Annotated in this window: 51 protein-coding genes (2 of these 51 running past the window's edge); 35 read left to right on the top strand and 16 right to left on the bottom strand. The window is 72.0% G+C overall.

Features of this window, described 5'->3' with window-relative positions; genetic code table 11:
• The 4 genes from CLT71_RS12535 to CLT71_RS12520 form a co-directional block, all read left to right on the top strand.
• Positions 1 to 1,519 carry the 3' portion of an NYN domain-containing protein gene (locus CLT71_RS12535; RefSeq protein ID WP_101367253.1) on the top strand. Its footprint begins 38 nt before the window's first position, so only the last 1,519 of its 1,557 coding nucleotides appear in the window; the start codon falls outside the window, past its left edge; the stop codon is at positions 1,517 to 1,519.
• A gap of 228 nt (positions 1,520 to 1,747) precedes the next feature.
• On the top strand, positions 1,748 to 1,975 hold the full coding sequence (locus CLT71_RS12530; RefSeq protein ID WP_101367252.1) for a hypothetical protein: 228 nt from the start codon (positions 1,748 to 1,750) through the stop codon (positions 1,973 to 1,975).
• 236 nt (positions 1,976 to 2,211) lie between these two features.
• Positions 2,212 to 3,471 (top strand): M48 family metallopeptidase, encoded by a 1,260-nt coding sequence (locus tag CLT71_RS12525; protein WP_101371394.1) that lies wholly within the window; start codon positions 2,212 to 2,214, stop codon positions 3,469 to 3,471.
• Positions 3,468 to 4,592 (top strand): glycosyltransferase family 4 protein, encoded by a 1,125-nt coding sequence (locus CLT71_RS12520; protein WP_101367251.1) that lies wholly within the window; start codon positions 3,468 to 3,470, stop codon positions 4,590 to 4,592. Before CLT71_RS12525 ends, CLT71_RS12520 begins: the two co-directional genes overlap by 4 nt.
• A gap of 253 nt (positions 4,593 to 4,845) precedes the next feature.
• On the opposite strand, the gene CLT71_RS12515 is transcribed toward CLT71_RS12520, so the two are convergent.
• From CLT71_RS12515 to CLT71_RS12505, 3 genes are read right to left on the bottom strand one after another with little or no spacing between them, the layout of a single operon-like run.
• Entirely contained in the window at positions 4,846 to 5,514 is a 669-nt protein-coding gene (locus CLT71_RS12515) for a response regulator transcription factor (RefSeq protein ID WP_091557164.1), read from the bottom strand.
• 7 nt (positions 5,515 to 5,521) lie between these two features.
• Entirely contained in the window at positions 5,522 to 7,216 is a 1,695-nt protein-coding gene (locus CLT71_RS12510) for a sensor histidine kinase (protein WP_101367250.1), read from the bottom strand.
• Positions 7,217 to 7,230: 14 nt separating this feature from the next.
• Positions 7,231 to 9,045, bottom strand: coding sequence for an AMP-dependent synthetase/ligase (locus CLT71_RS12505; RefSeq protein ID WP_101371393.1), 1,815 nt, complete (start codon positions 9,043 to 9,045; stop codon positions 7,231 to 7,233).
• Positions 9,046 to 9,208: 163 nt separating this feature from the next.
• Here CLT71_RS12505 and CLT71_RS12500 point away from each other — a divergent pair, with 163 nt between their 5' ends.
• From CLT71_RS12500 to CLT71_RS12485, 4 genes are all read left to right on the top strand, one after another.
• Positions 9,209 to 9,664, top strand: coding sequence for an SRPBCC family protein (locus CLT71_RS12500; RefSeq protein WP_101367249.1), 456 nt, complete (start codon positions 9,209 to 9,211; stop codon positions 9,662 to 9,664).
• Between the two features lie 1,388 nt (positions 9,665 to 11,052).
• Positions 11,053 to 11,409 (top strand): hypothetical protein, encoded by a 357-nt coding sequence (locus CLT71_RS37435; protein ID WP_199188008.1) that lies wholly within the window; start codon positions 11,053 to 11,055, stop codon positions 11,407 to 11,409.
• 107 nt (positions 11,410 to 11,516) lie between these two features.
• Complete coding sequence (locus CLT71_RS12490; RefSeq protein ID WP_101367247.1) at positions 11,517 to 12,464, top strand: ROK family glucokinase; 948 nt, start codon at positions 11,517 to 11,519, stop codon at positions 12,462 to 12,464.
• A gap of 90 nt (positions 12,465 to 12,554) precedes the next feature.
• The gene (locus CLT71_RS12485; RefSeq protein WP_101371392.1) at positions 12,555 to 13,241 is read left to right on the top strand and encodes an endonuclease/exonuclease/phosphatase family protein; all 687 of its coding nucleotides are present in this window, start codon (positions 12,555 to 12,557) and stop codon (positions 13,239 to 13,241) included.
• A gap of 99 nt (positions 13,242 to 13,340) precedes the next feature.
• Here the strand turns inward: CLT71_RS12485 and CLT71_RS12480 are convergent, their stop codons facing one another.
• On the bottom strand, positions 13,341 to 14,345 hold the full coding sequence (locus CLT71_RS12480) for a LacI family DNA-binding transcriptional regulator (protein ID WP_199187581.1): 1,005 nt from the start codon (positions 14,343 to 14,345) through the stop codon (positions 13,341 to 13,343).
• 450 nt (positions 14,346 to 14,795) lie between these two features.
• Between CLT71_RS12480 and CLT71_RS12475 the strand changes: the two genes are divergently transcribed.
• Positions 14,796 to 15,770: a glycoside hydrolase family 6 protein gene (locus tag CLT71_RS12475; protein WP_101367246.1), complete on the top strand. Its 975-nt coding sequence runs from the start codon at positions 14,796 to 14,798 to the stop codon at positions 15,768 to 15,770.
• 87 nt (positions 15,771 to 15,857) lie between these two features.
• Here CLT71_RS12475 and CLT71_RS12470 read toward each other — a convergent pair whose 3' ends face one another.
• Positions 15,858 to 16,319 carry a hypothetical protein gene (locus CLT71_RS12470; protein ID WP_101367245.1) on the bottom strand — a complete coding sequence of 154 codons (462 nt, stop codon included), beginning with the start codon at positions 16,317 to 16,319 and terminating at the stop codon, positions 15,858 to 15,860.
• A gap of 348 nt (positions 16,320 to 16,667) precedes the next feature.
• Between CLT71_RS12470 and CLT71_RS12465 the strand changes: the two genes are divergently transcribed.
• A complete protein-coding gene (locus CLT71_RS12465; RefSeq protein WP_158242219.1) occupies positions 16,668 to 17,264 on the top strand; it encodes a GNAT family N-acetyltransferase in 597 nt (198 codons plus the stop codon).
• Here CLT71_RS12465 and CLT71_RS12460 read toward each other — a convergent pair.
• Positions 17,191 to 17,814 carry a TetR/AcrR family transcriptional regulator gene (locus CLT71_RS12460; protein ID WP_101367243.1) on the bottom strand — a complete coding sequence of 208 codons (624 nt, stop codon included), beginning with the start codon at positions 17,812 to 17,814 and terminating at the stop codon, positions 17,191 to 17,193. The genes CLT71_RS12465 and CLT71_RS12460 overlap by 74 nt on opposite strands.
• A 101-nt stretch (positions 17,815 to 17,915) precedes the next feature.
• Here CLT71_RS12460 and CLT71_RS12455 point away from each other — a divergent pair, with 101 nt between their 5' ends.
• The 5 genes from CLT71_RS12455 (at position 17,916) to CLT71_RS12435 (ending at position 22,914) form a co-directional block, all read left to right on the top strand.
• Positions 17,916 to 18,863 (top strand): DMT family transporter, encoded by a 948-nt coding sequence (locus CLT71_RS12455; protein ID WP_101371390.1) that lies wholly within the window; start codon positions 17,916 to 17,918, stop codon positions 18,861 to 18,863.
• A gap of 335 nt (positions 18,864 to 19,198) precedes the next feature.
• The gene (locus CLT71_RS12450; protein WP_101367242.1) at positions 19,199 to 19,495 is read left to right on the top strand and encodes a DUF1540 domain-containing protein; all 297 of its coding nucleotides are present in this window, start codon (positions 19,199 to 19,201) and stop codon (positions 19,493 to 19,495) included.
• A gap of 191 nt (positions 19,496 to 19,686) precedes the next feature.
• Complete coding sequence (locus CLT71_RS12445) at positions 19,687 to 20,463, top strand: DUF2470 domain-containing protein (protein WP_101367241.1); 777 nt, start codon at positions 19,687 to 19,689, stop codon at positions 20,461 to 20,463.
• Positions 20,464 to 20,710: 247 nt separating this feature from the next.
• On the top strand, positions 20,711 to 22,111 hold the full coding sequence (locus tag CLT71_RS12440) for an NAD(P)-binding domain-containing protein (RefSeq protein ID WP_101367240.1): 1,401 nt from the start codon (positions 20,711 to 20,713) through the stop codon (positions 22,109 to 22,111).
• A complete protein-coding gene (locus CLT71_RS12435; RefSeq protein WP_101367239.1) occupies positions 22,108 to 22,914 on the top strand; it encodes an alpha/beta fold hydrolase in 807 nt (268 codons plus the stop codon). The genes CLT71_RS12440 and CLT71_RS12435 overlap by 4 nt, the downstream gene beginning before the upstream one ends.
• A gap of 101 nt (positions 22,915 to 23,015) precedes the next feature.
• Here CLT71_RS12435 and CLT71_RS12430 read toward each other — a convergent pair whose 3' ends face one another.
• Together CLT71_RS12430 and CLT71_RS12425 are read right to left on the bottom strand one after the other, a co-directional pair.
• The gene (locus CLT71_RS12430; protein ID WP_101367238.1) at positions 23,016 to 24,428 is read right to left on the bottom strand and encodes a trehalose-6-phosphate synthase; all 1,413 of its coding nucleotides are present in this window, start codon (positions 24,426 to 24,428) and stop codon (positions 23,016 to 23,018) included.
• 163 nt (positions 24,429 to 24,591) lie between these two features.
• Positions 24,592 to 25,449, bottom strand: coding sequence for a DUF308 domain-containing protein (locus CLT71_RS12425; protein WP_101367237.1), 858 nt, complete (start codon positions 25,447 to 25,449; stop codon positions 24,592 to 24,594).
• Between the two features lie 252 nt (positions 25,450 to 25,701).
• Here CLT71_RS12425 and CLT71_RS12420 point away from each other — a divergent pair, with 252 nt between their 5' ends.
• Positions 25,702 to 26,421, top strand: a complete 720-nt coding sequence (locus CLT71_RS12420; RefSeq protein WP_101367236.1) for a lysophospholipid acyltransferase family protein — start codon at positions 25,702 to 25,704, stop codon at positions 26,419 to 26,421.
• Between the two features lie 106 nt (positions 26,422 to 26,527).
• Here the strand turns inward: CLT71_RS12420 and CLT71_RS12415 are convergent, their stop codons facing one another.
• Positions 26,528 to 30,082, bottom strand: coding sequence for an adenylate/guanylate cyclase domain-containing protein (locus CLT71_RS12415; protein ID WP_101367235.1), 3,555 nt, complete (start codon positions 30,080 to 30,082; stop codon positions 26,528 to 26,530).
• Positions 30,083 to 30,388: 306 nt separating this feature from the next.
• On the opposite strand from CLT71_RS12415, the gene CLT71_RS12410 reads away from it, so the two are divergent.
• Positions 30,389 to 30,517, top strand: coding sequence for a hypothetical protein (locus CLT71_RS12410; protein ID WP_486483227.1), 129 nt, complete (start codon positions 30,389 to 30,391; stop codon positions 30,515 to 30,517).
• A 240-nt stretch (positions 30,518 to 30,757) separates the two neighbouring features.
• Here the strand turns inward: CLT71_RS12410 and CLT71_RS12405 are convergent, their stop codons facing one another.
• A complete protein-coding gene (locus CLT71_RS12405) occupies positions 30,758 to 31,450 on the bottom strand; it encodes a Crp/Fnr family transcriptional regulator (protein ID WP_101367233.1) in 693 nt (230 codons plus the stop codon).
• Between the two features lie 492 nt (positions 31,451 to 31,942).
• Here CLT71_RS12405 and CLT71_RS12400 point away from each other — a divergent pair, with 492 nt between their 5' ends.
• The 5 genes from CLT71_RS12400 to CLT71_RS12385 all read left to right on the top strand — a co-directional run bounded on the left by CLT71_RS12400 (position 31,943) and on the right by CLT71_RS12385 (position 35,121).
• Positions 31,943 to 32,452 carry a polyadenylate-specific 3'-exoribonuclease AS gene (locus tag CLT71_RS12400; RefSeq protein WP_101371389.1) on the top strand — a complete coding sequence of 170 codons (510 nt, stop codon included), beginning with the start codon at positions 31,943 to 31,945 and terminating at the stop codon, positions 32,450 to 32,452.
• 221 nt (positions 32,453 to 32,673) lie between these two features.
• Positions 32,674 to 33,702 (top strand): 6-phosphofructokinase, encoded by a 1,029-nt coding sequence (locus CLT71_RS12395; protein ID WP_101367232.1) that lies wholly within the window; start codon positions 32,674 to 32,676, stop codon positions 33,700 to 33,702.
• A 9-nt stretch (positions 33,703 to 33,711) separates the two neighbouring features.
• Entirely contained in the window at positions 33,712 to 33,882 is a 171-nt protein-coding gene (locus CLT71_RS36955; protein ID WP_158242218.1) for a hypothetical protein, read from the top strand.
• 23 nt (positions 33,883 to 33,905) lie between these two features.
• Entirely contained in the window at positions 33,906 to 34,724 is an 819-nt protein-coding gene (proC, locus tag CLT71_RS12390) for a pyrroline-5-carboxylate reductase (RefSeq protein ID WP_101367231.1), read from the top strand.
• Positions 34,725 to 34,770: 46 nt separating this feature from the next.
• Positions 34,771 to 35,121 carry a DUF2203 domain-containing protein gene (locus CLT71_RS12385; protein WP_101371388.1) on the top strand — a complete coding sequence of 117 codons (351 nt, stop codon included), beginning with the start codon at positions 34,771 to 34,773 and terminating at the stop codon, positions 35,119 to 35,121.
• 15 nt (positions 35,122 to 35,136) lie between these two features.
• On the opposite strand, the gene CLT71_RS12380 is transcribed toward CLT71_RS12385, so the two are convergent.
• Positions 35,137 to 36,033, bottom strand: coding sequence for a hypothetical protein (locus CLT71_RS12380; protein WP_143743447.1), 897 nt, complete (start codon positions 36,031 to 36,033; stop codon positions 35,137 to 35,139).
• Between the two features lie 30 nt (positions 36,034 to 36,063).
• Positions 36,064 to 39,879 carry a S8 family serine peptidase gene (locus CLT71_RS12375; RefSeq protein WP_143743446.1) on the bottom strand — a complete coding sequence of 1,272 codons (3,816 nt, stop codon included), beginning with the start codon at positions 39,877 to 39,879 and terminating at the stop codon, positions 36,064 to 36,066.
• Between the two features lie 120 nt (positions 39,880 to 39,999).
• Here CLT71_RS12375 and CLT71_RS12370 point away from each other — a divergent pair, with 120 nt between their 5' ends.
• From CLT71_RS12370 to CLT71_RS12355, 3 genes are all read left to right on the top strand, one after another.
• The gene (locus tag CLT71_RS12370; RefSeq protein ID WP_101367228.1) at positions 40,000 to 40,968 is read left to right on the top strand and encodes a helix-turn-helix domain-containing protein; all 969 of its coding nucleotides are present in this window, start codon (positions 40,000 to 40,002) and stop codon (positions 40,966 to 40,968) included.
• 196 nt (positions 40,969 to 41,164) lie between these two features.
• Positions 41,165 to 44,983, top strand: coding sequence for a hypothetical protein (locus tag CLT71_RS12360; RefSeq protein WP_158242217.1), 3,819 nt, complete (start codon positions 41,165 to 41,167; stop codon positions 44,981 to 44,983).
• 4 nt (positions 44,984 to 44,987) lie between these two features.
• Entirely contained in the window at positions 44,988 to 45,461 is a 474-nt protein-coding gene (locus tag CLT71_RS12355) for a hypothetical protein (RefSeq protein ID WP_101367226.1), read from the top strand.
• Positions 45,462 to 45,498: 37 nt separating this feature from the next.
• Here the strand turns inward: CLT71_RS12355 and CLT71_RS12350 are convergent, their stop codons facing one another.
• The gene (locus CLT71_RS12350) at positions 45,499 to 45,990 is read right to left on the bottom strand and encodes a glutathione peroxidase (RefSeq protein WP_101367225.1); all 492 of its coding nucleotides are present in this window, start codon (positions 45,988 to 45,990) and stop codon (positions 45,499 to 45,501) included.
• A 314-nt stretch (positions 45,991 to 46,304) separates the two neighbouring features.
• On the opposite strand from CLT71_RS12350, the gene CLT71_RS12345 reads away from it, so the two are divergent.
• The 4 genes from CLT71_RS12345 (at position 46,305) to CLT71_RS12330 (ending at position 51,123) form a co-directional block, all read left to right on the top strand.
• The gene (locus CLT71_RS12345; protein ID WP_101367224.1) at positions 46,305 to 47,912 is read left to right on the top strand and encodes a glycosyl hydrolase family 18 protein; all 1,608 of its coding nucleotides are present in this window, start codon (positions 46,305 to 46,307) and stop codon (positions 47,910 to 47,912) included.
• Between the two features lie 290 nt (positions 47,913 to 48,202).
• A complete protein-coding gene (locus CLT71_RS12340; RefSeq protein ID WP_101367223.1) occupies positions 48,203 to 48,769 on the top strand; it encodes a GNAT family N-acetyltransferase in 567 nt (188 codons plus the stop codon).
• Between the two features lie 92 nt (positions 48,770 to 48,861).
• Positions 48,862 to 50,343 (top strand): helix-turn-helix transcriptional regulator, encoded by a 1,482-nt coding sequence (locus CLT71_RS37955; RefSeq protein ID WP_486483226.1) that lies wholly within the window; start codon positions 48,862 to 48,864, stop codon positions 50,341 to 50,343.
• A gap of 96 nt (positions 50,344 to 50,439) precedes the next feature.
• Positions 50,440 to 51,123 (top strand): LTA synthase family protein, encoded by a 684-nt coding sequence (locus CLT71_RS12330; protein ID WP_101367222.1) that lies wholly within the window; start codon positions 50,440 to 50,442, stop codon positions 51,121 to 51,123.
• 1 nt (position 51,124) lies between these two features.
• Here CLT71_RS12330 and CLT71_RS12325 read toward each other — a convergent pair whose 3' ends face one another.
• Entirely contained in the window at positions 51,125 to 51,802 is a 678-nt protein-coding gene (locus CLT71_RS12325) for an NADPH-dependent F420 reductase (protein ID WP_101367221.1), read from the bottom strand.
• A gap of 125 nt (positions 51,803 to 51,927) precedes the next feature.
• Here CLT71_RS12325 and CLT71_RS12320 point away from each other — a divergent pair, with 125 nt between their 5' ends.
• From CLT71_RS12320 to CLT71_RS12310, 3 genes are read left to right on the top strand one after another with little or no spacing between them, the layout of a single operon-like run.
• Positions 51,928 to 52,446 carry a 2'-5' RNA ligase family protein gene (locus tag CLT71_RS12320; protein WP_101367220.1) on the top strand — a complete coding sequence of 173 codons (519 nt, stop codon included), beginning with the start codon at positions 51,928 to 51,930 and terminating at the stop codon, positions 52,444 to 52,446.
• A 33-nt stretch (positions 52,447 to 52,479) separates the two neighbouring features.
• On the top strand, positions 52,480 to 53,097 hold the full coding sequence (locus CLT71_RS12315) for a TetR/AcrR family transcriptional regulator (RefSeq protein ID WP_101367219.1): 618 nt from the start codon (positions 52,480 to 52,482) through the stop codon (positions 53,095 to 53,097).
• A gap of 44 nt (positions 53,098 to 53,141) precedes the next feature.
• The gene (locus tag CLT71_RS12310; protein WP_101367218.1) at positions 53,142 to 53,810 is read left to right on the top strand and encodes a lysophospholipid acyltransferase family protein; all 669 of its coding nucleotides are present in this window, start codon (positions 53,142 to 53,144) and stop codon (positions 53,808 to 53,810) included.
• Between the two features lie 110 nt (positions 53,811 to 53,920).
• Here CLT71_RS12310 and CLT71_RS12305 read toward each other — a convergent pair whose 3' ends face one another.
• A complete protein-coding gene (locus CLT71_RS12305) occupies positions 53,921 to 54,721 on the bottom strand; it encodes a VOC family protein (protein ID WP_101367217.1) in 801 nt (266 codons plus the stop codon).
• A gap of 293 nt (positions 54,722 to 55,014) precedes the next feature.
• Here CLT71_RS12305 and CLT71_RS12300 point away from each other — a divergent pair, with 293 nt between their 5' ends.
• Positions 55,015 to 55,479 carry a DUF1801 domain-containing protein gene (locus tag CLT71_RS12300; RefSeq protein ID WP_101367216.1) on the top strand — a complete coding sequence of 155 codons (465 nt, stop codon included), beginning with the start codon at positions 55,015 to 55,017 and terminating at the stop codon, positions 55,477 to 55,479.
• Between the two features lie 43 nt (positions 55,480 to 55,522).
• On the opposite strand, the gene CLT71_RS12295 is transcribed toward CLT71_RS12300, so the two are convergent.
• A complete protein-coding gene (locus CLT71_RS12295) occupies positions 55,523 to 56,602 on the bottom strand; it encodes a serine/threonine-protein kinase (RefSeq protein ID WP_101367215.1) in 1,080 nt (359 codons plus the stop codon).
• Positions 56,603 to 56,831: 229 nt separating this feature from the next.
• Between CLT71_RS12295 and CLT71_RS12290 the strand changes: the two genes are divergently transcribed.
• Positions 56,832 to 57,563: a histidine phosphatase family protein gene (locus CLT71_RS12290; protein WP_101367214.1), complete on the top strand. Its 732-nt coding sequence runs from the start codon at positions 56,832 to 56,834 to the stop codon at positions 57,561 to 57,563.
• Positions 57,547 to 57,671, top strand: the beginning of a protein-coding gene (locus CLT71_RS12285; protein WP_101367213.1) for an NAD(P)H-hydrate dehydratase. Its footprint extends 745 nt past the window's final position; only the first 125 of its 870 coding nucleotides appear in the window; the start codon lies at positions 57,547 to 57,549; its stop codon lies beyond the right edge, outside the window. The genes CLT71_RS12290 and CLT71_RS12285 overlap by 17 nt, the downstream gene beginning before the upstream one ends.

Here is a 57,671-nt window from a genome sequence, read left to right as displayed (position 1 = left end):
GGAGGCGGCGCAGCCTGCGCGCTCCGAGCGTGCTGGCGATCCCGGGCGGGACGGCGGCACCGACGAGCCCCGTCCGGCCGTACCCGGCACCGAACAGGCGGAACCGTCGCCACGGGAGCCCGTCGATCGGGGGCCTGTGGATCCGGGGCCTGTGGATCCGGATCCGGCTGACCGGGAGCCGGCTGATCGGGAGTCGGCTGATCGGGAGTCGGCTGATCGGGAGCTGGAGCCGATCCTGCCGGAGCCGGTCCGGGCCCGGATCGTCAGTCTGGCCGCCGCCGCGTTGCCGACGCTGCCCGCCGACGAACTCCCGCCGCCGCTGCGCCGGGTCGCCAAGTTCGCGCCGAACCGGCGGGCCCGGCTCGGCGGCGGACCGATCGCCACCCAACTCGCCGCCGATCCGCTCTTCCGGCAGCGGGTCGCCAGCCGGGTCCTCGCCGAGGCCGGGGAACTCGGTTCCGTGGTCGTCTCCGGTGCGAGCCCGGCCGCCGCCGACCCGGTCGAGGTCGCCGCGCTCGCCTATCTGACCCGGCCGCCGGGCTGGCGTGACCTGGTCGAGAACGCCGGTGCGGCGGTCCGGGCCGAGGTCGACAGCGCGGTGGTCGCCGAACTGGTCCGGGAGGCGGAACAGCGGGCCACCCGGGCCGAGCACGACCGCGCGGTGGCGAAGGTGGAGGCCGACAAGCTGCGCGACGAGGTGGCCCGGCTCCGGGAGGAGTTGGGTCAGCTCCGCGAGGAGAACCGGGTGCTGGGCCGCACACTGCGGGAGGCCCAGGCCGGGCAGCGGCGGGCGGCCGAACTGCTGGCCACCGAGAAGGGGCGGGCCGGCCGGGCGGCGGCCGACCACGAGGCCGAGCTGCGCAGGGTACGGGCCCGGCTGGCCGAGGCCGAGGCAGCGGCCGGTGCGGTCCGGCAGACCGCCAAGGAGGCCCGCTCGGTCGACGACGCCCGGCTCTGGCTGCTGTTGGAGACCATCGGCCGGGCCGCCGTCGGACTGCGCCGGGAACTCGCCCTCGATCCCGCCGACCGGTTGCCGGCCGACTACGTCGCCGACGCGTTCGCCGAGCGTCCGGCCACGGCCAACTCGGCTCGGGCGCTGGACGCCGACGACCCGGCCCGGCTGGACGAACTGCTGGCTCTACCCCGGGCACACCTGGTTGTCGACGGTTACAACGTCACCAAGCGCGGCTTCGGGGACATGTCCCTGGAGCAGCAGCGCAAGCGTCTGATCACCGGGCTGGGCGGCATCGCGGCGCAGACCGGTGACGAGGTGACTGTCGTCTTCGACGGTGCCGAACGGATGCACGGGCTGCCGCCCGCACCGCGCGGGGTACGGGTGTTGTTCTCCCGGAAGGGCGAGACCGCCGACGACCTGATCCGCCGCCTGGTCCGGGCCGAACCGGCGGGCCGGCCGGTCGTGGTGGTCTCCTCCGACCGCGAGGTCGCCGACGGGGTACGCCGGCACGGCGCCTATCCGCTCGGCGCGGACTCGCTGCTTCGCCGGCTTGCCCGGTCCTGACCGCGCCTGCCCGTCCTGCCAGCGTCCTCTTCCGCCAACCCTCTCTCCCCCCAGTCCTCTCTCCATCGGCCTGCTGTGGCCAGGTCGCGGCACTTTGTCCGTTGATCATCTGCATGGGGGCGTTGGGTGGCAACGGAGGTTTTGTCGTACCCCCGTTCTAGGGTGGGTGTCACGGACGGTGGGCGCGTTATGACAACACCGTCTCCCGCTGCTTTGAGGAGTGAGCAGATGCTCATCGACTGCGACAGTTGCCCCCTCCGGGGTGCGGCCTGTTCCGGGTGCCTGGTGAGTGCCCTGCTGGACCAGCCGCCGGGGCAGGCCGCGTTGACCGCCGACGAGATGCACGCGATCGAGGTCTTCACCCGGGCCGGCTTCGACGTCGAGATCCTGGATGCCCCGGTCGCGGCGCCCACCCGGCTCACCAACCGCCGTCGGGGCCGCCGCCGGGTCGCGTAGTCCACCCGGCCTGGCCTGCCGGGCCCGTTCCGCTCAGGAAGCGGCTCTACCGGGCCGGTTCCGCTCAGGAAGCGACTCCGCCCGGCGGACAGGGCTCCGCCCGGCACCCAGGGCTCCGCCCGGCGAGCGACTCCGCCCGGCGAGCGACTCCGCGCGGCGGTCCGGCATAGGATTGGCCGCGCGATCTGGGCCGGCGGAAGGGCGGAGCGGATGACCCAGTGGGTTCGGACTACGCCATGACGCCGCGTGCCTGGGCCGGGCTGACCCTCGTCGCGCTCGTGCTGCTGCTCGTCGCCGCAACCGCGCTGCTGGTGCCGTGGCACCGCCCACCCGCACCCCGCGCCGACCAGCTCGCCGCGCTCGACGAGTTGGATCCGGCCGAGGTGGCCCGGGGGAGGGCCTTCGCCGCCGCGCTGCGCCCGGGTGGCTACGGTGCGCTGGTCCTCGGGCTTGTGGTTGCCCTGCTGCTCGGCCTCACCCCGCTCGGCGCGAAGCTGATCGCCCTGGTCGGGCGCCCCTTAGGCGACAACTGGATCGCCCAGGCCGTGCTCGGTGGCCTGGCCGTGGTGCTGGTGGCAGACCTGGTGACCCTGCCGTTCGCCGCCTGGCGACACGCGGTGGTGGCCCGCTACGGGCTCTCCACCCAGGGCTGGGGCGGCTGGACGGTCGACCTGCTCAAGTCGTACGCCGTCAGTGCGGTGATCGGCGCGGTGGCGCTGCTCGGCTTCTACACGGTGACCCGACTGGCGCCGAGGTGGTGGTGGGCGTTCGGGGCGGCCGGCGCGGCGGTGCTGGTCACACTCCTCTCCTTCATCCTGCCGGTGCTGGTGGAGCCGATCTTCAACCGGTTCACCCCGATGGAGCCGGGGCCGCTGCGTACCGAGCTGATGGCGCTGGCCGACGCTGACGGCGTACCGGTGAAGGACGTGCTGGTCGCGGACGCGTCCCGGCGGACCCGGGCGGTCAACGCGTACGTCTCCGGATTCGGTCCGACCCGACGGATCGTCGTGTACGACACCCTGCTGCGCGAGGCCCCACCCGCCGAGGTGGCGAGTGTGGTCGCGCACGAACTGGGGCACGCGAAGGACCGGGACGTGCTGACCGGCACCCTGACCGGTGCACTCGGTGCGGCGGCGGCGGTCGTCGCGCTCTACCTGCTCGGCTCGTCGGCCTGGCTGCTGCGGGCCGCCGGGGTCGACTCGGTGGCCGAGCCACGGGCGTTTCCGCTGCTGCTTGCCCTGGTGACGGTGGCCGGACTGCTGGCGACACCGGCCCAGGCCTGGGTCTCCCGGCAGGTCGAGGCGCGGGCCGACGCGCACGCGCTGGCGCTGACCGGTGACCCGGGTTCCTTCGAGGCGATGCAGCGGCGGCTCTCCAGCGTCAACCTCGCCGACCCCGATCCGCCCCGGTGGGAGTACCTCTTCCGGGCGAGTCACCCATCCACAGTGGAGCGCATGGCCGCGGCCCGCGCGTACGCCCGAGGAGCCGGCGGTTGACCAGGACTCTGCTCGTCACAAACGATTTTCCGCCCCGCCCCGGCGGGATCCAGTCCTTCGTGCACGGTCTCGCCGTCCGGCAGCAGCCCGGTTCCGTGGTGGTCTACGCCTCCACCTGGCGCGGCGCCGACAAGTTCGACGCCGACCAGCCGTTCGAGGTGGTCCGCGAGTCGACCGGGGTGCTGCTGCCGACCCGCCGGGTCGCACGGCGGGCGGCCGAGCTGGCCCGGGCGTACGACTGCGACACCGTCTGGTTCGGCGCGGCGGCCCCGTTGGGACTGCTCGCCGCCGGGCTGCGTCGCCGGGCCGGAATTCGCCGGGCGGTGGCACAGACGCACGGTCACGAGGTCGGCTGGGCGGCGCTGCCGGGTGCCCGGTCTGCGCTGCGCCGGATCGGCGACGGCGTCGACGTCACCACCTACCTGGGGGAGTACACCCGGGTACGGCTGGATCGGGTGCTGCGCGGCCGCACCGAGCTGCGCCGGCTGGCTCCCGGGGTGGACGTCGACGTCTACCACCCGGACGTGGACGGGTCCGAGGTCCGCGCCCGGCACGGCCTGGCCGACCGGCCGGTGGTGGTCTGCGTCTCCCGACTGGTGCCGCGTAAGGGGCAGGACGCGCTGATCCGGGCGCTGCCGGAGATCCGCCGCCGGGTGTCGGGGGCGGCCCTGCTGGTGGTCGGCGGCGGGCCCTACCGGCCGACGTTGGAGAAGCTCGCCCGGCAGGCTGGGGTCGCCGCCGACGTGGTCTTCACCGGTTCGGTGCCGACCGCCGAACTGCCGGCGCACTACGCGGCCGGAGACGTCTACGCGATGCCGTGCCGGACCCGCAACGGCGGGTTGGACGTGGAGGGCCTGGGCATCGTCTATCTGGAGGCCTCCGCGACCGGGCTGCCGGTGGTGGCCGGCAACTCCGGCGGCGCACCGGACGCGGTCCGGGAGGGCGAGACCGGGTACGTCGTCGACGGCCGGATCGTCGGCCAGCTCGCCGACCGGGTGGCGACGCTGCTGGCCGACCCTGAGTTGGCCCGCCGGATGGGTGCGGCCGGTCGCGCCTGGGTGGAGCGGGAATGGCGCTGGGAGCGCCAGGCGCGGCGGATGACGGAACTGCTGACCGGCTGACCGGGAGTGCTGCCGACCGGCCACCGGGAGTGCTGCCGACCGGGAGACTGCCGACCGGCCGGCCGGGGAGTTCCGCCTCGGCGGATTCCGTCGGCGGAGGAGGTGACATCACGAGGATGTCATCGGCGCCCGGGCGTGGAGGCAGTGTCCGCGGTGCCCGCTGGGGCGGGGCACGCCGGGTGCCCGGAGACCAGCGTGGGCGTACCGCTGGCATCCGGCCCGGCGGACCCGCCGACGATCGGAACGCCGACGATCAGAACTTCGGGGCGTCCGGTGCTTCCAGCAGACCCAGCCGGAGTGCGGTCATCAGGGCCTGGGCCCGGTTGGCCGCGCCGAGCTTCTCGTAGAGCTTGGAGATGTGCGTCTTGGCCGTCGACTCGCTGACGAAGAGCTGCTTCGCGATGCCGGCGACGCTCATCCCGTCGGCGAGCAGGCGGAGCACCTGGCCCTCCCGGGGGGAGAGCTGCGGGCCGGACGGGGCGAGGCGGCGCTTCATCGCCTCGGCCAGATCCGCGGCGGTGAACGCACTCGGCGAGGAGGCGGCGTGCCGGGCGGCGGCCACGACCTCGTCGGCGGGGGCGGTCTTCGGCACGAAGGCGCTGGCACCGGCTTCGAGGGCGCCGAAGAGCTGGTCGTCGCCCGCGTACATGGTGAGCACCACGATGCCCATCGTGGCGCTGGACTTGCGCAGCGCCCGGGTCGCCTCCAGCCCGCTCCCGTCGGGAAGGCGGAGGTCCATGATCACTACATCGGGTTGCAGGGCGCCGGCCTGGCGGACCCCCTCGGCGGCAGTTGCGGCCTCGCCGACGACCTCGAACTGCCGGTCCCGCTCAAACGCGTGCCGCAGGCCCTTACGAATGAGGTCGTGATCGTCGACGAGCAGGACCTTGGTCCGAGTGGTCGGCATGGGGCTGGTGGTCATGCTCGGGTTACTCCCCTTCTGATGCGGTGACGCTATCGCGCACGTTATCGCGCCGGGACGAGGTTCCGAGCACCACTGCCACCGTCGTGCCGCTGGGGTGTCGCGGACTGATCTCTAGCCGGCCCCGGATACGTTCCGCCCTCTCCGCCATGATCGCAAGACCATACCTGCCATCGGGCCGCTGGTCAGCGATGCCCTGACCATCATCCGACACTTCAATCTGGGCGAATGGGGGGTCCACGGCACATGTGACCCAAAGATTCGACGCCCCGGCGTGCTTGCGGGCGTTCGTGATCGCCTCCTGCGCGATCCGTAGCAGCTCCGCCTCGGTGGCCGCCGGCAGCCGGGCGGTGGACTCGTCGAGCGTGTAGTGCACCCGCAGGCCGGCGGAGGCGCCGACGGTGCGGGCGTACTCGGCGATGGCGGCGGCGAGCCCGCCGTGCCGGTCGACCTCGCTGCGCAGCTCGAAGAGGCTCAACCGCAGCTCGGTGATGACCCGGGTGACCTCGCCGCGCAGCGTACGCAACTCCTCGGCGGTGTCGGTGGCGTCCTCGGGGAGGGTGGCCAGGGCGTTGTCGATGCCGTAGCCGACCATCACGAGTTCCTGGGCCACCCCGTCGTGGATCTCCCGGGCCAGTCGCTGCCGCTCCTCGTTGGTGGCCAGCGACCGTACCTCGTCGAAGAGGAGCGCGGCCTCCAGCCGGAGCGCGGCCGGCCGGGTCAGCGCGGTCACCTGGGCCACCACCGGGGGCGGGTAGGCGCCCGAGACGTCGGCCTCCAGGGTGACCAGGCCGACCGTGCGTACCCCGGCGACCAGCGGTACGACCAGCGCCGACACCTCGCCGCCGGAGTGCGAGCGGGCCTGCGACCGGTGTGCGGTCTGGGGCTGCTGGCTGGCCCAGGCGTCGGCGATCGCCGAGTCGGCGTCGAGCGTCGTCTCCCAGTCGACCCGGTCCACCCCGGCCTGGGCGAGTACGACGAGCCGGCCGCCGCCGCTGGCGGAGAGCACCGCGGCCCGGTCCGCCCGGGTGACCACGCGCAACTCGTCGATCAGGTGCTCGGAGATGCTGCCGGGGTCGAGGGTGGCTCCGGGTAGCTGTCGGGCGACGCTGCGCAGCTGGGTCAGTAGTCGGGTCGCCTCGGTGTAGGGCTGCGGCCGGGGCTCGCCGCGCGCCTGGACGATCCGTTGCAACGAACCCGCGGCGAAGAGCCCGAGCGCGGCCAGGATCACCCACTGGGCCGCCACGGTCAGATAGCCGACCTGACTGATCTGCCGACCGTCGTCACCGATGCTCGCAAGGCCGCTGAGCAGCAGTGTGACCGCCGCCACGGCGATCAGCCCGACACCCTCCCGGATCCGCCGTTGCAGGGCCGCCGCGGTGAGCGGTACGGCGAGGTAGGGCAGGATCGCCGACGCTCCGACCCCGGGCATCGGGGTACCGATGTGTGCCGCCGCGGCGATCTGGCCGGCGGCCAGCCCCACCAGGACGACCTCGGCGAACCGGCCCAGCGGGGCCAGTATCCGGTGTTCGGGGGCGACCAGGCCGGGAATGCCGGCCACGGCGAGCAGGGCGACCCAGCGGAGCTGGCCCGGCTCCCGGGTGGCGATCAGGATGAGGACCGCGACGAGCGCGAGCATGACGACCCGCGCCGCCGCCGCGAGCGGGTGCGGACGGGAAAGACCGGTGGTCGAGGCGGGCACCTGACGGATGGTAGTCAGTTGCCGTATATCTCGGCGATTTCCGCTGTGTATGTCTTCTCCACGACGCTCCGCTTGACCTTCATCGACGGGGTCAACTCGCCGGTCGCCTCCGCGAAGTCCCGGGGCAGGATCCGGAACTGCCGGACCGACTCGGCCCTGGAGACCGCCTGGTTCGCCTCGTCCACGGCGCGCTGGATCTCGGCGCGCAGGTCAGGGTCGTCACGGAGTTCAGCGACCGGAGTGCCTTCCGGCCGGCCGTGCGCGCGCAGCCAGGCCGGCAGCGCCTCCTCGTCGATGGTGATCAGAGCGGCGACGAAGGGGCGCCGGTCGCCGACCACCATGCACTGGCTGACCAGCCGGTGCGCCCGGATCCCGTCCTCAAGTACGGCCGGGGCGATGTTCTTGCCGGCGGCGGTGACAATGATCTCCTTTTTCCGCCCGGTGATGCGGAGGTAGCCGTCGTCGTCGAGTTCACCCAGGTCGCCGCTGTGGAACCAGCCGTCCGGGGTGAGCACCTCGGCGGTCGCCTCGGGGTTGTTCCAGTAGCCCTGGAAGACCACGTCACCGGAGATCAAGATCTCTCCGTCGTCGGCGATCCGGATGGTCACCCCGGGTAGCGGTCGGCCGACGGTGCCGATCCGGATGGCTCCGGGCAGGTTCACCGCCACCGCCGGGGAGGTCTCGGTCAGGCCGTACCCTTCGAAGACCACCACCCCGACGCCCCGGAAGAAGTGCCCGAGCCGGGCGCCGAGCGGCGCTCCTCCGGAGATGGCGTTCTCGCAGCGTCCGCCGAGCGCGGCGCGGAGCCTGCGGTAGACCAGCCGGTCGAACACCCGGTGCCGCAGCCGCAGGCCCAGGCTCGGCCCGGAGGGGGTGTCCAGGGCCTGGCTGTACGCGATCGCCACCTGCTCGGCGGTGGCGAAGATCTTGCCCTTGCCCTCGTCGGTCGCCTTCTGCGCCGCGCCGGTGTAGACCTTTTCGAAGACCCGGGGTACGGAGAGCACGAAGCTGGGCTTGAACTCCTTGAGTTCCTCGACCAGATTCCTCGTGTCGGCGCTGTGCGCGACGGTGACCCGGGCCTGGACCGTGCCGATCTGGATCAGCCGGGCGAACGAGTGGGCCAGTGGCAGGAAGAGCAGCGTCGAGGCGCCCTCGTTGAAGAGGTTCGGCAGCACCGGGACGGCGTTGCTGATGTCGGAGAGCATGTTCCGGTGCGTGAGTACGCAGCCCTTGGGGCGTCCGGTGGTGCCACTGGTGTAGATGATCGTGGCGATGTCGGACGCCTTGACCGACTTGCGGCGTAGGTCGACCTCGGCCGGGTCGATCCGCTCACCAAGCGCCACCAACTCGTCGATGCCGCCGAGTTCGATCTGCCAGACCTGATCGAGGGCGGGCAGCCGGTCCCGTACCCCGGCCAGCGCCATCGCGTGCCCGTTCGTCTCCAGTACGCAGGCCACCGCCCCCGAGTCGGAGAGGATCCAGGCGACCTGCTCGGGGCTGGAGGTGTCGTAGATCGGTACGGTCACCCCGCCGGCCGTCCAGATCGCGTAGTCGATCAGGGTCCACTCGTACCGGGTGGGGCTCATCAGGCCGACCCGGTCGCCCGGGTTGATCCCGGCGGCGATCAGTCCCCGGGCCACCGCGACGACCTCGTCGCGGAACTGCCGGCAGGTCACGTCCGTCCAGCCGTCCTGCTTGCCGCCGGCGTCGACGGCCCGCCGGACGAACTGCACGCTCTCCGGGGTCTCCTCGGCGTTGTCCCAGACCGGGTCGGTGAGGTTGGCCGCGTCCCCGACCGTGACCGCTGGGGGAACCGAGAACTCGCGCACCTGCACTCCCTACCTGCTCGTATCGACCCGGCCAGCCGGCCGGTCGGACTACCCGCAACCTACCTTCGAACGGGCGCAACCGCCCGGCCAGGTGGGTCGAGTCGGCACGTTTGGGTCGAGGCGGTCAGCCGGAGACACCCCGCTGCGCGGTAGCCTGCCGGGCATGGCGGATTCCTCCACCCAGTCCATCGTCATAGCCGCGCCACCGGCTCGGGTGACCGCAGTTATCTGCGACTTTCCGCGCTATCCGGAGTGGGCCGACGCGGTGAAGCGGGTCGAGGTGGTCGAGGAGTACGAGGACGGCTACCCGGCCCGGGTACGGTTCGTGCTCGACGCCTCGGTGATGACCGACGAGTACACCCTGGCGTACGAGTACGCCGAGGACATCTCGCGGATCGAGTGGCATCTGGTGGAGCCGTCCCGGATGCAGAGGGTCCAGAACGGCTCCTACGACATCGAGGACAACGGGGACGGCACCTCGACGGTGACCTACACCCTGGAGGTCGAACTCTCGGTCGGCATGCTGGGGATGTTCCGGCGCAAGGCCGAGAAGATGATCATGGACGCCGCCCTGACGCAGCTCAAACGGCGGGTGGAAACTCTTGACGGGACCCGGTGACACTCCGGGCGCGACAGCGCTCCGGACCCCACCTGTGCTGTGGGGCGTGACCGTGGTCCGGGGAGCGAGGCACCCTTGTCCAGAGCGCGACGGTGACCCGGAACGCGGACGGTGACCCGGAGCGATGGTGACCCGGACGCGAGGATGGTCCGGAGGGTGGTGACGGCCCCGGACCGGGTGTCGAGATCACCCCGGACGGGGCGGGCGTAGAGGAGCCGATCATGGGAGACAGTGGTTCGTACGGGGGAGGGCCCGATCCGGGTTCCGCCCGCGAGGAGGCCGAGCGCCTGGTCGCCGCAGCACTCGCGATGGCCCGGTCGGCCGCGTCAGGGGCACGGGACCGGGCGGTCTCCTTCGGCCCGCTCGGCCAGGTGATCTCCGAGGTACTCGACCAGAGCGGGATCGCCGACGTGCTGGACCGAAGCGGAGGGGGACCCCGAGCGAACCGCCCCGAGCCGGCCACCCCGGGTACGCCACCGGCCGATGGCGCGGCGCGGACCTCCACCGACCCGGCCCCACCGGCCCCACCGGCCCGACCGGCCCGACCGCACGGCGGCGCGGCGGCGTGGTCCGAGCCGGCGGCGCCGGCCCCGCCACCGTCCGATGCCACTGCGCCAGCTCCCGATGCGACGGCGCCAGCTCCCGATGCGACGGCGCCAGTTTCCGGTGGGACGGCGCCGAATCCCGGTGCGGCGGCGCCAGCGACCGACGTGACGGAGCCAGCGACCGGCGAGGTGCCGCCGTACCTGGGCTCGACTGCGGCCGGAGCCTCACCCCGCGACGGAGCGCCTTCCGGAGCTGGGATGCCGTCCGGGACCGAGACGCCGTCCGGTTCTGAGGGGCCCACCGGGTCTGGGGAGCACTCCGGGGCCGGAGAGCCCATCGGGGCGGGTTTCGCCACCGGTGATCCCGAGTGTTGTGTCTGTCCGGTCTGCCGGTCGATAGCCGCACTGCGCGACCCGAGTCCGGAACTCGCCGAACGGTTGGCCACCGGAGCCGGTGACTTCGCGGCCGGAGTGGCCAGCCTGCTGCGCGCCCTGTCCTCGGTCACCGTCGGCACCGAGCGTCACAGGCCGCCCGGAGCCGGTCCGGCGAGCGGGAGCGGTCCGACAAGCGGGAGCGGCCCGGCGAGCGGGAGCGGCCCGGCCGGTACCGCCGCCGATCCGGGGACCGGCCACGACCCGACCGGGGACACCTGGGCGGCAGCCACCCGCGCGGGCACCACCGCCCCGGATACCACCGCCCCGGATGCCGGTGTGACGGATGTCGGCGCGTCGGACGTCAGCGTGACGGACGTCAGTGCGGGGAGCACCGGCCCGACGGCAGGTGCGGGGAGTCGCGTCGAAGACAGCGCCGGGAATCGTACTTCCGGGGCTGGTCAGGGCGCTTTGAGCGAGGGCGCCGCGCAGGCTCCGACGGGTACCGCCGACCGGTCCGGAGACTCGTCGGCCGACGTGCCGGGTCCACGGCGCGACACCGTGTGGCGCGAGGCGACCAGTACCAGGCATGATTCGTGGCCGGCGGGCGAGCCGGACGACGTCTGGGCGGCCGCCACCCGTGCCGAGGCCGGAACCCGGGAGACCGGGACGACCGCCGGTCCGGACCGGGTGACCCCGGCCGGGGCGGAACCGGCCCGGCCCGCCGCGCCGCCGGCCACCGGACGACCACCGGTGCCCGCGTCGCGGACCCCGGAGGGACCGGTCGCCGCCGGTTCCGGCGAGCAGGCCGCCCCCGAGGACGGCTGACCGTCGGGACGGGGCCGCCGGTGGCCGCCGGTTGGGACGGCGCGGTACGGCGGCAGTGGCGGGACGGTTGACCGCGTGGGCGCGGTGTGGCAGAGGGGAGCGGCTCGGTGACGCTGACCATCGGAGTCGACGTCGGGGGTACCAAGGTGGCCGCCGGGGTGGTCGACCTCGACGGTGTGGTGCGGGCGCAGGTACGCCGGGACACTCCCGCCGAGGACGTGGCCGCGACCCGCGACGTGATCGTCGAGGTTGTCAAGGAGTTGGCGGCCGAGCACGAGGCCGAGGCGGTGGGCATCGGTGCCGCCGGTTGGATCGACGCGGCCCGTTCCACAGTTCTGTTCGCCCCGAACCTCGCCTGGCGCGACGAACCGCTGCGCGACTTCGTCGGCAACGCCGTCGGCCTGCCGGTGATCGTGGAGAACGACGCGAACGTCGCCGCCTGGGCGGAGTTCCGGCACGGGGCGGCCCGGGACGCCGACGACTCGATGGTGCTCTTCACGATCGGTACCGGGGTGGGCGGTGGCATCGTGCTCGGCGGGGAGTTGCTGCGCGGCGCGCACGGCATCGCGGCCGAACTCGGGCACATGCTTTCGGTGCCGAACGGGCACCTCTGCGGCTGTGGCCGGCTCGGCTGCATCGAGCAGTACGCCAGCGGCAACGCCCTGGTCCGGTTCGCCCGGTCCGGTGCGCGGCAGGAGCCGGCCCGGGCCACGGTCCTGCTCGACCTGGCCGGCGGTGACGTCGAGGCGATCAACGGCCCGATGGTGACCGCAGCCGCCCGATCCGGCGACCCGGTTTCCAGCACGGCGTTCGCGCAGATCGGGCACTGGCTCGGCATCGGGCTGGCCGACATGGCGCAGATTCTCGATCCGCAGGTGCTGGTGGTCGGGGGCGGGGTGGTGGAAGCCGGCGAACTGCTGATGGGCCCGACCCGTCGCTCCTTCATGCAGGCTCTCGCCGCGCGTGCCAAGATCGCGGTGGCCGAGATCCGCCCCGCCGAGCTGGGCAACTCGGCCGGCATGGTCGGCGCCGCCGACCTGGCGAGGCGCCGCTAGCGCCGGACCGCCGCGCGGGGCGGGAAGGAACGGACGAGCAAGGGAAACGGTGTGGTTCAGCAGCAGTCCTCCGGTGCGGAGACGTCAGCGGTGCGCCTCCGGGTGCTCTCCTACAACGTGCACGGCCAGCGGGACGACACCGACGCGCTGGCCGGGGCGGTCCGGGCGTTGGCGCCGGACGTGGTGATCGTGCAGGAGGGGCCGCGCCGGTTCCGCTGGCGGCCCAAGTGCGCCGCCCTGGCCGACCGGTTCGGGCTGGTGGTGGCGGCCGGTGGCCTGCCGTCGCTGGGCAACCTGCTGCTGACCAGCCTGCGGGTCCGGGTGTACCGCACATGGTGCCAGCGGTTTCCGTTGACGCCGGGGCGGCACCTGCGCGGGGCGGTCTACGCCGAGTGCGGGATCGGGGGAGCACGGTTCGTACTGGCCGGCTCGCATCTCTCCACCGACCCGGCCGAGCGCCCCGGTCAGGCGCACCTCTTCAAGCAGGAGTTGACCGCCCTGCGGCTGCCGGTGGTGGTCGGCGCTGACCTGAACGAGAACTCGGGCGGCGGCGCCTGGCGTACCGTCGCCGACGGGTTGACCGACGCGGCGGTGGCCGGCGGCGGTGAGGACCGCTGCACCTTCCCGTGTCGGGAGCCGCGGGACCGGATCGACGCGCTCTTCGTCGACCCGGCCATCGGCGTACTCGACTACGACGTGGTGGACACCGCGCAGACCCGTCGGGCCAGCGACCACTTCCCGGTCCGCGCCGACCTGCTGTTGCCGGTCACCCGCTGATGCCACCACGCTGATGCCCACCACGCGGCTTGTTCGGGTGTTCGGCGACCGTTCAGCGAGGTGTGTTGTGCGGTGGCTGTGCGGTGCCGGCCGGGTCGGTCAGGCGGAGCCGCGCAGTACCAGCCTGGTGGGAAGGATCAGGGACGCGGTCTCCCGCCCCGCGATCAGTTCGATGAGTACCCGGGTCATCTCCTTGCCCAGGGACTGGATCGATTGGTGAACCGTGGTCAGTGGAGGGTCGGTTCGTTCGGCTATCCCGAGGTTGTCGAAGCCCACGACCGCCACGTCCGCGGGTACGGACCGACCCGCCTCGCTCAGTACCCGCATGGCTCCGGCGGCCATGTTGTCGCTGGCCGCGAAGACGGCATCGAGGTCCGGGTGGTCGTCGAGCAGTTTCGTCATCGCCGCCGCGCCGCTGCCCTCGGTGAAGTCACCCTCCGCCATCCCGTACGGGGTCAGGCCCGCCATGACCATCGCCTCGCGATAGCCGCGGTAGCGGGATGCGCCTGGCTCGGTGCCCAACTCGCCGGTGATGGTGACGACCCGGGTGCGCCCGAGGCCGATGAGGTGCTCGGTGGCGAGTCGCGCCCCACCGAGGTTGTCGGAGTCGACGAACCAGTGTGGCTTGAAGTGCAGCGGCCGGCCGCCGTACACGGCCGGCAGGCCGGCTCGGCGCACGATGTGGGTCAGCGGGTCGTCCCCGCGCAGCGCCATCAGCATGATGCCGTCGACGCCCCGCGTGTTGAGCAGGTTGGTGAGCCGGGCCCGGCCCCGCCCGGGGCTGGCCAGACACAACAGCAGGTGCAGGTCGGTCTCCTCCAGCGCCGAGGAGACACCGACGATGACCTGGCCGAAGAACGGATCGGCGAACAACTCGGGGTCGTCGTGGGAGATGGCGAGGGCGACGATCCCGGTCTGCCGGGTGGCCAGGGCCCGGGCGGTGCGGTTGGGTCGGTACCCCAGTTCCTTGATGGCCCGCTCGACGGCGTCGCGTGTCGCGCGACTGACGTGTGGCGCCTTGTTGAGGACCCGGGACGCCGCAGAGCGTGACACCCCGGCGCGCGCGGCCACCTCGTCGAGGGTGGGCTGGCGCCGAGTCTCCATCGTGGTGCCACGTCCTTCCTGTCGAACGCCCCTCGAACCTGTGGAACCGCCCTCGAACCTGTGGAACCGCCCTCGAACCTGTGGAACGCCCCTCGAACTTTCCCTCGTTCCTCATGCGCTTGGGACCGGGGACCGGGGGCCGGGGGCCGGCGACGGGAGGATCCGGCGGGGCTCGGCCGGTGCCGACCGGCCACCGACGGTGCCAGGACTCCGCCGCCGGATGGTATCGGCGCCGCTAGATGCTACCGGTCTGCAACGGCGAAGGTCGATATGACTGGAAGCGCTTCCAGTGTCGATCGCCCGGTGGTGGCGCATCGGTGCTGGAGCCAGGGGCCAACCTTGACTTTTACTTGCCGGATGCCGACGATTAGATCGATGTAGATAGATGGAATCTACCGGAAGCGCTTCCAGTCCACGTCGATGCACGGCCAACGCTCTAGGAGACTCCCGATGAGACGACTCGCCCGTCCGTTGCTCGCGCTGGCAAGCGCGCTGGCAGTGGCGGTCCCGACGATCCTGTTCGGCTCGTCGGCCGCCCACGCCGACCCGGTCAGCCAGACCAGCGGCTTCTACGTCAACCCCAACTCCAGCCCCGCGTCGTGGGCCGCCGCCAACCCCGGCGACGGACGCGCCAACGCGATCAGGACCGAGATCGCCCAGAAGCCGATGGCCTCCTGGTTCGGCAACTGGAGTGGCGACATCGGCTCTGCGGTCGGCAACTATGTCCGCGCCGCGGATGCCGTCGACAAGCTTCCGCTGCTCGTGGCCTACAACCTTCCCGGCCGCGATGCCTGCGGCGGGCACTCCGGTGGTGGTGCCGGAAGTGTCGCCGCCTACGACGCGTGGATCTCGGCCTTCGTCAACGCCATCGGCAACCGCCCCGCCGTCGTGGTCCTCGAACCGGACTCCCTCGGCGACTTCAACTGCATGAGCCAGGCGCAGATCAACGACCGCGTCGGGATGCTCAGCCGGGCCGCCAACCAGTTCCGCTCCAGGGCGCCCAACACCTGGGCCTACCTCGACGCCGGCAACCCCGGTTGGGTCGACGCCCGGACGATGGCGCAGCGTCTGAACATGGCCGGCGTCGCAAACGCCCGTGGCTTCGCGCTGAACGTCTCCAACTACTTCACCACCGGAGAGAACACCAACTACGGCAACTCGGTCGCCAACACGCTGCGGAGCAACTTCGGGTACAGCAAGCCCTTCGTGATCGACACGAGCCGCAACCAGAACGGATCCAACGGTCAGTGGTGCAACCCGGCCGGCCGCCGGATCGGCACGCCGAGCCAGCTCGGAGGTGGCGCCGAGATGTTGCTGTGGCTCAAGACGCCTGGCGAGTCCGACGGCAACTGCGGGGTCGGAGCCGGCTCCAGCGCCGGGCAGTTCCTGCCCGAGGTGGCCTACAAGATGATCTTCGGGTACTGAGCGAACCGGCTCACGCGGCAGTACGCCTCCCGCCGGAGGAACGGACGGTAACAAGCCACCGGGACTCCTGCGGGAGGCGGCGCGCGTCTACTCGGAACCCAGTTGCCCTGTCAGCCGATCCAGGCCGCTTCTGATCAGCTGGCCGTACCCGTCGTCGCCGAGCGCGCCGACCCCCGCCCGCGCCTGCCCGAGGTGTTCCCGGGCACGGTCGAGTTCGCCGAGCTTGCGGTAGCACTCGGCCAGGTTGAGGTGCAGCGACGGGTACAGGCCGGCCACCCGCATCGGTACTCCGGCCTCCGCGAGCCGGTTGTCGGTGAGCAGGTCGACCGCTGCCAGCGCCCGCCGATCCCAGAGCAACTCCTGGGGTACGTCGTCCTGCACGTCGGCCATCGCGTGCGCGAGGACGCAGACGTGCAGCGGATCCCCGCGCTCCCCACCGATCTCGTCCCAGATCTGCGCGAACAGATCCCGAGCGGCCTCGCGCTGGCCCTGCTGGTGATGCAACTGCACCCCCTCGTTGATTCGGGTGAGCGTGGCATCGACGATCATCGGGCGGCTCCTGCACGGTTCATGTCACGGCTCGGGGCGGCGTGGCCGCCGCGATCTGCCTGCGCTGGCTTGACAGTTGGCTCAGGTTACCCGCCGGGTACATCCATTCGAGAACGACCGAACCGCAGAACCGCCTCGGCCCACCGCCCCTGGCCCACCCACCGTCACCGGCCTGCCGTCCCGCTGGAGCCGCCGCCCTCGACCTGGTCCCGGTAGTGGGCATGCCCCGGAGTGTGCCCCGAGGCGCGGTCGGGTACTGCCCGCGGGGTGGCAGAGCACCGTGAGACCGAGCAGCCTGGGACCGAGCAGCCTGTGACCGAAGGACGTGGGGCCGGAGGACCCGGGGTCGTGCATCCCGAGATCGAGACCGCGAGGTTGCGGCTGCGCCAGTTCCGGGCCGAGGACTTCGCCGCGCACCGTGCCCTGGTCGACGACGATCCCGCCGTGACCTGGGCCGGTCGGCGCCGCCCGATCACCGCGAGCCTGCGCAGTTGGGCGGAGCGCATCGAGGGCTGGGAACGCGACGGGTTCGGCATGTGGATCGCCGAGGTCGTCGCCACCGGGCAGGTGATCGGCCACTGTGGCCTGCAACGGATGGCCGGGACGGACGAGGTGGAACTCGGCTACTATCTCGGCCGCCCGGCCTGGGGTCAGGGCTACGCGACGGAGGCGGCCGGTGCCTGTCTGGCGTACGGGTTCGACAGTTGTGGCCTGCCGTCCATCGTGGCGGTGGTCCGGCGGGAGAACAAGGCGTCCCGCCAGGTGTTGCGGAAGCTGGGCATGCGACCCGAACGGGATGGCACCTTCTACGACGCCGACGCCACGTTGTGCCGGCTCACCGCCGACGAGTTCCGCCGGGTGCACGCCTTGGTCAGCCAGGCGGGGCCGAGGCCAGTAACCGGCGGGCGAGCAGGCTCAGGTTCTTGGCGACTCGATCGCGAGTGAGGCCGAGTTCGTGGCGCTGGAAGTGGTAGAGCTCCGGTGCCAGTGGACTGAGCGCGATGTCGACCAGGCCATCAGGGTCGGGTGTGTCGGTGTCGGCAAGGAGCGCCCGGACGTGGGCGCGCCAGAATCCGTAGGCGCCGGTGCTGAACCGGGCCGGACCGGTTTCGGCGCCCAGGGCCAGCGGCAGGTGTCGCTCGAGAAGGTCGAGTGCGGCCAGATAGAAGGCGACGAGGCGCTCGTCGGCCGGGGCGCCCGGACCGAGCGGTGGTGGCCCGTGGATCAACTGGGCCTGTAGGCGACGTTCGTGTTCGTCGAGCAGGGCGACGGCGATCGCCGACGGGTCGGGGAAGCGTCGGTACAGGGTCGCCCGGCCGATCCCGGCGGCCTTGGCGATCTGGTCCATGGTGACCGCGCGTGGGTCGTACTCCGCGAACAGCCGCTCCGCGACCTCCAGGATCCGGGCGCGGTTGCGTACCGCGTCCGCGCGTTCCTTCGGCGGGGTGCGGCGGGCGGCGGCGCCGGCTCCAGCACGCTCGTCGCTGGTCGTCACGGGGTGACCCTACCCGGCAACAACTGATCCCCTTGTCCATTTGTAGCGACGCTGCCTATATTAACCGGACAGACTGTCCGTTTAATGCTGTGGAGACGCCCGTGGACCTCGCCCTACTCACCGCCGCCCTGCTCATCGGGTGCCTGCTGGCTGTCCAGGCGTCGGCGAACATCCAACTCAACGCCGCCGTCGGTACGCCGTACGGCGCCGCCACCCTGCAGTTGGCAGTGGCTGCCGGCCTGCTGGCCGTACTGGCCATCGCGGTCGGCGCTCTCGGTGCCCTCGGTCGGCTACCCGACGTCCCGCTCTGGTATCTGCTGGGTGGACTGGCCAGCCCGCTCTACATCACCAGCGGCATCCTGCTCTTTCCCCGCCTGGGGGCACTGGTCGCAGTCGGGCTGTTCGTCACCGGCCAGATGTTCGCCTCGCTCGCCCTCGACCTGTTCGGCCTGCTCGGACTGGCGCGACAGGACGCCACCCCGGCTCTCGTGGTGGGTGCGCTCGGCGTCCTGGCCGGGATCGTCGTGATCGTCAGGGGGCAGCAGGACCGGCAGGATTCGTCCGGTCCCCGTACCGGTCGGACCGGCGGCGCCGGTCAACCTGGATGGCTCGCCCTGGGCCTGCTCGCCGGGGCCGCGCTGCCGGTGCAGGGCGCTGTCAACGCCCGGCTGCGCAGCGGCCTCGACGAGCCGATCGCGGCTGCCCTGACCAGCTTCGGCGTGGCCACCCTCAGCATCGCGGTCGTGCTGTTGGTGCTCTCCGCCATCCACCGCACACCCCGACCCCGAATCGCTCCGCTCCACGCGATGCCGTGGTGGGGCTGGCTGGGCGGCGCCTGCGCGGCTGTCTACGTCACCGGCACCTTCCTGCTCATCCCCGCCATCGGGGCGGCGGTGACGGTCGCCCTGACCGTCACCGGCCAGCAGTTGACCTCAGCCCTCATCGACCAGCGCGGGCTGTTCCGGCTGCGCCGCCGCGCCCTGACCACCCCCCGCCTGGCCGGCCTCGTCCTCCTGCTGAGCGGTTCCCTGCTCGTGCAACTCGGCTGATGCCTGCCGGGCTCGGCCGATACCGGCTCGGCTGACGCGCGATGGCCAGGCCCGGGACGACACTGCGGATTTCGGGCCCTCGAATACGGATATCAGAGGTTAGGCTTGCCTTTGCAGAAGCCATTGGAAGCGTAGCCTTACCTTTTCTTGGGCGCGCCGAAGTGGCCTTCCGGATAATCTTTGGCGACCCGGGTAACCCCCTGTTGAGCAGGCACGATGCCTGTCGTGAGGCATCATGTGCGCTCCGGTAAAGGCGTCGCGGCGTCATTTCCTGGCTATTCTTGGAGCTGATCGTTCCTCGGTCGATCATGGATGTGACAGTGAGTGGAGGAATCATGAAGACCCTTTTGCAGATGCCTGCCGTACGCGAATGCGCCGCCGTCACGTGCAGCTTCAACGAGGGTGGTTGTCACGCACCGGCCGTGACCGTCGCGGCGGCGGGCACGGCAGCCTCCTGCGCGACGTTCGTCGAGTCGTCGGTCCGCGGGGGCATCGCGGAGATCACCGGCAGCGTCGGCGCCTGCGCCCGCACCGACTGCGTCCACAACACCAACCTGGCCTGCACGGCGCCGTCCGTACAGGTGGGCCCGGGTGCCACGGTCAGCGACTGCCTGACCTACCAGCCAGCCTGACCTACCAGCCGGCCTGATCTGTCCGGCCGGCCCGAACCTGACCTGCCCCGGCCGAGCCTGACCTGCGAAGCCTGGTCGGGCCTGGTCGGGCGACGGGTCGTCGGCCACCCCACATCGCGGTCCACTTGAATAAGGCAAGCCTTACCTATTATGGTGGGCTCCTCAGGTCGACTGCGGTGGAAGGGGCGAGGGTGGCATCCGAACCCGATCGGCCGTCGACGCTCGCCGATGACCGGCTCTCACCCGACGCGGTGGAGGTCCGCTCCGCCCTCGCGGCCTGCACATCGCTGCGGCTGGAAGTGGCCGGTACCGCCGCCGACCTGATCGACGCGCACACCGTCCTCCCCGACGGCACCGTCGTCGTCGCCGTTGACGCGATGAGCCCACTCGGCGGTCTGCTCGTCGCCGCCCGGGGCGCGGACAACGCCGTTCGGCTTGATCTCACGCACCTGGTGCCGGTGCCGGTGCGCGCCCGGGTGCGGGCATGGGTGACCGTGACCGGCAAGGTCCGCCGGTTCGACCCGGCGGCCCTCGACCTGTGCGACGACGACGCCATCACGGCGCTGCTCGGCCTGCCGCCGGTGGCCCTGTGGGCGATCGAGCCCGACAGTGTGCACGTCGAACGGTACGGAGCCGCCGTCGAGGTGCCGGTCGCGGCCTATCGGGCGGCGCGTCCCGACCCGGTCGCAGCCGTCGAGGCGGCGCACCTGGCCCGCCTGGTCCAGCACCACCGTCACGTCGTACACCGATTCGCCGCGCTGGTGGATCCGGCCCTGACCGCCGGTGGCGCCCGGTTGGTGCCGGTCGCCGTCGATGCCGACGGACTGACCGTACGGGCGGAGACCGCGCAGCGGCACCACGACGTCCGGCTGCCGTTCCGGGTCCGGGTCACCGACGAGGCCACGCTCAACCGGGAACTTCGGCGGCTGCTGCCGGGCGTGGACGTCCGCCGGCCCGGAGAGCGCTGAGTTCCCGATCCGCGCCGGTCTGCCGCCCGGAAGCGGGCGACGCCGTTTCGGTTGCTGTTGCCCGAGAGTAGTGACCTCGGTCCGTACTGTCACCGACAGAACTGTCGGAAAGAGTCACACCGCTCGACATCGGATCAAGCGGCGCTTGCTCCGGATGTGGCGCGCGTTGGGCTGGACAAGGGCGACGACAGCCGAGAGGATTCCCCCGCACGTCGGCACTCGTTGCCGGACAAAAGGAGATTCTTCGGTGTCCACCTTCAGCGACCAGGAGAGCAACGAGCCGGGCGCGACCCTCTGGCGGGACGGAAGACCGGTCTACGACCGGGCCGGCACCGTCTGCGTGATCGGCGCCGGGGTCAGCGGCCTCACCGCGATCAAGAACCTGAAGGAGTACGGCTTCGGCGTCGACTGCTACGAACGGGAGACCGGTGTCGGCGGGGCCTGGAACTGGCGGCACGACCGCAGCCCGGTCTATGCCAGCACCCACCTCATCTCGTCCCGCCCGCTCACCGAATACCCCGACTTCCCGATGCCGGACAGTTGGCCGGACTACCCGCACCACAGCCAGCTACTGTCCTATCTGGAGCATTACGCCGACCACTTCGACCTGCGGCCGCACATCTGGTTCGGCACCGAGGTGGTCCGGGTCGAGCCGGCCGAGGGCGACCGGTGGGACGTCACCACCCGCAGCACCGGTGGCTACGGCGCCGAGCGCACCTCCCGGTACGCGGCCGTGGTCGTCGCCAACGGGCACAACTGGGCGCCGAAGATGCCGGCGTACGAGGGGCTGGACGAGTTCCGGGGCAAGGTGATCCACGCGTCGGCGTACAAGGACGCGACCCAGATCCGCGGCAAGCGGGTACTCGTGGTCGGGGCCGGCAACACCGGCTGCGACATCGCGGTCGAGGCCGGAGCGCAGGCGGCCAAGTGCTGGCACTCCACCCGGCGCGGCTACTGGTACGCCCCGAAGTACGCCTTCGGCCGCCCCGCAGACCAGGTCAACGACTCGCTGGCGCCGTACCGGCTGCCGCTGCGGCTGCGGCAGTGGCTCTTCCACCGGGTGCTGAAGCTGACAGTGGGTGACCTGACCCGGTTCGGGCTGCCCCGCCCCGACCACCGGGTCTTCGAGACCCATCCGATCGTCAACAGCCACCTCGTCTACCAGCTCGGGCACGGCTCGATCACCCCGGTGCCGGACGTCGGCCGGTTCCGCCGCAACAGCGTGACCCTGGTCGACGGGCAGGAGATCGAGCCGGACCTGGTGGTCTTCGCCACCGGTTACCTGCCGCGCTTCGAGTTCCTCGCGCCGGAACTGCTCGGCACCGACGCGTCGGGCCGGCCGGCCCTCTATCTCAACGCCTTCCCGCGCCAGCATCCGACACTTGCCGTGGCCGGCCTGCTCCAGCCGGACTCCGGCCTGCTGCCGCTGGTGCACTGGCAGGCAGTGCTGATCGCCCGCTGGCTCCGGCTGCGCGAGGCGGCGCCGGACCGGGCCCGCTCCTTCGCCGCCCGGGTCGACGCCGAGGCCGGCAACCGGACGCACTCCGCCAGGATGAAGGAGAGCACCCGGCACTGGTTCGAGATTGGACACATCGACTACCTGCGCGTGTTGCAGCGCACCCTGGACGAGCTGGAGGTGCCGGCGTGAAGACCCGGGTCGTACGGGTGGGGGAGTGGACCCGTCCGGTGCCGGCGGTGTTCCGGGAGGTACGCGCCGCCACGCCGGAGGCGCCGGAGGGCAAGCCGCCGCTGCTCTTCGTACCCGGATTCGGGCACGGGGCGTGGGCGTTCGCCGAGCACTGGCTCGAACACGCGGCGTCGCGAGCCTTTCCGGCACACGCGGTCAGCCTGCGCGGGCACGGTGGCAGCGGGCCGGCGCCGAAGGCGACGCTGCGGGCGTACGCGCACGACGTGGTCCAGGTGGCCACCAGCCTGGACCGGCGGGCGGTGCTTGTCGGGCACGGTGCCGGCGCGCTCGTGGTGGCACACGCGCTGGCCCGCTATCCGGCCCGGGCCGGCGTGCTGGTCGCGCCGGTCTTCGGCGGCTGGGGGACGCTCGGCACCGCGCTGCTGCGCAACCCCGCCGGTACCCTGCCGGCGGTCTTCGGTGGCCGGCTGAGGCTGCACCACCGCCAGCTGTTCAGCCGGGAGCTGCCGGACGCGGCGGCCCGGGAGTACACCGCCCGGCTCGGCCGGGCCTCCGCGCGGGCACAGTGGCAGCTGCTCCGGCAGCGGCCGGTCGAGCCGGCGGTGGGAAACCCGCCGATGCTTGTGGTCGGCAGCCCGGACGACCGGGTGGTGCCGCCGTCGGCGCTGACCCGGACCGCCGCCCGGTACGGCGTCGCCCCGCTGCTCTTTCCCGGCATGGGGCACGACATGATGCTGGACGCCCGGTGGCGGGAGCCGATCGACGCGATCCTCGACTGGCTCGACAAGGATCTGGTCGGATAACCCCCACTGTCCCCGGTGGACCGCCCCGGGCGGAGCGGCCCCGGGCGGGTCGCCGGCTACCACCGGTCGCCCACCCGGAGCTCGCCCCGGTGGTGCTGCGCTCAGGTGGTGAGCCGCTGGGCCAGGCTGCCGCTCTGGTCCAGCGCGGTCAGGTATGACCGGGCCCACGCCTGGATGTCGTTGACCCGCAGCTGTGCGCGCATCGCGGTCATCCTGGCCGTCAGGTCGGCCGGGATGGCCTGGAGCGCGTGCATCAGGGTCAGTTTGAGTCCCTCCAGGTCGTGCGGGTTGACCAGGAACGCCTCCGGAAACTCGGCCGCGGCACCGGCGAACTCGCTGAGCAGCAGCGCCCCGCCGTTGTCGACCCGGGCCGCGACGTACTCCTTGGCGACGAGGTTCATCCCGTCCCGCAGCGGGGTCACCGCCATGATGTCGGCGGCCCGGTAGAGCGCGGCGAGTTCCGCCCGGTCGAACGGCTGGGTGAGGTAGTGGATCGCCGGCTCGCCGACCCGGCCGAACTCGCCGTTGATCCGGCCGACCTCGCGCTCGACCCGGTCGCGGAGGATCTGGTACTGCTCGACCCGCTCCCGGCTCGGCACCGCCACCTGCACCATCACCGTGTCCCGCACCTTGACGTGCCCGGTGGCGAGCAGTTCGCTGTAGGCCTTCAACCGTTGCTCGATGCCCTTGGTGTAGTCCATCCGGTCGACGCTGAGCAGCACGTGCTGGGGGTCGCCGAGGTCCCGGCGGATCCGGGCGGCCCGGGTGACCACGTCCGGGCGGCCGGCCAGCGCCTCCATCTCGGCCATGTCGATCGAGACCGGGAACGCGCCGATCCGCACCACCCGGTCGTCGACGGCGATCCGCCGATCGGTGGCGGCCAGCCCGAGCACCTTCGTCGCGAGCTGGGCGAAGTTGTGCGCCGCCTGCGGGCGCTGGAAGCCGACCAGGTCGGCGCCGAGCATCCCGAGCAGCAGCTCGGAACGGCGGGGGAGCTGCATGAACAGCTCCGGCGGCGGGAACGGCACGTGCATGAAGAAGCCGATCCGCAGGTCGGGGCGGATCGCCCGGAGCAGGCTGGGCACGAGTTGCAGGTGGTAGTCCTGCACCCAGACCACGGCACCGGGTTCGGCCGCCTCCGCGGCGGCCTCGGCGAACCGCTGGTTGACCCGCTGATACGCCTCCCACCAGCGCCGGTGGTAGACCGGCTGCTCCACCGCGTCGTGGTAGAGCGGCCAGAGGGTCGAGTTCGCGAAGCCCTCGTAGTGGTCGCGTACGTCGTTGCCGGCCAGTGGGACGGTGTGCATTCGTACCCGGTCGATGTCGGCGAGCATCGGGGCGGGACCGGTCCCGCCGGCCCAGCCCACCCAGGTCGCCGGGGTGTGTTGGAGTAGGGGGTGTAGGGCGCTGACCAGCCCGCCGGGGCTGCGGCGCCATTCACAGGCGCCGTCCGGCGCCACACTGTCGTCGACGGGCAGCCGGTTGGCCACCACCACGAGGGAACTCTGTCGCAATCGGGCACCTCGTTCCGGGCGAGGCGACCACCGCGAATAGGAGCGATCGGGGCAGTCGTGAGGGGAAGGTAACTTACAGCAGTATTCCTACTGACGCGAAATTACGCGAGTGTTACGCCTTGCCTCCACCCGGTGATGAATCTCGCGATCTGGACGCGAGGGGTCAGACCACCGCCCCGTCGTCCGGATCGTCGTCCTCCTCGTTGCCCGGTCGCAGCCGCCAGACCAGCGTGACGAAACCGCCGAGGATGCCGGCGAAGCCGAGCAGGGTGACCAGGCCCCGATCGATCGGCAGCAGGTGCGGGAAGAGGAAGAGCACGAAGCCGGTGACGATGGCGAGCACCCCGACGACGGCGTACTTCGACAGCCGGGGCAGCGGCGGTGGTGGCGGCGGGACGTAGCGTTCCTCCGCCTCGTCCGGCAGGTCGGCGCCGAAGGTGTCCAGCCCGTCGAGCAGCGACGGCTCGTCGGTCCGGCCGCCCACCGAGATCCCGGAGAACTCGGTGGCCGACGGGAGCCGGCGTACGCCCTGGTCGGGCGGCCCGGACAACTCGGATCCCGGGCGGGCGGTCGTGGTGCCGGTGGCCCGTTCCGGCGGCTCGCCGAGCGCGACGTCCTCGGCGGCGGGCCAGGAGCGGGAGTCCGCCGCGACCTCGGTGTGGTAGCCGGCGACGATCCGGGCCCACTCCGCCTCGACGTCCGGGTCCGGGTCGGGATCGGGGCGGGGCGCCGGGGCATGGCCCGGCGGCTCCTCGTCGGCGAGCTGGGTCAGGTAGTCCTTGGCGGTGGCCAGGAAGCTGCGGTCGACATAGAGCCGGTCCACCGGCCGGGACGGCACGGTGGTGGTCCGGGTCACCGGATTGAGGTCGGCCGAGGGTTGCAGGTAGGCGGCGATGCCCCCCGCCGCCAGCACGTCGAGCAGGTGCTCGCCCAGCCGCGGGTCCACGTCGCCGGCGACGGCGTACTCCGTCGCCTCCAGCCCGTTGTCCCGCCGTCCCCGGCGGGCGCCACCCGCTGACACCCCGACACCCTCCCTACCGGCCTGCGGCGCCCGGCCGTGTTGCCGACCGCCGGCTGCCCCACCGCCGTGCAATGAATCGTGACACGGCGGGCACGGGTTGCGGGAGTGCGTTGTGGCGCGGCGTACCCGCTTCGTAGGCTTCTTGCCGACAGTTCCCGCCCGCGGCCGTCGACGTCCGGCACGACACGTACCCGTGTTCGTGCCCGGTCGGCGGTCGACGTGGGACGCGCGGGACCCTCGGGAAGGACAACGGTGCTGTACGGGCTGATGAAGTACGTCATCCTCGGGCCCTGGCTGAAGTTGATCTTCCGGCCACAGGTCGAGGGGAGGGAGAACGTGCCCGACTCCGGCCCGGCGATCATCGCCAGCAACCACCTGTCGTTCTCCGACTCGATCTTCATGCCCCTGATGGTCAAGCGAAAAGTGACCTTCGTGGCGAAGGCCGAATACTTCACCGGCAAGGGGCTCAAGGGCGCTCTGGTACGGATGTTCTTCGTGGGCACCGGCACGATCCCGGTCGACCGCTCCGGTGGCCGGGCCGCGCAGGCCGCGCTGGACACCCAACTGAAGGTGCTGCGGGCCGGCAACCTCGCCGGGATCTACCCCGAGGGCACCCGCTCGCCGGACGGGCGCCTCTATCGGGGCAAGACCGGGGTGGCCCGGCTCGCCCTGGAGAGCGGCGCACCGGTCGTTCCGGTGGTGATGCTGAACGCCGACGAGATCCAACCGCCAGGAAAGCTGCTGCCGAAGATCAAGCGAGTCAAGATCAGGTTTGGTCGACCGCTGGACTTCTCCCGGTACGCCGGCATGTCCGGGGACCGATTCGTCGAGCGGGCGATCACCGACGAGATCATGTACGAGCTGATGGAGCTCTCCGGCCGGGAGTACGTCGACATCTACGCCCAGAAGATCAAGAACCAGCAGCTGAAGGCGGCGGCCGGCAAGCTGAACGCCGACTCGCTCGCCGCCTGAGCCTGCACAGGCTCGCCGGTCGCCTGAGGCTGCACAGTCTTGCCGGCCGCCTGGACCTGCACAGGCTTGCTTGGCCGCCTGGACCCGCTGCCGCCGTCGGGTGGGCTCAGGAGGCGAGCATCGGGGTGCTGGTGCCCGGGGCCGGTGGCGCCTGGCCGAGCCGGAGCAGCCCGGGCACCCGGTTGCGCAGCGCGAAGGTGCGTACCTCGGCCAGCGCCACCTCGGCGGCGGAGTCGTCGCCGGCCAGCACCAGCTCACCGGCGGCGAGCGCCAGCCCGAGCATCCGGTCGGTGACGTCCGGGATCTGGCCGTAGCTCTCCGCTGCCGCGAGGTAGAGCTGCCCGGCCCGGACATGGTCGCCGTCCGCGCCGGCCAGCGCCGCCGTCACGGTACGCACCGCCGCCTCCACCCAGAGCGTGGAGTGGGTGACCGCGTCCAGCATGCCCCGGAGGCAGACCGCCGAGTCCCGGCCGGTGAGCGCGGCGGCGTACGAGGCGGCCGGGATCCACTCCCCGCTGGCCAGGGCCGGCACCTTGGCCCACGACTCGGCCAGCTCGTCGAGCAGCTCCGCCGCCTCGCCGGTACGCCCCTGTAGGGCCCGACACAGCGCGCCCAGGCCCAGCATGTTCCAGTGCAGCCGGTGGAAGCCGCTGCGCCGGGCGGTCTCCAGGGCGTCCGTCACGTCGTCCGGGGCGGCCGCACCGGGGCGGTCGGCGGCCGTCCCGCCCGGCACCGGCTCGGCACGCAACACCCGGAGGTACGCCCGCATGCCCCGGACCTGCATGTCCCAGCGGCCGGCCTGGGTGTCCACGAAACCGTCGGCGACGGTCAGCAGCCGCCCGATGTCACCCTCGTAGTACGCCCGCACCGCCTCCGCCGAGCCACCTGTGGAGAGCGCCTCGGCCTGGGCCAGTGCCGGGCAGGACGCCACCAGTTCGTCGGCGCGGATCCAGTCGCCCTCCTCCCGCATCACGTGCGAGAGGTTGCGCACCACCCGGGGCAGCGCGACGAGCTGGGAGTCCTGGCAGAACCGCAGGATCGTGTGCAGCTCGTCCAGCCCGGCCCGGTCGCCGGACTGGTAGCGGGCGGTTGCCACGGTGATCCGGGCGTCGGTCTGGGTCTCCACCAGGCCGAGCCGTTCGGCGATGTCGGCCGCCGCGCCGGCCGCCGCCACCGCCGGGTCGCGTTCGTAGTTGAGCATGTGCAGCCGGCCCAGCTCGGCGTAGGCGTCCGCCTTCTGGGCGGTGTCCGGCAGTGCGTCGAACAGCTCGACGGCATGGTCCAGACAGGACAGTGCCTCGGCCCGGTCGGCCCGCAGCCAGGCAGCCTTGCCGAGCAGCGTCCAGGCCCGGGCCGCGCCGCCCGGCTCGTCGTACGCGGAGAGCCGGTCGGCCAGGGCGTGCAGTTGGTCGGTACCGCCACCGGCCAGGAAGGCGGTGCCGTCGCGGAAGTACGAGATCTCGGTGAGCAGCAGCTCCAGTTGCAGCCGGCCGACCGGATCGCTGTCGTCGGCCAGCCCGAGCGCCCGCCCAGCGTGCTTGGCCGCGGCGTCCAGCGCGTGCAGCGAGTACGCCCGCCGGGCAGCCCGGTGCAGCGCCTCCCGGGCCGGCGGCGCGTACCGTTCGGTGTCCACCCCGAGGGTGTGCGCGATTTCGTGCGCCGCCCAGCGGTGGTGGGCCAGCACCTCGGCCAGGTCGGTGTCCCGGCCCCGGGACATCCCGTCCAGCCAGTCCGCCGTCCGGTCGTGCCGGGCGACCCGCTCGGTCCGGGGCAGCCGCTGGTAGCAGACGTCCCGGACCAGCACGTGCCGGAACCGGAACTCCGGCTGGCCGGCCATCGTGGACGTCGCCTGCTCGTGCACGAAGTCCCGCTGCTCCAGCCGGCGCAGCGCCCGCTCCACCGACTCGACCGGCTGGCCGAGCGCCGCCGCGACCGCCCCCGGCCAGAACTGCATGCCCACCACCGAGGCGGCCAGCAGCACCATCCGGTCCGGACCGTCCAGCAGGTCCACCCGGTTGGCGATGACCGAGTGCACGCTGTCCGGCATCGCCAGGTCCTGCTGCTTCTCCAGCGACCAACCCCGGCCGGACTGGCGCAGCGCGCCCTGCTCGATGAGCATCCGGACGTACTCGTGGGCGTAGAGCGGGTTGCCGTCGGCCACCTCGACCAGTGGGCTGAGCATGTCGGTGGAGAAGGCCGCCTGGCCGAAGATGTGCCCGTAGAGCGAGGCGATTCCGGTGTCCCGCAACGGCGGCAGGGTCACCGTCATCGAGCCGGTGATGGTGCCGGCCCAGCTCGGCTCGCGGTTCACCAGTTCGGGGCGGGCGGTGCAGAGCAGCAGCAGCGGCACGTTCTGCGCGTACGCCCCGAGCAGCTCGACGAAGTTCAGCATCTTCTCGTCGGCCCAGTGCAGGTCCTCGAAGACGAGTACGGTCGGCTGGCGGGCGGCGAGCGCGACCAGGAAGCGCCGCCACGCCGACTCGGACTCCTCGGCCGGCAGGGTCGGCCCCGGCAGCCCGACCACCGGGCGCAGTGCGTCCATCAGCCGGTCCGCCGCACCCGGCCCGACCAGTTCCACAAGTGCCGACTCCAGTCGGCGGGTGGCGGTCGGCGCCGGATCGGTGTCCAGGATCCCGGCCTCGGCCTTGACGATGTCGGCCAGCGCGGCGAACGTGACGTTCTCGCCGAACGGCGGGCAGCGGCCGACCCGCCAGGTCACCGGCTCGTCGGTCAGCCGCTCGGTGTGCCGGAACAGTTCCCGGACCAGCCGGCTCTTGCCGATGCCGGCGTGGCCGAGCACCGTCACCATCTGCGGCAACCGGTCCCGCATCGACCGGTGCAGCGCGTTGACCAGCAACCCCAGCTCGTGTTCCCGGTCGATCAGCGGGGTGGTGTCCGGCTCGCGGTCCGGCGGCTGCCGGTCCACCGGGGCGAGCGCCAGCCACACCTCGGTCGGCGAGGAACGGCCGCGCAGGGTCACCGGCGCCTGTTCGTCGTAGCGGATCGCGTCCCGGGTCAGCGCGTACGTGGTGCCGCAGACGAGTACCCCGCCGGGCGGGGCCACCGACTGCATCCGGGACGCCGTGTTCACCACGTCACCGGCCACGATGGCCTGTCCGCCGTCCCGGGCGGCGGCCACGTCGACGAGTGCCTCGCCGGTCGCCACCCCCACCCGGAAGCGCAGGTGGTCCGAGCCGGTGGGGGTGAACCGGGTCAGCACCCGTTGCAACTCCAGACCCGCGCGTACGCAGCGCAGCGGGTCGGTCTCGGTCGCCACCGGCGCGCCGAACAACGCCATCACGGCGTCGCCGATGTACTTCTCCACCACCCCGCCGTACTGGCCGATGACCCGGCGGGCAGCCGAGAAGAAGGCGGTCTGCATGCCCCGGACGAGTTCCGGGTCGGCCCGCTCGACGTACGGGGTGAAGTCGATGAGGTCGACGAAGAGTACGCTGACCCGCCGCCGGTCCTCCTGGGGCAGCACGGCCGGGCGACCGGGCTGGGTGGGCCTTGGCTTGCCGCAGGCCGTGCAGAACGCGGCATCCGCGGCCAGTGGCTGGTCGCAGTGTGGGCAGGCCGGAGTCAGCTCGGTGCCGCAGCCGCCGCAGTAGCGGTCGCCAGCGGCGCCGATCCGGCCGCATCTGGTGCAGGTAGCGGAGATGCCGTCCTCCTACAGCCTCGAAGGGACGTGCCGTCCACCGGGATGGCCCCGCCCGACCGTGACCGGTGGCTCCGGCGAGCCGCCGGCGCTGGTGTGGGCGAGGTGCGCCACCGCCGAGTATCAGCGCCCGGCCCGGGTGTCGGGAACCAGGCTGTTAGCTAGCGGACAGTCCCACCCATAGTGATCCAAGATACAGTCATTGGCGCCTACCAATCGACGAGTTATCAGGGGAGATGGGCGATGGTGTACGTCCGACTGGAAAAGGAATGGACCGATGGCGATGGAAACGGTCACTCCTCAGGGGACATGATCGACGTGGACGCCGCCACCCTGGCGAAGCTCCAGGCCGCCGGGATCGTCGGCGGGGAGACACCTGACCGGCAGGCGACCCGTGGTGGCGGACGGGACACCACCAACTGGCCGGGAGCGACCTGATCGCCACCGCCCAGCAGTCCGATCGGGCGTTCCGGAAACCGTCGTGGGTGTTCCGGAACGCCCGTGGCCGTTTTCCGGTCGGAACACCGCACTGCACCATGCCGTCGACCGGAGGCGTCCGAAGGCCGACCATGGCCACCGGACACTGTTGACGGTCGTCCCACGGCCGCCACTACGCGGTGACGGCGGTGTACCGCTCGGGTTGCTCGCTGGTCGCGATCCGGTCGGTCGGCGTACGGGTCAGCGCTCGGCCATGCCGGCACGGCGACGCAGTGCCGCCACGTCGGTCACGACGATCCGCCGGCCCTCGGTACGCAGCCAACCCCGGCTGGCGAACGACCCGATGGCCTGGTTGACGCTCTGCCGCGAACCGCCGGCCATCTCGGCCAGCTGGCTCTGGTTCAGCTCGATGGTGATCATCGGAGCCTGGCTCTCGCCGGCCAGTCGGACCAGCGTCTTGGCGACCCGCCCCGGCAGGTCGAGGAAGACGTGATCGGCGTTCTGCTCGGTCAACCGGCGGATCAGCCCGCCGAGCGACCGCATCACCGCGTCGAGGATGCGCGGGTTGGAGTGCACCAGTTCCATGAACGCACCACGGGACAGCGCAAGCGCGGTGCAGTCCTCGATGGCCTCGGCGGACGCGGACCGGGTGGAGGCGTCCAGCAGGGACACCTCGCCGAGCACGTCCGGCGGACGGATGACGTTGAGCACCGCGCGCTCGCCGGTCGGGGCGGTGCGGAACACCGCGACCGCGCCCCGGCGCAGCACGATCAGGGACTCGCCGGGATCGTTCTCGACGAAGAGCAGTTGCCCCTTCCGGTAGGTGCGCGGCACCGCCGCGGCGATCACCCGCTGACGCACCTCTGGCTCAAGGCCGGCGAACATGTCGACGCCGGTGAGGGCGTCGCCCGGCTCAGGCAGGCGAACCTCCACGGCTCAACCCCTCCCCGGTAAATAACCCAGTTTTGCTCTCGGGCGACCCGCAACCGACCGAAGAGCAAGGTGAAACTGATACCGGTAGGGTCCGGTAGCGGTACACATCAGATCATGACGGTCGTGTCGCTTGCTGTACACCCCTGAAATCACTTCTGTGACAGTTCTGCGGCTGACCAGGGAGCATTCTGACATCAGATCCGCCACTGGGTGGGGACCGTACGGGGGCGTGGCGGATTCGTGGGGGCGCGGGGAGCCGCGACCGGCCGGAGGGCGAGCCAGGTCCCTGGCCGGCCGCGGCGGACCCGGGGTACGACCGGCGTGGGGGCGCCGGCCGGACCGGCAGGGATGGGCGTGGTGATCCGGCGGTACTTCGCCGGTCACCACGCCGACCGCGTCGAGTCGTACCCCGAGCGGGCAGTCCGGCGCCGAATGGTGGAATTTCCACCCCCGATTCCCGTACGACGGGATGGATGGGCGAGGATGGCGGCGATGGTCTACCGCTATTTCTACGACTGCGAGTTCATCGAGGACGGCCGGCTCGTCGACCTCGTCTCAATCGGTGTCGTCGACGAGTACGGCCGCGAGTTCTACGCGGTCTCCACCGAGTTCGACGACTCCCGCGCGGTGCCGTGGGTACGCCGGCACGTGCTCGACAAGCTGCCCTCGCCCGGTGACGCGGCGTGGCGCTCCCGGGAGCGGATCCGGGACGATCTCTACGAGTTCCTGATCGAGCCGGTACGGGATCGGCCGGGGGAGAAGCTGGAACTCTGGGCCTGGTACGCGGCGTACGACCACGTGGCGCTCGCCCAGCTCTGGGGAGCCATGCCGGCGCTGCCCCGGGAGATTCCCCGGTTCACCAAGGAGCTGCGCCAGCGCTGGGAGGACCGGGGCAGTCCGCCGCTGCCGAACGCCGCCGCCGACCGGCACGACGCCCTGGTCGACGCCCGGCACAACCTGGCCCGCTGGCAGGCGATGCACGCCCGGCCGGAGCGGTCCTGATCACGGCTCGTGATCGTTTCGGCTCGTACCGCCCGCCGGCTGCCCCGATGACCGGTTCGGCCCCCGGACGGTGTCCGGGGCGCGGTGGTCCGGCCCCGCGCGGGCGACTACAGTGCGCAATGACGGCCCGCCCCGGGCCGGCAACGACGCCGACGGTCTCACCCGACTTTCACCCTGGGGCTTGACGGGCTCATTCGAGGCTCCTGGAGGAGAAGCAGATCATGCGTATCGGCGTGCTCACCGGTGGTGGTGACTGCCCGGGTCTGAACGCGGTGATCCGAGCGGTGGTGCGTAAGGGCGTCGCCAGCTACGACCACGAATTCGTCGGGTTCCGGGACGGCTGGCGCGGCCCGCTGGAGGGGATGACCAAGCCGCTCGGCATCGCGGAGGTGCGGGGCATCCTGCCGCGCGGTGGCACCATCCTCGGCTCCTCCCGGACCAACCCGTTCAAGATCGAGGGCGGGGTCGAGCAGATCAAGACCAACCTCGCGGAGCAGGGCGTGGACGCCCTGGTGGCGATCGGCGGCGAGGACACCCTCGGCGTCGCCACCAAGTTGCACGAGCTTGGCGTGCAGGTCGTCGGCGTGCCGAAGACGATCGACAACGACCTGGGGGCGACCGACTACACCTTCGGGTTCGACACCGCGGTCAACATCGCGATGGAGGCGATCGACCGGCTGCACACCACCGCCGAGAGCCACCACCGCACCCTGGTGGTCGAGGTGATGGGCCGGCACGCCGGCTGGATCGCCCTGCACGCCGGCCTGGCCGGTGGGGCGAACGTGATCCTGCTGCCCGAGCGGCAGTTCGACGTCGACCAGGTCGCGACCTACGTCGAGAAGCGCTTCCAGAAGCAGTACGCCCCGATCGTGGTGGTCGCCGAGGGCGCCCAGCCGCTGGACGGCCAGATGCGGCTGCAGAACCAGGAGCTGGACGCCTTCGGGCACGTCCGGCTGGGCGGCATCGGGCAGTGGCTCGCCGAGCAGTTGGAGGCGAAGACCGGCAAGGAGGCCCGTACGGTCGTACTCGGGCACATCCAGCGCGGCGGCACCCCGACCGCGTTCGACCGGGTGCTCGCCACCCGGCTCGGCCTGTCGGCGATCGACGCGGTGCACGAGGGCGACTGGGGCAAGATGGTCGCCATGCAGGGCACCGACATCGTCCGGGTGCCGCTGGCCGAGGCGACCCGCGAGCTGAAGACGGTGCCGCTGGAGCGCTACACCGAGGCCGAGGTCTTCTTCGGCAGCTGACGACCAGAGGTGGCGGTGGCCCGCCGCAGCCGGCTCCGAGCGGTCAGCCTCGACCACTCCGCCGGGCACGACCGGGCCACCCCGCCCCGGGGCCGCCAGGGCGCGCCGGGCGGCGGCTGGGTTCGCCGGGCGTGGCGGCTGGGCGCGACGGTCGGCGGCCACCGGCCCGCGACGGCTTGACGGCTTCCACCGAAGGAGGAGCGATGGCGCCGGGAGCGCACACCGTTGCCGTGATCGGCACCGGCAAGATCGGTGAACTGATGCTCTCCGGGTTGCTCCGGGCGGGCTGGCCGGTGGACCGGCTGCTGGCCACCACCCGGCGGCAGGGGCGCGCCGAGGAGATCGCCACCCGGTACGGCGTACGGGTGGTGGACAACCTGGTGGCGGTGGCCGAGGCGGACGTCCTCGCGGTGTCGGTCAAGCCGCAGGACGCCGACGCGCTGCTCGACGAGATCGGCCCGAAAGTTCCGGCCGACAAGCTGGTGATTTCGCTCTGCGCCGGGCTGCCGACGAACTTCTTCGCCCGACGGCTCTCCGAGGGCACCCCGGTGATCCGGGTGATGACCAACACACCGGCCCTGGTCGACCAGGCGATGACCGCCATCTCCCCGGGGGTGCACGCCACGGCCGGGCACCTGGAACTCGCCGAGGAGATGTTCCGGCCGCTGGGTGCGACGATCCGGGTGCCGGAGTCGCAGCAGGACGCGGTGACCGCGCTCTCCGGCTCGGGCCCGGCCTACTTCTATCTGCTGGTCGAGGCGATGGTCGACGCCGGCATCCTGCTCGGGCTGCCCCGCCAGGTGGCGCACGAGCTGATCGTGCAGACCGCCATCGGTTCGGCGGTGATGCTGCGGGACTCCGGCGAGCACCCGGTGAAGCTGCGCGAGGCGGTGACCTCGCCGGCCGGTACCACCATCTCGGCGATCCGTGAGCTGGAGAACCACGGCGTACGCGCGGCGCTGCTGGCCGCCCTGGAGGCGGCCCGGGACCGGGCGCGGGAGATCGCCGCGCAGAACGACTGAGCCGGCGTCCGGTCCGATCGGGGTTGGAGTGGCCCATACTGTGCCGGTGTTCACCCTTGCCCAGGCACGTCACCTGATCGTGACGCTGCGCCCCCGGATCGACGAGTTGATCGTGCTCCGCGCCGACCTGACCGAGCTGCGGGCCGACCTGACCGACCGGGGAACGAGCCCGCTCGGCGGACTGGCGGAGGTCAAGAGCCTGGAGGCGCGGCTCTTCGGCATCCTGGAGGAGCTGACCGGGCACGACATCCAGGTCAAGGGCTTCGCCCCGGTACTGCTCGACTTCCCCGGCGAGCGGGCCGGCCGGCCGGTGCTCTGGTGCTGGCTGGAGGGGGACAGCGACCTGCGCTGGTACCACCGGGTGGAGTGCGGCTTCTCCGGCCGGCGCCCGGTCTGACCCCGGTCGCGCCGGTCACCGGGTCGGCCGGGTCAGCCGCTCGGCGAGGCGACGGCGGAGCAGTGTCGAGCCCAGTTCGTAGCCGACCAACGCGTAGCCGAGCGCACCGGCCAGGGCCGCGGCGGCGGCGAGTTCGGGGTACCCGGCAGGCAGGCCGTCACTGCCACCCGGGGACGCGCCCAGGGCACCCCAGCCGATGGCGACGTGTCCACTGATCGGCGGCAACGCCAGCACCAGCCCGATGAGCACGACCGGCGGGCGCGGCCCGGAGAGGGTGACCGCGCCACCGACCAGCACCGACACCAGCCCCCAGAGCACGAGTACGGCCGACAGCCTCGACCAGGTGCCGACCACCGCGCCCAGCCCCACCCCGACGGCGGCGAGCAGTGGAAACATCGCGAGCCCGACGGCGATGGTCAGGCGTACCCCGGAATCGGCCAACAGGTCGGGGTCGAAGGAGAGGCCGGCCGCCTCGACCCGGTCCCGGCTCGGCGGCGTTCCCCAACCGGTGGCGGCCAGCGGGATGCTCACCGCCGCGTTGAGCAGGGCCAGCAGCAGGCCCGCCCCGGCGGCCACGGCCAGCTTGCCGGGAAGTACCAGTCGGGGGTCGGGCGCCGGAACCGGACCTGCGAGTCGGGCCGGCGCGTAGTCGGCCAGCACCAGGGCGGCACCGAGCAGCAGGGCCAGCAGGTGCCCGAACAGGAACCCGGAGGTGGCGGTGTGCACGCCGTCGACGTGGTATTTGAGCAGGAGCTGGCTGTCGCCCTGCGGATCGTAGTTGACCCAGAAGTCGTGGTAGCCCGCGTTGAGCGGCATCAGCAGCGCGGCGGCGGCGACCAGCAGCACCGGCCCGCACCACAGCACGGGGCTGCGTGCCAGAATCCGGCACTCCCGGCCGACAGCCGATCGCATCGACTGAGCATCCCAGGCGTACGCCTGGGGTCAACCCGTCACCCGCCAGGCGCGGGAGATGGTCTGCTCGATCCGGTTGCCGTCCCGGTCGACCGCGCTGACCCGGACGGTGGCGAACTCCGCCCCGGCCGGGGCGGCCGGCAGGCTCGCCACCACCTCCCGGTCGCCCCGGACGCGCACCTCCCGCCAACTCGCCCCGTCGTCGTAGGAGACCGCGACCCGCACCGTGAACCGGCCCGGTCCCTTCGCCCCGGGCTGGTAGCCGGGGTGCAGCACCAGCCGGTACGGCCGGTCGGCCCGGACGCTGTTGCTCAGGTCGGTCTCGACGTCGTAGCCGAGCTGCGGCAACGGCAGCACCACCGGCTGGGCGCCGCGCGGTCGTCCCGAGCGGAACGTCCAGGTCGTCGAGGTGGCGGTGGAGGTGGTCCACCACTGATGCTCCGGGAACGAGTTCCGGGTGAGGTCGAGCCGGAGCTGGTAGCGCCCGGTGTCACCCGGCACGGTGAACTGGGCGGACGAGGCGCTGCTGCGGCCCAGCACCCTGCCGTCCCGGCTCAGGGTCAACTCGCTGCGGTCGGACTGCCCGTCGACCCAGCCGTACGCGGTGGCCGCGCCGTCGGAGTACTGCGGCACCGCGACCCGGATCGCGTCGTACGCCCGGTTCACCGGCAGCCCGTACGCGTGGTCCGGGAGGACCGTGGCCGGTACTGCGGGCCGGGTCAGCGCCGGGAACCACACCTGGCGCTCCCGCTCCCCGGCCCGGTACGCCCGCAGCGGCCCCCACATCTGCCCCTGCGGGTTGCCGACCTGGTACGCCTGGAGGATCGCGCTGCTCCGCCACGCGACGCCCCTGGTGTTGACGTGGTCGGTACGCCGGTGTGCGGCGGTGACGCCCCGGCTGAAGCCGAACCCGGTCGAGACCCCGTCCGGGTAACCGGCCCGGGTCTCCCTGGCCAGCATCTCGGGCGCGTGCTGGTGGAACTCCGACTCCACAGTGGCCAGTGCGAGGTCACCGGCCCGGTAGTGCAGATCCTCCGGCACCCGTCCCCGCTCCGGCAGCAGCAGGTCGTAGCGGTACGGCGACCGGGCGACGGCTTCCAACTCGACCGTCGCCGGCCCGGCCGCCAACCGTTCCCGGAGCCGCTGCGCCACCATCGCGTCCACCCGGTACGCCGGCACCGGCGAGCCGCCTCCGACCATCTCGTGGTAACCCGAGGTCGGCCCGGCCAGCAGGACCGCCCGGGCGCCGGCCGCACCCGCCGCCCGCAACTGTGCGGCACCGGGAGCCTCCAAGCTGCTCTTGTCGAGCCGGACCAGCACCACCGCGTCCCGGGCGCCGGCCCGGGCCAGCTCGGCCGGGGTACCGTCGCCGCCGTCGACCAGCCGGGCGCTGCTGCGCCCGTCCAGCAGTGGTGCGCCGCCGACCGGCCGGGTATCCGGCACCGGGAAGCCGTCCGGGCCGGTCACCGTGGCGGTCAGCGCCGGTGCGGCCAGGTCCCACCGGCTGAAGAACTGGAAGGTGCCGGTGGAGACCGGCCGGGTCGGTGCCGCGTACACCCGGCGGATGGCCTCCAGGTTGAACGACTCACCGGAGAGCACCGAGGCCGCCGGGGTGCCGCGTTGCCAGACCAGGGCTGCCTGGGCCGTGGTGGTCCGGTCCGGGGTGTCGATGCGGATCTCCCGGCCGTCACGGGCGTCCTGGCGCAGCGTCCGGTCCGCCTCGACGAGCAACTCCGGCTCGGCGAGCAGCGTTGCGTCCTTCGGGAACCCGGATTCCGCCATGGTGAGGACCCAGGTCGCCACGGCGTAGCGGCCGGCCGGCAACTCGACGGTGGCGGGTCGCCCGCCGTCGAAGTGCGCCCAGTGCTGCTCACCGGTGTCCAGGTTGAACAGTTCGGACCGGCTGAGGAAGTCGCTGGGGGCCCGGCCGTCCCGGTCCACCGCCTGGATCGTCAGGCGGCGGGTCGGCGGGACGACGCTGAACCCGATCGGGGTACGCAGTTCGGTGCCGCCGCCCCGGACGGTCAGCACTCCGGCGTACTGGTTCGGGGCGGTGCGGCTCGGGTCGAGCCGGACGAGCGCGCTGGCCCGCCCGCCGGCCGGTACGGTCAGCCGGGCCGGCGAGACGCGCAGATCCGCCCGCCGCTGGTCGGCACCGAGGTCGCGAGCCTCTGCCGCCAGGGTGAGGGTCACCGGCCGACGACCGGGGTTCGTGAAGTCGACTGTGGCGCTGCGGGCCGGCGTACCCGCTGGGAGTCGGCCCAGGGCGAGCGCCGCGGTGTCGACGGTGACCGGCTGGTCCAGCGCCTTCGCCACGTCGACCCGGCCGGCGCCCTGGGCCCAGACCGGGGTGTCCCGGGTCTCGGCGGCGCTGCTGACCAGGGCCGCCTTGAGCTGGTCGGCCCGCCAGTCCGGGTGGCGCTGGGCGAGCAGCGCCGCCGCGCCGGCGACGTGCGGGGCGGCCATCGAGGTGCCGGACATCGAGGTGTGGCCGGCGTCGACCACCTCGCCGAGGCTGGTGCCGGCGGCGCGGGCCGCGACGATGCCGACACCGGGGGCGGTGATCTCCGGCTTGACCGCGCCGTCGCCGAGTCGCGGGCCCCGGCTGGAGAAGTCGGCGATCCGGTCCTGTCCGTCGACGGCCCCGACCGTCAACGCCCGGTCCGCGGTGCCCGGGGTGTTGACCGTCTGCCGGCCGGGTCCGGCGTTGCCGGCGCTGACCACGAAGAGCGCGCCGGAGCTGGCGGAGAGCGCGTCGAGCGCCTCGGTGACCGGGTCCGGTCCCTCGCCGGCCGGGCCGCCGAGGCTGAGGTTGACCACCCGGGCGCCCTGGCGTACCGCCCACTCCATGCCGGCGATGACCCAGGAGAGTTCTCCGGACCCGTGGTCGTCGAGCACCTTGCCGATCAGCAGTCGGGCACCGGGCGCGACTCCCTTACCGCCCGGCCCGGTGCCGCCGGGCCGCCGGTCGCCGCTGCCGGCACCGGCGATGGTGGCGGCGACGTGGGTGCCGTGTCCGACCCGGTCGGTGGTGTCGGGGGTACCGGTGAAGCTGGCCGCCGCGCTGACCCGTCCGACCAGGTCGGGATGGTTCGGGTCGTAGCCGCTGTCCAGGACGGCGACCTGCACGCCCCGCCCGTCGTACCCGGACCGCCAGGCTCGGGGCGCACCGATCTGCGGCACGCTCTCGGCCAGGTCGGCCCGGATCCGCCGGTCCAGCCACAGCTTGCCGAACCCGTCAGCCAGCGCACCGGGTGCGGTCGGGCCGGCCTTGGACCGGTGGCCGGCCCGGGCCCGGTCGGTGACGGCCGACCAGAAGTCGCCGGCCCGGGACTTCTCCGCGCCCACCGCGATCGCCCCGATGCTGGGCAGTTCGCGGTGCCGGGTGGCGCCGGTCGGGGTCGCCGGTGCGCTGGCCCGCACTCCGGGTGCGGCGGGCGCGCCGGTGAGCAGCAGCGGCAGGCTGGACCGGGCCGCGTCGGAGTAGCCCTCGGCCACCAGGTCGGTGACGTTGAACAGGGCCGGGTCGACCCGGCCGGCGGCGACCAGCGGAAGCGCCTCGTACGGCGTGACGTGCAGGTCACCGTCGCGCTCGGAGAGATGGAAGCCGAGCCCGCTGCGGCTCTCCTGGTCGTCGACCTCGGCGAACTGCCGGCCGTCCGCGAAGGTGTGCAGCCGGACGACGTCCCCGGTGACGAGCGTGACGGTGTGCACAGCGGACGGTCCGGTGTGGACCGTTGGCGTGACTGCGCCATCGTGCGGCGCGGCGGCGGCCGGCGGGGCCACGGCGGCCAGGAGGGCGACGGTGACCGCGAGCGCGACTACCGTACGTGCTGGCTTGACCACGAGAGCTCCCTTGACGTGCTGCTGGATCATCGGGCAGCGTCACACTTCGTCACCATGCCGGTAAAGGATCTACAGCGAGCGCAACTGCGCCATGACCTAGATGCGCCAGGAGGTTCGGTCGTGCTGAAGTTCGCCGGGCTGACCTCGGTGGAGGAGTCGGCCTACCTGGCGCTGATCCGGCACGGCGGTGCCCGGCTGGTCGATCTCGCGGACCGGCTCGGGTTGTCGGAGGCGCGGGTACGTCGGGCGGTCGGCGTACTCGAACGGGAGGGCTTCGTGCACCGCACCCCGCCGCCCGCCGAACGGGTCGTACCGGTACCGCCCGATCTCGCCGTCGAGCAACTGATCCGGCGCCGGTACGCGGAACTCGAACTCGCCCGGGAGACGGCGCACCGGCTCGCCGCCGAGGCGCGGGGGAGGGCGAGCAACAGGCGTACCGAGGAGCTGATCGAGATCGTCTCGGGGCGGGCGGCGGTCGGTCGGGCCTTCGAGCGGGTGCAGCGCAGCGCGCGGCAGGAGATGCGGGTACTTGTGGCACCGCCGTACGCGATTCCGACCTCGGTGAACCCCACCCAGCTCGACCGGGAGGCCGCCGGGGTGACCTACCGGGCGGTGTACGACAGCAGTGCGCTTGACGACCCCGAGTTCGCGGCCAGCGTGGCCGCGCACATCCGCGCCGGCGAACTGGCCCGGCTCGCCGTCGGGCTCCCCACCAAGCTGGCGGTCGCGGACCGCACCCTGGCGCTGCTGCCGCTGGCCTGGACCGCCTCGGCGCACGACGCCGCGCTGCTGGTGCACCCGTGCGGCCTGCTGGACGCGCTGGTGGCGCTCTTCGAGACGCTCTGGACCCAGGCGACGCCGCTGTCGGCGGCCGGCCCGGAGCAGGTGCCGACGGCGCTCGGCATCTCCGCCGAGGACCGCCACCTGCTCTCGCTGCTGGTGGCGGGGCTCACCGACGAGGCGGCCGGCGCCCGGCTCGGGCTCAGCCGCCGGACCGTGGTGCGCCGGGTGCAGGTGCTGATGCAACGCACCAACTCCCGCTCCCGGCTACAGCTCGGCTGGCAGGCCCACGAGCACGGCTGGCTCTGACGCCCGAGGGCGGTCGCTACTTCGGCAGGATCCGCTCGATGGCGGCGGCGATCTCCGGCGACTCCGGTTCGACCTGGGGCGCGAACCGGGCGACCACGTGGCCGTCCGGGTCGACAAGGAACTTCTCGAAGTTCCACCGGACGTCGCCGGAGTGGCCGTCCTGGTTAGGGCGTGGTCCACCAGCGGTGGAACGAACGTGAAGAGGGCCGCCAACCTGGCGCTGCTGGGTGGCGACTATGCCATCAGCGAGTTCGTGGCGTGGGGCTACGAGATCGCCAATCGGTTGGACAATCCGGTCGCCGACACCGATGCCGAGCGCGAGCGGATCTACGGGCGTGTCGAGCAGATGATCGCGATCGGTGGGCCGACCGTCGTGGCCGAGGGCGGTCAGGCGCTGGCGTCCGGGGACCCGGCGACGATCGCCGAGTTCTACACCACCGGCTACGCCGCGGCCAACCGGGTCGACTGGGACAACCGCGAACGCGTCCGGCAGGCGATCGAGCAGCGCAACCAGACCCTGGACGCGCTCACCGCCGAGGCCACGGCTGCGGAAGCCGGTGCCCGGGCGCGGGCGGAGATCATCGCCGCCAACGTCGAGGCCCTGAGATATCTCGAGGACGCGCTGCTCGCCATGCGGCAGGCGGCGGGCGCAGCCAACGCCGCCGATCAGGTCTTCGAGCAGGATCGGGTGCACCGCCCACAGCAGCCGGGCCGGACGGCACTGCTGGAGGCGCACAAGGCTACTGCGATCACGCAGGCCAGCCGGGCCAGTCAGACGGCGTTGCAGATGAACGCCGTCATCGCCCGGGTGCAGATCGCCGCGCGGGACCTGGTCGAGTCGGGGCAGGCGCACGGACAGGACTGGGCGCAGGTCACCATCTCGGTCGGCCTGTCCGTTCAGGCGGCCGCGCATGCCGCCGGGACGGCGGGTGCGGCGGCCACGGCGACGCTCGCCGACAGCCTGGCGTTGGATGCCGACCAGAACGCCACCCTGCACGCTAACAACGCGGCGCGGTGGCTGGCCGAGACCAGATATCAGGAGCAGGTGGCCGCGGACCAGGCGGCTGTGGCCAAGGCGCAGCAGAAGATCGCCGAGGACGCGGCCAAGCGGGCCAAGGACCAGCGCGGCATCGCCGAGCAGGCGGCCACCGAGACCCGCCAGCACGCGGAGCGGGTGAAGTCGCTGCGGGCCGAGGCTGAGCGGGCGTCCGCCAACGCGATCGCCCAGGCCCAGGTCGCCGGGGCGGCGCAGCTGGAGGCGAACGACGCCATCCGGCGGGAGTCGGCGGCGATCGACCGGGTCAACCGGTCCACCGAGGAGCTCAGCGCCGCCACCTCCCGCTGCTTCGCCGCCGAGGAGGAGTACAACGCGATCTCCGCAGCGCTGCAGAAGGCCCGGGACGAGGCCATCGCAGCCGGACAGGACGCCGACGAGGCAACCCGCGACCTGCAGCTCCAGGCCAACCGCGCCAGGGATGCCTACCACGCCGCGCAGGCCTGGGCGGACCGGGCGGAGGCCGCCGCCGATGCGGCCCGTGACCAGGCAGAACAGGCCAGTGCCGCCGCCAGCCGCGCTCGGAACGCGGCGAAGGCGGCGCAGCAGAGCGCGCTGACCGCGCGGCGGGCCTCCGACCGGGCCGGTCAGGCAGCGGTGGACAGCGTGCATGCCGCCGAGAACGCCCGGGTGAACGCGGAGCGCACCCAGGCCGAGGCCACGGCCGCGGTCCGGGAGGCGGGGCACGCCATCGTCCAGGCGGACATCGCCGGCAACGCGTCCGGCAGCGCCGCCGCGCTGGCTGCGCTGACCGTCGACCGGGCCGGCACCGCGAGCTACATCGCGTCGCGGTTCGCCGCGGTCAACGCCGACGCCCGGGCCGCGCTGTTGGTCGCGGGCGAGGCGATCGTGCTCGCCCAGGAGCAGGCCGCAGCGGCTGCGGAACGGGCGGCCGAAGCCGAGGCAGCGGCAGCGCATGCCACCGCCGAGGCCACCGAGGCGGTCGGCGCCATCAAGCCGGCGTACGAGGCGGCGGCCCGCGCCATCGGCTCGGCGAACACGGCGATCGGTGCGGCGAACAAGGCGTACCAGGCAGCGGTGGTGGCCACCAACGACGCGAACGGGGCCACCACGGCCGCCCACGTCGCGACCCAGTGGGAGTCGGCGGCGTGGCGGGACGCCAGCATCGCCGATTACGCGGCGCAGCAGGCCAGTCTGGCGGCGGCCAGCGCCGGCCGGGCCTCGGCCAGCATCGACAAGGCGTACGCGTGGGCCAAGTCGGCCACCGCGAACATCCACGGTCAGGCTAAGAAGCTCTCGGACACCCTCAAGGGACTGCAGGACGAGCAGGCGAAGCAGGAGGCGATCGCCCGGGAGCAGCAGGCGTTCGAGGACAAGGTCAAGGACGGCATCCTCGCCTACCTCAAGTGCCAGGCCCGGATGGTGAACGCCTGTGAGCAGCTCTGGGACCTGGTGCAACCCGGCCTGAAGACGGCTCTGGACGCGAGCAAGAACCACATCGCGCTGCTGGCCAGGTGCTACACCGGCAACGATGCCGCCTGCGACGAAGCTCAGGCCAACGGCGACCAGGTGATCAACTTCTTCGTCCAGGTCGGTGCCGGTCTGGTCGAGGGTGCCAAGGGTTTCGTCCTGGGTCTCAAGGCGCTCGCGGACTGCGGCAGTTGGATCGTGGTCGGCCTGGACGGCGACTACTTCCGGAACAACTGCGGCAAGACCGTTGAGGGCTTCCGGCAGATGCCGGCGATGCTCCGCGACCATCCGCTCGAGCTGATCCACATCACCGAGTGGCGGGAGAATCCCGGCAAGGCGTTCGGACTGACGCTCTTCGACGTCGCCTCGTTCGCCATTCCCGGTGTCGGCGAGGTCGGCGGGGCGCTCAACAAGACGCTCGGTGAGATCAGCAACCTGCTGCGTCTCGGCCTCACCAAGATCTCCGGCGGCATCGGACGGATCGAGCGCTTCGCGGTTCGGGTCGCCGACGCACCGGGCGAGATCGGCAAGATCGCCCGGATCACCGGCATCGGTCTGCGGCTGGAGAACGGCGTCGCCAAGTTCGACGAGGCGTTCGCCCTCGTCGACAACAAGTTCTACAAGGTCGACGGCGTCACGGCCCGGCTCGACGGGACGGCAGCCGATCTCGAGGGCGCCGTCGTGCACCTCGACGGCGGGCTCCTCGCCATCGAGAACGGGATCGTCAAGATCAGGGATCTCGTGCTCAGGCCCGGGCACGACGTCGACTACCCCGACGCGCCGCCCGCCTGCGTGGTCCCGGCTGCGGCGAGGGCCGCCATGGCGGCTGCGGCGTCGTTCTGCAACGGCACCCAGCCCGATGGTAGCTGGCGGTACGAGGAGAACCGCGTCACGCTCAACCTCAGCAGGGCGGACAACGAGCTGGCGGACGCGGCGATCGACGCCGCCAAGGTCGCCGAGGCCGATCTGTCCCCGCGGATGAGGGAGCTAATCGAGTCGACCCCGGGCGCGTCCCGCGAGGGTTGGGCCTATCGACTCAAGACCCCGGACTCGCTGAAGCGCAAGCTCGCCACTGACATCCACAAGAGAGGGCGTCCGGCAGGGCAGCTACTCGCGGACCTCCGTGACAATATCCGCTATACTGCCGTGTTCGAGGCGAATCGGTATGTCGGTGGCGTGCAGGAGTTAGTCGATGCGTTGAAGCTGAAGCGGTACGAGCTGATCGAGGCGAAGAACGGGTGGGTCCCCGGGGCGATGGGCAACTACAAGGGGATCAACACGACGTGGCGAGACCCGTGGACCGGTCACTTGTTTGAGCTGCAGTTCCACACGCCGGACAGCTTCTGGGTGAACAAGGCGGAGCACCCGTTCTACGAGATCGGCCGGCTCGAGCTGTCGGAACCGGACGCACCGGAACCGTCCGCTTGGGGCATGACGAAAGAGGAAGCGAAGAAGATCTCGAAAGGGATGTGGGCGACCGTCGAGATGCCGACCGACGCTGACAAACTCGACTTTCCGCCAGGCTGGTGATCAAATGAACCACTACTTCGCCGTCGTCGACGAAGAGCACGACGTCAAGGACCCTGTCACCGTCATTCGGGTGGCCGAGCGCACCGGCGTCACCGTGCTCCACGACGACGCCGTCTGGGTGCGGACGACGTTGCTCGATCGGATCGAGGCAGGCGAAGTCGCGTACCAGCTTCGGCCGATCAGCGAGAAAGCCGCCGCCCGCATCCAGCAACGACGGGAGAGGAAAATCGCCTACCGCTACTCGATTGTCGTGAGCGCCGACGACCCGACCGATGAGCCGGTGGGTGTACTGCGTGAGTGGGATGCCTCGGACGGCAGCGGGGTGTATGGCCAGATGTACACGCGCGACGGCGAATGGGAGCACAGCAACGTACGGCAGGACATCGAGCGGGCGAGTGGACTCCGTGAACGGCTCGTGCCCTCCGACTCGGCGACCGTGCACCAGTTTATGGAATCGATGCGGAGGCGATTCGGCTGACCCGTCGCCAGGTTGACCGACCTGCCTGGCAGTACAGCTACCGGGGTAGTACCCGCTCGATGGCGGCGGCGATCTCCGGCGACTCCGGTTCGACCTGGGGCGCGAACCGGGCGACCACGTGGCCGTCCGGGTCGACAAGGAACTTCTCGAAGTTCCATCGGACGTCGCCGGAGTGGCCGTCGGCGTCGGCGGTGTCGACGAGTGCGGCGTAGAGCGGGTGTCGGTCGGGTCCGTTGACGTCGATCTTCTCGGTCAGCGGGAAGGTGGCCCCGAAGGTGGACCGGGCGAACTCGGCGATCTCGGCCGGGGTGCCCGGCTCCTGGTCGGCGAACTGGTTGCTGGGTACGCCGAGCACGGTCAGCCCGCGGTCGGCGTATCGCTCGTGCAGGGTCTGGAGTCCGGCGTACTGCGGGGTCAGGCCGCACTTGGAGGCGAGGTTGACCACCAGCACGGCGTTGCCCCGGAACTGCTCCAGGCCGACGAATCCGTCACCGGTCAGTGCTCCGATCTGGACGTCGAAGACGCTCACCGGACGCCTCCGCCCCGGCGCGCCGTACGCCCCGGTCGCCGGTCGTCGCCGTGCCCCGGCCGTCGGATCCGACTGACATCCACTCTCCGCTCGGTCATGGTCCAGAGGCTACCGGGCGGCGGCGGTGTCGGGGTCGGCTTCCCCTCCTCCCGCCCGCCGGTGGTGGCTGGGCGGGAGGGGCCGGCGGCGGCTGGGGCGCGGAGGCCGGTCACCGGCTGAAATCGAAACATGGACATCTTGACGAAGTGGTGAACCGCTGAGTAGCGTCGCCTCACTATCTGGAAAGTTTCCTATCAGTAAAGGGAGGCGCCACCATGAGGAGATCCATCCGCCGGGCGCTGTGGGCCGGCGTCGCGGCCGCGGTGGCCGTCGCCGCGGTTCCGATCACCGCGGCTCTCGGCGCCGGCAGCCTGACCACCACCTTCGCCGCCACCTCCGACTGGGGCTCCGGCCACGAGGTCAGGGTCACCGTCACCAACGGCACCGACGCACCGGTCGCCACCTGGCGGATCGAGTTCGACCTGCCGGCCGGGACCACAATGGGCAGCTTCTGGGACGCCGACGTCACCCGCAGCGGCAACCGCTACGTCGCGGTGCAGAAGAGCTGGGCCGGCACGCTCGCCCCGGGCGCCTCGGCGACCTGGGGCTACGTCGGCACCGGCGGCTACCGGGCCCCGACGAACTGCACCGTCAACGGTGGCGCCTGCGGCGGTGGACCGGCCCCGACCGCCACCCCGACGACCGTACGGCCGACGACTCCGCCACCGACCACGCCGCCACCGACCACGCCGCCGACCGACCCCGGGGCGCAGAAGGTGGTCGGCTACTTCGCCCAGTGGGGCGTCTACCAGCGGGCCTACCACGTCAAGAACATCCACACCAGCGGCTCGGCCGCCAAGCTGACCCACATCCTCTACGCCTTCGGCAACACCACCGGCGGCCGGTGCACCATCGGCGACAGCTACGCCGACTACGACCGGGCGTACTCGGCGGCGGAGAGTGTGGACGGGGTCGCCGACACCTGGGACGCGGGTGCGCTGCGCGGCAGCTTCAACCAGCTCCGCAAGCTCAAGCGGATGTACCCGCACCTGAAGGTGATCTGGTCGTTCGGCGGCTGGACCTGGTCCGGCGGCTTCACCCAGGCAGCGCAGAACCCGGCCGCCTTCGCCGAGTCCTGCTACAACCTGGTCGAGGACCCGCGCTGGGCGGACGTCTTCGACGGCATCGACATCGACTGGGAGTACCCGAACGCCTGCGGCCTGACCTGCGACGCCAGCGGCCCGAACGCATTCAAGAACCTGATCTCCGCGCTGCGCGGCCGGTTCGGCTCGTCGAACCTGGTCACCGCCGCGATCACCGCGGACGGCAGCAACGGCGGCAAGATCGACGCGGCCGACTACGCCGGTGCGATAAACAACCTCAACTGGCTGATGCCGATGACGTACGACTACTTCGGCGCCTTCGCCCCGCAGGGCCCCACCGCCCCGCACTCGCCACTGACCTCGTACGCCGGGATCCCGCAGCAGGGTTTCTGGTCCGATGCGGCGATCCAGAAGCTGAAGAGCAAGGGCATCCCGGCCAGCAAACTGCTGCTCGGCATCGGCTTCTACGGCCGGGGCTGGACCGGGGTCACCCAGGCCACCCCGGGCGGTACGGCCACCGGGGCGGCACCGGGCACCTACGAGGCGGGAATCGAGGACTACAAGGTACTCAAGAACACCTGCCCGGCCACCGGCACCATCGCCGGCACGGCGTACGCGAAGTGCGGCAGCAACTGGTGGAGTTACGACACCCCGGCCACGATCGGCGGCAAGATGTCGTACGCCAAGAGCCAGGGGCTGGGCGGCGCCTTCTTCTGGGAACTCTCCGGCGACACCGGCAACGGTGAACTGATCACGGCTGTCTCCAACGGCCTGCGCTGATCCGTCGGAGCTGTGACGGGCGGGCCCGGGGCATCGTCAGCGGTGCCCCGGGCCCGCCCGCGTCGAATCGGCCAGCGGCGCGCCTGGCGCCCGTCTGCACCGGCAGCGCGCTCAGGCGCCGGTGGCGGCGAGTCTACGAGGACTTCCTCTCGGTGGCGCCGCGCCGCCATCGAGCCGGCGTACGGCGGTACGGTCCTGTCGCAGAGACAGCATGGAAAGATCGGGGCGGTGGTGGATGCCAGGTAACAAGGCTGGTACGGCCAGCGTGCCGTGTTGACGGGAGGACGCTGATGTTCGCCGTGCCGTTGACCACTGACGCCGAGTTGCGTCCGCTCAATCCGTGGCATGCCGAGGAGTTCCTGGCCAACCTGGACCGGGCCCGAAAGAGCATGGACCCCTGGGTGTCGCCGGCCTTCGTCGCCACCGATCTGGAGCGGGCGCGGCAGGTGTTACAGCGGTACGCCGACCGGTGGGCGCGCGACGACGGCGGCATCTGGGGCATCTGGTCCGACGGCACGCTGGTCGGCGGGGTGCTGCTGGTGTCGCTCGATGTCGACACGGGCGTCTGCGAGGCCGGCTGTTGGCTTGAGCCGGCCGCCGAGGGGCGCGGGCTGGTGACCCGCGCGGTCAGCCGGCTCATCGACTGGGTGATCGACGAGCGCGGACTGCACCGGGTCGAGTGGCGAGTCCTCGCCGGCAACGTACGCAGCATCGCGGTGGCCCGTCGGCTCGGTATGCGCCGCGACGGCGTACTGCGTGAGGTGTCACCGGGCCCGGACGGGCGGCGTGATCTCGAGGTCTGGTCGCTGCTGGCACCGGAGTGGCACGCGCGCCGCGCCGGTGCGTCAGGTGATTGAGCCGGCGGCGAGTGACGACGGCTGATGAAAACCACGGTACGGCGCGCATGACGACTCTCGTCCGGCCGGCTTCGGCCCCACAGGTCCTGCCCGTGATCGCAGTGAGCACGGCAGGGGCGGGCGTCGTCGCGCTCGTCGCCCTGGGGGCGGCCGGCCACGGCGGCTTCGCGACCGATCCGGTCGGTGTGCTCGCCCTGGCGGTGGCGGCCACGGCCAGCACCGTCGCCGCTGCCCGGCTCACCCGGTCGGGGCAGCGCGCCGCCGGCCGGCTGGCGGCCGGGCTGGCCGTGTCCCTGCTCGCGTACCTGATCCTCACAGTCCTGGCGGTGGTCGCGGTCGCGGCCGGACAGTCGTGGGCCGGGTTGGCCGTCGCGGCCTGGAACTCGGCCTGGATCCCGCCGCTCGCGCTCATGCAGCTCACCGCCTCGGCAGCCGTTCGCACCGGCCCCGCCACCCCCCGGACGCATCGGGTCGTGGGCCTCACGCTGGGCGCGGTAACGCTTGTCAACGCGCTGCTGACGACGGCGAACGAACCGTTCGCAGGGCTTCCGACGATCGCCGGGGAGTCGTGGCGTACCGCACTCGCCCCGGTCGGCACCGCCGCCACCCTGCTGGGGATGGTCGCGCTGCTCCTGCTGCCGGTGGCGCTCTGGCGGGCTGCTCTCGGCTCGCACGAGGCCGTCCGGGCGCGCCTCGGCATCGCCGCCGCGGCGACCACCGCGGCGCCGCTGACCATCGCCTTCTGCCTGCTCCTCGCCGTCGCCCGGACTCCCGGCGGCGTCGAACCGTCGCTGGGATCGGTCGCTTTCCTGGTGGCGCTCTCGGGCGCGGCCGGGTTCGCCGCCGCCTGCGCGGTCGCCGCCGCCCGGGGCGCCGTCGAGACCCGCCAGGTCACCCTCGTGGTCCGCGCCGCCGGCCTGACCGCCGCGGCCCTGATCATCGCCGGTGTCGGCACGGTCGTGGCCGCTCCCGGCTCGGCCCTCGGCCCGACCTCGGTCGCCCTGCTCGTCTCGGCGCTGACGGTCCTGATCGGTGGCTCGGCCTGGGCCGGTACGGCCCGCCTGGCCCGCACCCTCACGCCCGTCCCGCCCCCGTCACGGTCCCGGCCGGCGGTTCCCGCGGCGACGCCGGAGGTCTCGGCGCCAGGCCCGGCCAGGGCGGCGGTTCCAGCGGCGACGCCGGAGGTCTCGGCGCCAGGCGCGGCCGGGGCGACCTCGGAGGCCGGGGCGGCGGCTGCGGGCCGGGCGTCGGAGATCGGGGCTGCGGGCAGGGCGGTGTCGGCGGCTGGGCTGGCAGCTGCGGGCCGGTCCGCGTCATCGGCCGGACCGATGCCGGTCGAGGGGTTGACGGCACGGGAGTGTGAGGTGCTCGCGGCGCTTGCCGAGGGTGCCAGCAATGCCGGGATCGCGGCGCAACTGGTGGTCTCCGAGCGTACGGTCGACGCTCATCTGCGGGCGATCTTCATGAAGCTCGCCCTGACGCCCGGTGGTGCCACGAACCGGCGGGTACAGGCGGCGCGGATTTGGCTGGAGCATGCCCAGCGCGCCGCTGAGCCCGCCCAGCCAAGCTCCTGAGCAGGAGTTTTCTGCAGATAGGTGTTGAGGCCGATGCCGGTGGCGGCGGCCCTGGGTCACTGTGGGCCATCACTCGATCGATGGAGGTCTCCCACCGTGGCCGTTCCGAACCTGCGCCGCGCCGCGCTCGTCGCCCTCTTCGTCCTGCTGATGGTGGCCCTGCTCGGCCGGACCGTGTTCATGCTCTGGGAGCCGCCGTTCGACGGCAGGATCCACTACGACGAGATCCGCGAACTGGGGGACGCCTACTGGCTCATGAACATCTACCTGGGCGGGCCCGCGTACGCCGTGTCCTGGGTCGCTGCCGCAGTCTTCATCGTCCGGCTGGCCAGGGGCCGGGCCGGGGTGCTGAACCTGGTCGGCGCCTTCCTGGTCGGCCTCGGCGGCGTGGTCTTCGCGCTGGTGATCACCGCGGAGGTTCTCCCGTTCGCGTACGCGGCCGACCCGGCCGTCCTGCCGGAGCCCGAGGGACGCGCGCTGTTCGACGTTTTCAACGACCACCTGGACCGGGTGGTCCCGGCCATCATCGGCAGCCAGCTCACGATCGTCGTGGGCATGCTGCTGGCCCTGGTCGGCGCCCTGATCGCGCGGACCATGCCGCGCCCGCTGACCATCGCCGCGCTGGTGTACGCAGTGGTCTTCGTGGCGCTTCCGGTGGCGGAGTTCGGCCGCCCGGCAGTCATCGTCGACTATCTGCTTCAGGTCTCGCTGGTGGCGGCACTCGGCTGGTACGGGCTGCGCGCCACCGCCGACGGCGCGGCTCGGGAGGCCCAGCCGTAGGTCAGCTCCGCTCTGCCTTGGCCAGCGCGGCACGCAGCTTGTCGGCGTCGCCGGGGGCCTCCTGTTCCCAGTTCGCCGGGTCGGCGGAGTAGATGGTGCCGTACGCCGGAGTGTCCGGCTGGAACCGCCAACTGTCGGCGAGCGTCCCGGCGTCCACCGCGGCGTAGCCGATCCGGTCGAGGAAACCGGTGACGACGGCCTTGGCCTCGGTGTCGTCGCCGGCGATCGGCAGCGCGCTGCGGTCGGCCGCGCCGGCGGGCCGGGCCAGGGCGAGCAGGTGCTTGAAGAAGATGTTGTTGAACGCCTTCACCACCCGGGCCTCGGGCAGATGCCGTTGCAGCAGCGCACTGCTGGTGACGCTGCCCTCGTCCAACTCGGGGTACTGGCCGTCGCGCTGCGGGTAGTAGTTGTTGGTGTCGATCACCACCTTGCCGGCCAGCGGCTGCGCCGGCACGGCCCGGTACGCCTTGAGCGGGACGCTGACCACCACCAGGTCACCGGCCCGAGCCGCCGCCTCGACGGTGCCCGCGCTCGCTGCCGGCCCCAGCTCGTCAACCAGTCCGGCCAGGGTCTCGGGCCCTCGCGAGTTGCTCAGCATCACCTCGTACCCGGCGGCCACCGCCAGCCGCGCGAGGGTGCCCCCGATGTGCCCACTCCCGATCAGTCCCACGACCGACACGTCAACCTCCAACGACTCGACTTTTCACCCAAAAACCTACCCGGAGGCCCGGGCTGCCGCTCGGTACTGCGGCTCTGCCCGGACGAAGAGAGCCGCGTGTCACGTCCCGCCTCTAGGGTGTTCGGGTGGTCGCCGCCCTGGAGTTGTATCTCGACACCGATGCCACCCGACGGATCCGGGTCCTCTGGGACGCCCTGGAGTCCGAGGGGGTGCAGAGCCTCCGCTCGTTGCTCGGTCAACGGCACCGGCCACACGTCTCCCTCGCGGTGGCTCCCCGGCTCGATCCGGAGCGGGTCGCCGAGGCGCTGGCCGGTACGGTGGTGGCCGCTCCGCTGCGCCTGACCTTCCAGTACGCCGGCCAGTTCGTCGGCCGGGTGCTCTGGCTCGGCCCGACCCCCACCCCGGAACTGCTGGCCCACCAGGCGATGGTGCACGAGCGGCTGACCTCGGCCGGCGTGCCGGTCAGCGAGCTCTACCAGCCCGGCCGCTGGGTGCCGCACTGCACCCTGTCGATGCGGGTGCCGAACACCCTGATGGCGGCGGCGGTGCGGCGCTGCCTTGAGGTGCTGCCGGTCGAGGCGAGCGTGGTCGGCGCGGCGGTGGTCGACCACGCCCGGGACATCGTGCACCCACTCGGGGCGTAGACAATGTCTACGCCGTACTGGTAGACACTGTCTATGGCTCAGTCGGACGGTGATCTCCGGGCGCGACTGGTCCGGACCGGGCTGGACCTGCTGGCGGACCAGGGAGTCGAGGCGCTGTCGTTGCGGGAGATCGCCCGTCGGGCAGGGGTCTCGCACGGCGCGCCGCGCCGCTACTTCCCGACCCACCGGGCGCTGCTCGCCGCGATCGCCGCCGAAGGTTATCGGGATCTCGGCCAGCGGGTTGCCGAGGCGGTCGAGGATCCCGCCGATCCGGACCCGTCGGCCCGACTGCTCACCCTGGGCCGGCTCTATCTGGAGTTCGCCCGGACCAATCGCGGGATGTTCGAGCTGATGTTCCGGCACGACCTGCTGCACGGCAACGACATCGGTCTGAGTGGCGCCAGCCGCCCACTCTTCGAGGTACTGGTCGACGTCGTCGCCCGGGCCCGTCCGGAACGGGACGGTGCCCCACCGCCGGCTGTCGCCGCCGGGGCGCTCTGGGCGAACCTGCACGGCCTCGCACAGCTCTGGCAGTGGGGGAGCCTGCAGATCACGCTCGGGACCGAGGAGGTCGAGCCGCTGCTCCGGGCCGCGATCGCGGCCCACCTCGGCCGGCCCGTGCCGGGTGCCCCCGCACCGCAGCAGCACTGACCGGCCCGAACCGCCCGAATCAGGTACCGACCGCGGAGGATCACGTGCTGCTCCAGGCGACCACCCGACTGCTACTCGCCCCGGTGGCCCGGCTCGTCTTCCGACCGGTGATCGAGGGCCGTGGGAACGTCCCCCGGCAGGGCCCGGTGATCATCGCCGCCAACCATCTGTCCTTCCTGGACAGTGTGGTGATCCCGCTGGTGGCACCCCGGCCGGTCGCCTTCCTCGCCAAGGCCGAGTACTTCCGGCAACCCGGGCTGCGGGGAGCGCTGGTCCGCGCCTGCCTGACCGGCGTCGACGCGATCCCGGTGCAGCGCGGCGGTCACCGGAGCGCCCGTGACGCGCTGGACCTGGCGCTGGGCGTGCTCGCCGAGGGAGGCGCCTTCGGCATCCACCCCGAGGGCAGCCGCTCGCGCGACGGCCGCCTCTACCGTGGTCGCACCGGAGTCGCCTGGCTGGCTCTCGCCTCCGGCGCCCCGGTGGTGCCGGTCGCCGTACTCGGCACCGACCGGATCCAGCCGGTCGGGGCGCGGCTGCCCCGGCCCGGCCGGGTGACGGTGCGTTTCGGTACGCCGCTGCGGTTCACCCAGCCGCCGGGCACCAGCGGGGGACAGGTCCGGCGCGCGGTCACCGACGAGATCATGGCGGCGATCCGGGATCTCTCCGGCCAAGAGCCGGTGGACCGCTACAACGAACTCTCCGCCGCCGTCTGAACCCCGGTTGTCCACCGGGGTCGAGGATCCGCGCCAGGTGCTCCGGGCCGGAGGGCTGGCCCCGGCCCTTCCACATCGGACGGACCGGGCCGTCCCCGGCGTCACGCGCCCTACGCGCCTGTGGCGATCTTCCAGTGGTAGCCGTCGAGGTCGGTGAAGTACCCGGCGTAACAGTCCTGGTCGGTCTCTGTGGCCTTGGCGGTGACCCGCCCGCCGGCGGACTCGACAGCGGCCAGGAGCGTGTCGACCTCGGCGCGGGAGGCGGCGGTGTGGGTGAGGACGACCGCGGAGAACCCTTCGCCGTGCTCGTCCACGCCGGCGTCCTTGGCGAGGTCCTTGCGGGGCAACAGACCGATTCGGCAGACCCCGTCCGCGATGGCGAAATCGACGAACTTGTCGCCATAGTCGTGATTGGTCTTCATACCCAGCGTCTCGTAGAAGGCCTTCGACGCCTTCGGCTTGGCGACTCCGAGGTAGATGGCGGTCTCGGTCGGCTTCGGCGGGTCCGGAATGGGATTGGTGTCCTTCTTGGAGGACGCCGCCAGCTTCCAGACCGCGCCGTCGGGCGCCCGGTAGACGGCCGTGAACTCTCCGAAAAGCTGCTTCTTCGCCGGCTTGACGATTGTCGCCCCGTTGGCGACGGCGGTCTCGAGGACGGTTTTGACCTCACTCGGCCCACCCACGATCCAGGACAGGACACAACCCCGGAAGCCCGAGGTCGTCGAGTGCGCACCGACAGCGGCGGCGAGTGCGTCCAGTTGCTTGAAGGCGAGGCGGCCGGTGCCGTGCAGGTCCAGGCCGACGGTGCGGTCGCCGGCGGTAGCGGGAGATGAAAACGCAGACGTGTAGAAGTCGGATGCGACTTCTACCTGCGGTACTCCGAGGATGACGGTGTCGAGTGCCAGTGCCATGGGGATGGCTCCTTTGTGCTCTCGGGTCGGCCGATCGTCGCGGCTCGGTGGGCAGGGCTGTTCAGGTGGCGGGTTGCTTCCGACAGGCCGACGCTAGACGGGCCACCCACCGCGTGCTTCTTGATTCCTGACCGGTCCAACCGGCGCCGCCCTGATCCGGAATCGACGGGACAACCCGCCTCGGCCTGCCGATCGTCGCGGTGGCATCGATCAGGAATCAAGAAGCGACCGGATCTTCAGGGCACTAACGTGAGAACAACCGCACACCAGTCGGGAGCAGGAGAGGGAGCGCGATGGGCACCAGGGCCACCGGCACGAGCCGCAATGCGGGACTTTCCGAGCAGGAGCGTGCCGCTGTGAAAGAGCGCGCCGCAGAGCTGAAGAAGGAAGCGAACCGCGGCCGGGGAAACAAGAAGGCCGCCGACGAACTCGACGTCCTGGCGAAGATTCAGGAAATGGTCGACGCGGACCGCGCCGTTGCCGAACGCATCCACGCCATAGTCACCAAGAACGCCCCCGAACTGGCGCCCAAACTCTGGTACGGACAGCCCGCCTACGCCAGGAGCGGAAAGGTCGTGTGCTTCTTCCGTAGCGGCAACGTCGACAAGGACCGCTACTCGACGTTCGGATTCACTCCCGAAGCTCACCTCGACGACGACAGCGGCCTGTGGCCCACCTCGTACGCCGTCACCGAACTCACCGAGCAGGCCGAGCAGACCATTACCGATCTCGTCAGGAAGGTGGGCGGTCATCCGTGAGCCGTGAGCCGGGCGCTGCTGACGGTGGTGTCGGGCACTGACGTCAGGCGCGGTGCCGACCCTGGCGCGCGACCTGCGGCTCGGACCGTGCCGGTGCCGGTGCCGGTACCGACCGAACGGGTTCTGCGGCGTCGCCGGCCGGGTCGGCTCCGCCGTCGGGTGTCGGCGGCAGGCCCGGCTCGACGGCCGCCGCCACTGTCACCTCGTCCAGCCTCGGATCGTCGGCCGGCAACGGCTGCCGGGGCACCGGGGGATGGGGACGGGCCGGTGGGGGCAGGACGCCGACCGGGACGTACACCTGTGCGTCCACCGCCTCGGCCAGCAGCAGCGCCATCGCCACACTCGTCGGCCGGTCGGCCGGACCGGCACTCAGGCACTGCAGACACAGCTCGGCGAGGTCGGCGGGGAGGCCGGCGACCGGCGGCAGCGGATCCGGTGCGCGGTAGACGTGGGCGAACGGTCGGTCCGGTTCCGCGCGTACCGGCCACGGCAACCGGCCGACCAGGCTGAGATAGAGCAGCACGCCGACGGCGTACACGTCGGTGGCCGGGCTGACGCCGACCCCGTTGAGCCGCTCCGGGGCGACGAACGCCGGCGTGCCCACCAACTCGCCCCCGGTCAGCAGCTCACGCTCGCCGACGAGTGCCGCGATGCCGAAGTCGAGTACCTTCACCCCGACCGGGGTCAGCACGATGTTGGCCGGTTTGACGTCCCGGTGCACGATGCCGGCCAGATGGGCGGTGGCCAGCGCCGCGCTCACCTCGGCGCAGACCCGCACCGCGATCCGCCAGTCCAGCGCACCGGAGCGCAGATGCACGGCCAGCGTCCTGCCCTCCACCAGCTCCATCACGATGTACGGCGCCGGCCGGCCGTCCGGCAGGTGTGCCATGCCGAAGTCGTGCACGCTGGCGATGTTGGGATGAGCCAGCCGGGCCGCGGCGCGGGCCTCGGTCCGGGCCTGCTCCGCGATCGCCTCGCCGGCCGCCGGATCGGTGTGGGGCAGGGTGATCAGCTTGATCGCGACCGGCCGGTCGAGCACCTCGTCGTGGGCGCGCCAGACCTCCGACATGCCCCCTGCCCCGATCCGCTCGTCGAGGCGGTACCGCCCGTCCAACGCTGGCATCTAACGCCCCCGATACCTCTTCGCCGCCCCGACGCCCCTCCGTCACCGCCGGTCCGGTTCGACGGCGGTCGGGAACAGCGCTACCCGGGTACGCCCGCCACAAAACGCGATCTCGGCCGGTCAGCGGCCCGAGGGCGGCGTCCCGAGGGCCCGGGCAGGCGTTGCCCGGTGACGGGTGGGCACCGCCGCCCCCGGTTACCGGCAACCGTGCCTGGGTAGGGGAAGCCGCATGGCGGAACTGGGTCACCTGTGGGTCGTCCGGCACGGGGAGAGCGTCGGCAACGTGGCCGCCTCCCATGCCGAGGCCACCGGTGTCGAACTGATCGACCTCGCCGACCGGGACGCGGACGTACCCCTGTCACCGCTCGGCCGGGAACAGGCCGAGGCGACCGGACGGTGGCTGGCCGGCCTGCCGGAGCCGCTCCGGCCCGAGGTGGCGATCGTCTCGCCGTACCGGCGGACCGCGCAGACCGCGGAGCTGGCACTGGCCGGCATCGGCGTGCCCGCCAGTTACGACGAGCGGCTGCGGGACCGGGAGCTGGGCATCCTGGACCTGTTGACCAGCAGTGGCGCCCAGGCCCGCCACCCCGAGGAGATGACCCGCCGACGCCGGCTGGGCAAGTTCTACTACCGGCCGCCGGGGGGCGAGTCGTGGGCCGACGTGACCCTGCGGCTGCGCAGCCTGCTGGGTGACCTGCGCCGGGACCACGCGGGCCGGCGGGTGATCCTCTTCGGCCACGAGGCGGTGGTCCTGCTGCTGCGCTACCTGGTGGAAGGGCTGGACGAGGCCGGCCTCATGAAGGTGGCCAGGTCCTCGGCGGTGGCGAACTGCTCGATCAGCGGGTGGGCGAACGACGGCCACGGATCGCTGCGGCTCGACACCTTCAACGACGTCGCCCACCTGGAGCGGCAGAGCACCCCACCGACCGAGGAGGACGACGTAAGTGCCGAACCGGTCTGAAACCAAGGTGATCACCCCGGGACTGTTGCGCGACTGGGCGCTGCCGGTCCCACAGGGCGGCAAGGACACCCGTGGCACGGTGCTGGTGGTGGGTGGCTCCCGGTTCAC

It is taken from the genome of Plantactinospora sp. CNZ320, assembly GCF_002846275.1.
The sequence above is the reverse complement of the archived record's forward strand: the minus strand, read 5'-3'. Positions and strand labels throughout refer to the sequence as shown.

What these genes read in the sequence shown, in the direction of transcription:
- CLT71_RS12355 (WP_101367226.1), top strand. Translation starts at nt 44,988, where the DNA reads ATGAACCACTACTTCGCCGTCGTCGACGAAGAGCACGACGTCAAGGAC.
- CLT71_RS12340 (WP_101367223.1), top strand. Translation starts at nt 48,203, where the DNA reads ATGTTCGCCGTGCCGTTGACCACTGACGCCGAGTTGCGTCCGCTCAAT.
- proC (WP_101367231.1), top strand. Translation starts at nt 33,906, where the DNA reads ATGGCGCCGGGAGCGCACACCGTTGCCGTGATCGGCACCGGCAAGATC.
- CLT71_RS12345 (WP_101367224.1), top strand. Translation starts at nt 46,305, where the DNA reads ATGAGGAGATCCATCCGCCGGGCGCTGTGGGCCGGCGTCGCGGCCGCG.
- CLT71_RS12300 (WP_101367216.1), top strand. Translation starts at nt 55,015, where the DNA reads ATGGGCACCAGGGCCACCGGCACGAGCCGCAATGCGGGACTTTCCGAG.
- CLT71_RS12500 (WP_101367249.1), top strand. Translation starts at nt 9,209, where the DNA reads ATGGCGGATTCCTCCACCCAGTCCATCGTCATAGCCGCGCCACCGGCT.
- CLT71_RS12530 (WP_101367252.1), top strand. Translation starts at nt 1,748, where the DNA reads ATGCTCATCGACTGCGACAGTTGCCCCCTCCGGGGTGCGGCCTGTTCC.
- CLT71_RS12450 (WP_101367242.1), top strand. Translation starts at nt 19,199, where the DNA reads ATGAAGACCCTTTTGCAGATGCCTGCCGTACGCGAATGCGCCGCCGTC.
- CLT71_RS12470 (WP_101367245.1), bottom strand. Translation starts at nt 16,319, where the DNA reads ATGATCGTCGATGCCACGCTCACCCGAATCAACGAGGGGGTGCAGTTG.
- CLT71_RS12475 (WP_101367246.1), top strand. Translation starts at nt 14,796, where the DNA reads ATGAGACGACTCGCCCGTCCGTTGCTCGCGCTGGCAAGCGCGCTGGCA.
- CLT71_RS12525 (WP_101371394.1), top strand. Translation starts at nt 2,212, where the DNA reads ATGACGCCGCGTGCCTGGGCCGGGCTGACCCTCGTCGCGCTCGTGCTG.
- CLT71_RS12380 (WP_143743447.1), bottom strand. Translation starts at nt 36,033, where the DNA reads ATGCGATCGGCTGTCGGCCGGGAGTGCCGGATTCTGGCACGCAGCCCC.
- CLT71_RS12305 (WP_101367217.1), bottom strand. Translation starts at nt 54,721, where the DNA reads ATGGCACTGGCACTCGACACCGTCATCCTCGGAGTACCGCAGGTAGAA.
- CLT71_RS12290 (WP_101367214.1), top strand. Translation starts at nt 56,832, where the DNA reads ATGGCGGAACTGGGTCACCTGTGGGTCGTCCGGCACGGGGAGAGCGTC.
- CLT71_RS12410 (WP_486483227.1), top strand. Translation starts at nt 30,389, where the DNA reads ATGATCGACGTGGACGCCGCCACCCTGGCGAAGCTCCAGGCCGCCGGG.
- CLT71_RS12295 (WP_101367215.1), bottom strand. Translation starts at nt 56,602, where the DNA reads ATGCCAGCGTTGGACGGGCGGTACCGCCTCGACGAGCGGATCGGGGCA.
- CLT71_RS12315 (WP_101367219.1), top strand. Translation starts at nt 52,480, where the DNA reads ATGGCTCAGTCGGACGGTGATCTCCGGGCGCGACTGGTCCGGACCGGG.
- CLT71_RS12515 (WP_091557164.1), bottom strand. Translation starts at nt 5,514, where the DNA reads ATGACCACCAGCCCCATGCCGACCACTCGGACCAAGGTCCTGCTCGTC.
- CLT71_RS12480 (WP_199187581.1), bottom strand. Translation starts at nt 14,345, where the DNA reads ATGGAGACTCGGCGCCAGCCCACCCTCGACGAGGTGGCCGCGCGCGCC.
- CLT71_RS12395 (WP_101367232.1), top strand. Translation starts at nt 32,674, where the DNA reads ATGCGTATCGGCGTGCTCACCGGTGGTGGTGACTGCCCGGGTCTGAAC.
- CLT71_RS12400 (WP_101371389.1), top strand. Translation starts at nt 31,943, where the DNA reads ATGGTCTACCGCTATTTCTACGACTGCGAGTTCATCGAGGACGGCCGG.